Origin of the sequence: Stenotrophomonas sp. 1337 (assembly GCF_031455455.1) — a bacterium.
GTDB lineage: Bacteria > Pseudomonadota > Gammaproteobacteria > Xanthomonadales > Xanthomonadaceae > Stenotrophomonas > Stenotrophomonas indicatrix.
Map to the genome: position 1 here is coordinate 1 of NZ_JAVDSR010000020.1, position 55,805 is coordinate 55,805.

Annotated in this window: 53 protein-coding genes and 1 tRNA gene; 18 read left to right on the forward strand and 36 right to left on the reverse strand. The window is 66.7% G+C overall.

What is annotated here, in order from left to right; genetic code table 11:
• Positions 1-237: 237 nt before the first annotated feature.
• The 5 genes from recQ (at position 238) to J2X70_RS19365 (ending at position 6,074) form a co-directional block, all read left to right on the forward strand.
• On the forward strand, positions 238-2,043 hold the full coding sequence (recQ, locus tag J2X70_RS19345) for a DNA helicase RecQ (protein WP_025874645.1): 1,806 nt from the start codon (positions 238-240) through the stop codon (positions 2,041-2,043).
• A gap of 174 nt (positions 2,044-2,217) precedes the next feature.
• Positions 2,218-2,604 (forward strand): CopL family metal-binding regulatory protein, encoded by a 387-nt coding sequence (locus tag J2X70_RS19350; protein WP_309911746.1) that lies wholly within the window; start codon positions 2,218-2,220, stop codon positions 2,602-2,604.
• A gap of 75 nt (positions 2,605-2,679) precedes the next feature.
• Positions 2,680-4,524, forward strand: a complete 1,845-nt coding sequence (locus J2X70_RS19355; RefSeq protein WP_248148959.1) for a copper resistance system multicopper oxidase — start codon at positions 2,680-2,682, stop codon at positions 4,522-4,524.
• Positions 4,521-5,480 carry a copper resistance protein B gene (locus J2X70_RS19360; RefSeq protein ID WP_218787871.1) on the forward strand — a complete coding sequence of 320 codons (960 nt, stop codon included), beginning with the start codon at positions 4,521-4,523 and terminating at the stop codon, positions 5,478-5,480. Before J2X70_RS19355 ends, J2X70_RS19360 begins: the two co-directional genes overlap by 4 nt.
• Positions 5,481-5,561: 81 nt before the next feature.
• Positions 5,562-6,074 (forward strand): GNAT family N-acetyltransferase, encoded by a 513-nt coding sequence (locus J2X70_RS19365; RefSeq protein WP_134832981.1) that lies wholly within the window; start codon positions 5,562-5,564, stop codon positions 6,072-6,074.
• Between the two features lie 108 nt (positions 6,075-6,182).
• Here J2X70_RS19365 and J2X70_RS19370 read toward each other — a convergent pair whose 3' ends face one another.
• The gene (locus J2X70_RS19370) at positions 6,183-6,506 is read right to left on the reverse strand and encodes a zf-TFIIB domain-containing protein (protein WP_025874650.1); all 324 of its coding nucleotides are present in this window, start codon (positions 6,504-6,506) and stop codon (positions 6,183-6,185) included.
• A gap of 180 nt (positions 6,507-6,686) precedes the next feature.
• On the opposite strand from J2X70_RS19370, the gene J2X70_RS19375 reads away from it, so the two are divergent.
• Positions 6,687-7,424 carry a CPBP family glutamic-type intramembrane protease gene (locus tag J2X70_RS19375; RefSeq protein WP_309911784.1) on the forward strand — a complete coding sequence of 246 codons (738 nt, stop codon included), beginning with the start codon at positions 6,687-6,689 and terminating at the stop codon, positions 7,422-7,424.
• A gap of 92 nt (positions 7,425-7,516) precedes the next feature.
• Positions 7,517-7,942, forward strand: a complete 426-nt coding sequence (locus J2X70_RS19380) for a response regulator (protein WP_025874652.1) — start codon at positions 7,517-7,519, stop codon at positions 7,940-7,942.
• Between the two features lie 189 nt (positions 7,943-8,131).
• Here J2X70_RS19380 and J2X70_RS19385 read toward each other — a convergent pair whose 3' ends face one another.
• The 7 genes from J2X70_RS19385 to J2X70_RS19415 form a co-directional block, all read right to left on the reverse strand.
• Positions 8,132-9,067: an alpha/beta hydrolase-fold protein gene (locus J2X70_RS19385; protein WP_309911750.1), complete on the reverse strand. Its 936-nt coding sequence runs from the start codon at positions 9,065-9,067 to the stop codon at positions 8,132-8,134.
• An 85-nt stretch (positions 9,068-9,152) separates the two neighbouring features.
• Positions 9,153-9,998, reverse strand: a complete 846-nt coding sequence (locus J2X70_RS19390; protein WP_309911752.1) for an alpha/beta hydrolase-fold protein — start codon at positions 9,996-9,998, stop codon at positions 9,153-9,155.
• Between the two features lie 145 nt (positions 9,999-10,143).
• Positions 10,144-10,608 carry a lysis system i-spanin subunit Rz gene (locus J2X70_RS19395; protein ID WP_025874658.1) on the reverse strand — a complete coding sequence of 155 codons (465 nt, stop codon included), beginning with the start codon at positions 10,606-10,608 and terminating at the stop codon, positions 10,144-10,146.
• A 3-nt stretch (positions 10,609-10,611) separates the two neighbouring features.
• Positions 10,612-11,148: a lysozyme gene (locus tag J2X70_RS19400; protein ID WP_059064876.1), complete on the reverse strand. Its 537-nt coding sequence runs from the start codon at positions 11,146-11,148 to the stop codon at positions 10,612-10,614.
• On the reverse strand, positions 11,145-11,342 hold the full coding sequence (locus J2X70_RS19405; RefSeq protein ID WP_025874660.1) for a hypothetical protein: 198 nt from the start codon (positions 11,340-11,342) through the stop codon (positions 11,145-11,147). The genes J2X70_RS19400 and J2X70_RS19405 overlap by 4 nt, the downstream gene beginning before the upstream one ends.
• 124 nt (positions 11,343-11,466) lie before the next feature.
• Positions 11,467-11,895, reverse strand: a complete 429-nt coding sequence (locus tag J2X70_RS19410) for a hypothetical protein (RefSeq protein WP_025874661.1) — start codon at positions 11,893-11,895, stop codon at positions 11,467-11,469.
• Positions 11,885-12,145 (reverse strand): YdaS family helix-turn-helix protein, encoded by a 261-nt coding sequence (locus J2X70_RS19415; protein ID WP_309911755.1) that lies wholly within the window; start codon positions 12,143-12,145, stop codon positions 11,885-11,887. Before J2X70_RS19415 ends, J2X70_RS19410 begins: the two co-directional genes overlap by 11 nt.
• 84 nt (positions 12,146-12,229) lie before the next feature.
• Here J2X70_RS19415 and J2X70_RS19420 point away from each other — a divergent pair, with 84 nt between their 5' ends.
• Complete coding sequence (locus J2X70_RS19420; RefSeq protein ID WP_032951727.1) at positions 12,230-12,736, forward strand: hypothetical protein; 507 nt, start codon at positions 12,230-12,232, stop codon at positions 12,734-12,736.
• Positions 12,737-12,824: 88 nt separating this feature from the next.
• Positions 12,825-13,058 (forward strand): hypothetical protein, encoded by a 234-nt coding sequence (locus J2X70_RS19425; protein ID WP_025874663.1) that lies wholly within the window; start codon positions 12,825-12,827, stop codon positions 13,056-13,058.
• Between the two features lie 216 nt (positions 13,059-13,274).
• Here the strand turns inward: J2X70_RS19425 and J2X70_RS19430 are convergent.
• Positions 13,275-13,350 (reverse strand) — tRNA-Lys (locus J2X70_RS19430).
• A gap of 146 nt (positions 13,351-13,496) precedes the next feature.
• Between J2X70_RS19430 and J2X70_RS19435 the strand changes: the two genes are divergently transcribed.
• Entirely contained in the window at positions 13,497-14,456 is a 960-nt protein-coding gene (locus tag J2X70_RS19435; RefSeq protein WP_309911758.1) for a DUF2268 domain-containing putative Zn-dependent protease, read from the forward strand.
• 211 nt (positions 14,457-14,667) lie between these two features.
• Here the strand turns inward: J2X70_RS19435 and queC are convergent, their stop codons facing one another.
• From queC to aspS, 18 genes are all read right to left on the reverse strand, one after another.
• Positions 14,668-15,333 (reverse strand): 7-cyano-7-deazaguanine synthase QueC, encoded by a 666-nt coding sequence (gene queC / locus J2X70_RS19440; RefSeq protein WP_032975132.1) that lies wholly within the window; start codon positions 15,331-15,333, stop codon positions 14,668-14,670.
• Positions 15,334-15,410: 77 nt separating this feature from the next.
• Positions 15,411-16,112 (reverse strand): 7-carboxy-7-deazaguanine synthase QueE, encoded by a 702-nt coding sequence (gene queE / locus J2X70_RS19445; protein WP_134832987.1) that lies wholly within the window; start codon positions 16,110-16,112, stop codon positions 15,411-15,413.
• A gap of 237 nt (positions 16,113-16,349) precedes the next feature.
• Complete coding sequence (gene ybgF, locus J2X70_RS19450) at positions 16,350-17,168, reverse strand: tol-pal system protein YbgF (protein WP_025874667.1); 819 nt, start codon at positions 17,166-17,168, stop codon at positions 16,350-16,352.
• Between the two features lie 3 nt (positions 17,169-17,171).
• Entirely contained in the window at positions 17,172-17,690 is a 519-nt protein-coding gene (gene pal / locus J2X70_RS19455) for a peptidoglycan-associated lipoprotein Pal (protein WP_014038219.1), read from the reverse strand.
• A 64-nt stretch (positions 17,691-17,754) separates the two neighbouring features.
• On the reverse strand, positions 17,755-19,074 hold the full coding sequence (gene tolB / locus J2X70_RS19460; RefSeq protein ID WP_025874669.1) for a Tol-Pal system beta propeller repeat protein TolB: 1,320 nt from the start codon (positions 19,072-19,074) through the stop codon (positions 17,755-17,757).
• 249 nt (positions 19,075-19,323) lie between these two features.
• Complete coding sequence (gene tolA, locus J2X70_RS19465) at positions 19,324-20,379, reverse strand: cell envelope integrity protein TolA (RefSeq protein ID WP_088100991.1); 1,056 nt, start codon at positions 20,377-20,379, stop codon at positions 19,324-19,326.
• Positions 20,369-20,797, reverse strand: a complete 429-nt coding sequence (tolR, locus tag J2X70_RS19470) for a protein TolR (RefSeq protein ID WP_025874671.1) — start codon at positions 20,795-20,797, stop codon at positions 20,369-20,371. The genes tolA and tolR overlap by 11 nt, the downstream gene beginning before the upstream one ends.
• A gap of 24 nt (positions 20,798-20,821) precedes the next feature.
• Positions 20,822-21,601 carry a protein TolQ gene (gene tolQ / locus J2X70_RS19475; RefSeq protein ID WP_025874672.1) on the reverse strand — a complete coding sequence of 260 codons (780 nt, stop codon included), beginning with the start codon at positions 21,599-21,601 and terminating at the stop codon, positions 20,822-20,824.
• Between the two features lie 10 nt (positions 21,602-21,611).
• Positions 21,612-22,049 (reverse strand): tol-pal system-associated acyl-CoA thioesterase, encoded by a 438-nt coding sequence (gene ybgC, locus J2X70_RS19480; RefSeq protein ID WP_279208377.1) that lies wholly within the window; start codon positions 22,047-22,049, stop codon positions 21,612-21,614.
• On the reverse strand, positions 22,039-23,079 hold the full coding sequence (ruvB, locus tag J2X70_RS19485) for a Holliday junction branch migration DNA helicase RuvB (protein WP_025874674.1): 1,041 nt from the start codon (positions 23,077-23,079) through the stop codon (positions 22,039-22,041). Before ruvB ends, ybgC begins: the two co-directional genes overlap by 11 nt.
• A gap of 594 nt (positions 23,080-23,673) precedes the next feature.
• On the reverse strand, positions 23,674-25,593 hold the full coding sequence (locus tag J2X70_RS19490) for a potassium transporter Kup (protein WP_033831825.1): 1,920 nt from the start codon (positions 25,591-25,593) through the stop codon (positions 23,674-23,676).
• A 49-nt stretch (positions 25,594-25,642) separates the two neighbouring features.
• The gene (gene ruvA, locus J2X70_RS19495) at positions 25,643-26,236 is read right to left on the reverse strand and encodes a Holliday junction branch migration protein RuvA (protein WP_032975138.1); all 594 of its coding nucleotides are present in this window, start codon (positions 26,234-26,236) and stop codon (positions 25,643-25,645) included.
• Between the two features lie 13 nt (positions 26,237-26,249).
• Positions 26,250-26,771: a crossover junction endodeoxyribonuclease RuvC gene (gene ruvC / locus J2X70_RS19500; protein ID WP_025874677.1), complete on the reverse strand. Its 522-nt coding sequence runs from the start codon at positions 26,769-26,771 to the stop codon at positions 26,250-26,252.
• 129 nt (positions 26,772-26,900) lie between these two features.
• Complete coding sequence (locus J2X70_RS19505) at positions 26,901-27,632, reverse strand: YebC/PmpR family DNA-binding transcriptional regulator (protein WP_032975140.1); 732 nt, start codon at positions 27,630-27,632, stop codon at positions 26,901-26,903.
• A 185-nt stretch (positions 27,633-27,817) separates the two neighbouring features.
• On the reverse strand, positions 27,818-28,450 hold the full coding sequence (locus J2X70_RS19510) for an alpha/beta fold hydrolase (protein WP_025874679.1): 633 nt from the start codon (positions 28,448-28,450) through the stop codon (positions 27,818-27,820).
• Between the two features lie 77 nt (positions 28,451-28,527).
• The gene (locus tag J2X70_RS19515; RefSeq protein ID WP_032975141.1) at positions 28,528-29,049 is read right to left on the reverse strand and encodes a GNAT family N-acetyltransferase; all 522 of its coding nucleotides are present in this window, start codon (positions 29,047-29,049) and stop codon (positions 28,528-28,530) included.
• Between the two features lie 32 nt (positions 29,050-29,081).
• A complete protein-coding gene (locus J2X70_RS19520) occupies positions 29,082-29,417 on the reverse strand; it encodes a hypothetical protein (RefSeq protein ID WP_025874681.1) in 336 nt (111 codons plus the stop codon).
• 16 nt (positions 29,418-29,433) lie between these two features.
• On the reverse strand, positions 29,434-31,185 hold the full coding sequence (aspS, locus tag J2X70_RS19525; protein WP_309911768.1) for an aspartate--tRNA ligase: 1,752 nt from the start codon (positions 31,183-31,185) through the stop codon (positions 29,434-29,436).
• A gap of 160 nt (positions 31,186-31,345) precedes the next feature.
• Between aspS and J2X70_RS19530 the strand changes: the two genes are divergently transcribed.
• Entirely contained in the window at positions 31,346-32,104 is a 759-nt protein-coding gene (locus J2X70_RS19530) for a DUF3011 domain-containing protein (protein ID WP_309911770.1), read from the forward strand.
• Between the two features lie 146 nt (positions 32,105-32,250).
• Here J2X70_RS19530 and J2X70_RS19535 read toward each other — a convergent pair whose 3' ends face one another.
• The 4 genes from J2X70_RS19535 to blaL2 all read right to left on the reverse strand — a co-directional run bounded on the left by J2X70_RS19535 (position 32,251) and on the right by blaL2 (position 36,865).
• The gene (locus tag J2X70_RS19535) at positions 32,251-32,892 is read right to left on the reverse strand and encodes a hypothetical protein (RefSeq protein WP_309911771.1); all 642 of its coding nucleotides are present in this window, start codon (positions 32,890-32,892) and stop codon (positions 32,251-32,253) included.
• Between the two features lie 63 nt (positions 32,893-32,955).
• The gene (locus J2X70_RS19540; protein WP_025874685.1) at positions 32,956-34,512 is read right to left on the reverse strand and encodes a glycosyltransferase family 39 protein; all 1,557 of its coding nucleotides are present in this window, start codon (positions 34,510-34,512) and stop codon (positions 32,956-32,958) included.
• Between the two features lie 108 nt (positions 34,513-34,620).
• On the reverse strand, positions 34,621-35,844 hold the full coding sequence (locus J2X70_RS19545; RefSeq protein ID WP_154880981.1) for a cation:proton antiporter: 1,224 nt from the start codon (positions 35,842-35,844) through the stop codon (positions 34,621-34,623).
• 106 nt (positions 35,845-35,950) lie between these two features.
• The gene (gene blaL2, locus J2X70_RS19550; RefSeq protein WP_279208374.1) at positions 35,951-36,865 is read right to left on the reverse strand and encodes a L2 family extended-spectrum class A beta-lactamase; all 915 of its coding nucleotides are present in this window, start codon (positions 36,863-36,865) and stop codon (positions 35,951-35,953) included.
• 174 nt (positions 36,866-37,039) lie between these two features.
• Here blaL2 and ampR point away from each other — a divergent pair, with 174 nt between their 5' ends.
• Complete coding sequence (gene ampR / locus J2X70_RS19555; RefSeq protein WP_025874688.1) at positions 37,040-37,903, forward strand: LysR family transcriptional regulator AmpR; 864 nt, start codon at positions 37,040-37,042, stop codon at positions 37,901-37,903.
• Positions 37,904-37,994: 91 nt separating this feature from the next.
• Here ampR and J2X70_RS19560 read toward each other — a convergent pair whose 3' ends face one another.
• Positions 37,995-39,860: an ABC-F family ATP-binding cassette domain-containing protein gene (locus tag J2X70_RS19560; protein WP_025874689.1), complete on the reverse strand. Its 1,866-nt coding sequence runs from the start codon at positions 39,858-39,860 to the stop codon at positions 37,995-37,997.
• 334 nt (positions 39,861-40,194) lie between these two features.
• On the opposite strand from J2X70_RS19560, the gene J2X70_RS19565 reads away from it, so the two are divergent.
• Both J2X70_RS19565 and ybaL read left to right on the forward strand, forming a co-directional pair.
• The gene (locus J2X70_RS19565; RefSeq protein ID WP_025874690.1) at positions 40,195-42,582 is read left to right on the forward strand and encodes a TonB-dependent receptor; all 2,388 of its coding nucleotides are present in this window, start codon (positions 40,195-40,197) and stop codon (positions 42,580-42,582) included.
• 158 nt (positions 42,583-42,740) lie between these two features.
• The gene (gene ybaL, locus J2X70_RS19570) at positions 42,741-44,441 is read left to right on the forward strand and encodes a YbaL family putative K(+) efflux transporter (protein ID WP_025874691.1); all 1,701 of its coding nucleotides are present in this window, start codon (positions 42,741-42,743) and stop codon (positions 44,439-44,441) included.
• A 511-nt stretch (positions 44,442-44,952) separates the two neighbouring features.
• Here the strand turns inward: ybaL and J2X70_RS19575 are convergent.
• Complete coding sequence (locus J2X70_RS19575; RefSeq protein WP_025874692.1) at positions 44,953-46,239, reverse strand: aminotransferase class V-fold PLP-dependent enzyme; 1,287 nt, start codon at positions 46,237-46,239, stop codon at positions 44,953-44,955.
• Between the two features lie 180 nt (positions 46,240-46,419).
• Here J2X70_RS19575 and J2X70_RS19580 point away from each other — a divergent pair, with 180 nt between their 5' ends.
• The 3 genes from J2X70_RS19580 to J2X70_RS19590 all read left to right on the forward strand — a co-directional run bounded on the left by J2X70_RS19580 (position 46,420) and on the right by J2X70_RS19590 (position 49,382).
• On the forward strand, positions 46,420-47,154 hold the full coding sequence (locus J2X70_RS19580; protein ID WP_025874693.1) for a response regulator transcription factor: 735 nt from the start codon (positions 46,420-46,422) through the stop codon (positions 47,152-47,154).
• Entirely contained in the window at positions 47,151-48,440 is a 1,290-nt protein-coding gene (locus J2X70_RS19585) for an ATP-binding protein (RefSeq protein WP_309911779.1), read from the forward strand. Before J2X70_RS19580 ends, J2X70_RS19585 begins: the two co-directional genes overlap by 4 nt.
• A 141-nt stretch (positions 48,441-48,581) precedes the next feature.
• On the forward strand, positions 48,582-49,382 hold the full coding sequence (locus J2X70_RS19590) for a MipA/OmpV family protein (RefSeq protein WP_025874695.1): 801 nt from the start codon (positions 48,582-48,584) through the stop codon (positions 49,380-49,382).
• Positions 49,383-49,466: 84 nt separating this feature from the next.
• Here J2X70_RS19590 and clpB read toward each other — a convergent pair whose 3' ends face one another.
• Both clpB and J2X70_RS19600 read right to left on the reverse strand, forming a co-directional pair.
• Positions 49,467-52,052 carry an ATP-dependent chaperone ClpB gene (gene clpB, locus J2X70_RS19595; protein WP_032975152.1) on the reverse strand — a complete coding sequence of 862 codons (2,586 nt, stop codon included), beginning with the start codon at positions 52,050-52,052 and terminating at the stop codon, positions 49,467-49,469.
• Between the two features lie 180 nt (positions 52,053-52,232).
• Positions 52,233-53,048, reverse strand: coding sequence for a DUF3014 domain-containing protein (locus J2X70_RS19600; protein WP_088100998.1), 816 nt, complete (start codon positions 53,046-53,048; stop codon positions 52,233-52,235).
• Positions 53,049-53,197: 149 nt separating this feature from the next.
• On the opposite strand from J2X70_RS19600, the gene J2X70_RS19605 reads away from it, so the two are divergent.
• The gene (locus J2X70_RS19605; protein WP_309911782.1) at positions 53,198-53,908 is read left to right on the forward strand and encodes a glutathione S-transferase; all 711 of its coding nucleotides are present in this window, start codon (positions 53,198-53,200) and stop codon (positions 53,906-53,908) included.
• A 59-nt stretch (positions 53,909-53,967) separates the two neighbouring features.
• Here the strand turns inward: J2X70_RS19605 and J2X70_RS19610 are convergent, their stop codons facing one another.
• On the reverse strand, positions 53,968-55,575 hold the full coding sequence (locus J2X70_RS19610; RefSeq protein WP_032975155.1) for a membrane protein: 1,608 nt from the start codon (positions 55,573-55,575) through the stop codon (positions 53,968-53,970).
• Positions 55,576-55,805: the final 230 nt, after the last annotated feature.

Here is a 55,805-nt window from a genome sequence, read left to right on the forward strand (position 1 = left end):
GGGCGGTGTGGGCTTGCAGGACCGTTGGCGCCATGGATGGCGCCATCGAGCCCCCATGGACGGGTTTACGGCGTGTCCTGCAAGCCCACACCGCACCGCCAAACCACGGATCCCCCCAGAGCCGGCTGTTGCTGTTGCTGTTGCTGTTGCTGTTGCCAGGGTTGCCGGCCAGCGGCCGGCACTACAGCAGGTGCCGGGTGCAACCCGGCCGAACCCCCGCCGGGGTAAACTAGCTGGATGGCTTCCCGTCCCGCGCACGACCTGCTCCGCCGCGTCTTTGGTTACGACGATTTCCGTGGTCCGCAGCAGGACATCGTGGAGCATGTGGCTGCCGGTCACGATGCCCTGGTACTGATGCCCACCGGCGGCGGCAAATCACTGTGCTACCAGGTGCCCGCCCTGCTGCGTGACGGCTGTGGCATCGTCATCTCGCCGCTGATCGCGCTGATGCAGGACCAGGTCGAAGCCCTGCGCCAGCTCGGTGTGCGCGCCGAATTCCTGAACTCGACCCTGGACGCCGAAACGGCTGGCCGGGTCGAACGCGAACTGCTCGCCGGTGAGCTCGACATGCTCTATGTCGCTCCCGAGCGCCTGCTGACCGGCCGCTTCCTGTCGCTGCTGTCGCGCAGCCGGATCGCCCTGTTCGCCATCGACGAAGCCCATTGCGTGTCGCAATGGGGCCACGACTTCCGCCCCGAATACCGGCAGCTGACCGTCCTGCACGAGCGCTGGCCGGAGATTCCGCGGATCGCCCTGACCGCCACCGCCGACCCGCCAACCCAGCGCGAGATCGCCGAGCGGCTGGACCTGGCCGAAGCACGTCACTTCGTCAGCTCCTTCGATCGCCCCAACATCCGCTACACCGTGGTGCAGAAGGACAACGCCCGCAAGCAGCTGAGCGATTTCCTGCGCAGCCATCGCAGCGAGGCCGGCATCGTCTACTGCATGTCTCGGCGCAAGGTGGAGGAAACCGCCGAGTTCCTGTGCACGCAGGGGTTCAATGCCCTGCCCTACCACGCCGGCCTGCCCGCGGAAGTGCGTGCCAACAACCAGCGCCGTTTCCTGCGCGAAGACGGCATCGTCATGTGCGCGACCATCGCCTTCGGCATGGGCATCGACAAGCCGGACGTACGTTTTGTCGCCCATACCGACCTGCCCAAGTCGATGGAAGGCTACTACCAGGAAACCGGCCGCGCCGGGCGCGATGGCGAAGCCGCCGAGGCCTGGCTCTGCTACGGCCTGGGCGATGTGGTACTGCTCAAGCAGATGATCGAGCAGTCCGAGGCCAGCGAGGAGCGCAAGCAGCTGGAGCGGTCCAAGCTCGACCACCTGCTGGGGTACTGCGAATCGATGCAGTGCCGCCGCCAGGTGCTGCTGGCCGGTTTCGGCGAGACCTATCCCAAGCCCTGCGGCAACTGCGATAACTGCCTCACCCCGCCGGCGGCCTGGGACGCCACCATCCCTGCGCAGAAGGCATTGAGCTGTGTATACCGCAGTGGCCAGCGCTTCGGCGTCGGCCACCTGATCGACGTCCTGCGCGGCAGCGAGAACGAGAAGGTCAAGCAGCAGGGCCACGACAAGCTGAGCACCTACGCCATCGGCCGCGACCTGGATGCACGCACCTGGCGCAGCGTGTTCCGCCAGCTGGTGGCCGCCAGCCTGCTGGAAGTGGACAGCGAGGGCCACGGTGGCCTGCGCCTGACCGATGCCAGCCGCGATGTGCTGACCGGTCGCCGCCAGATCAGCATGCGCCGCGATGCGGTCAGTGCCAGCGCCGGGCGCGAACGCAGCGCGCAACGCACCGGCCTGTCGGTGCTGCCGCAGGACCTGGCCCTGTTCAATGCGCTGCGCGGCCTGCGCGCCGAGCTGGCGCGCGAGCAGAACGTGCCGGCCTTCGTGATCTTCCACGACAGCACCCTGCGCAACATCGCCGAACAGCGCCCGACCTCGCTGGACGAGCTGGCCCGGGTCGGTGGCATCGGCGGCACCAAGCTCAGCCGCTATGGCCCGAGGTTGGTCGAGATCGTGCGCGAAGAGGGATGACCCCAGTAGCGCCGGGCCATGCCCGGCGGCCCGCATATCGACCGCGCTTCACGCTCGCCGGGCATGGCCAGAAGCTACCAGGCTGCGCGATTGCGCACCCTCGCCCGGCTCAAACCTTGAACCACCCGTTCAGCCGGATGTGCATGTCCGCCCACTTGCCGCTAGATTAGCGCCATGTCCATCGCCTCGACCCTGCTCCGTGTCGTGCTCATGCTCAGCCTGTTGCTCAACGGGCTGAACGCGGCCATGGCCAGCGGGCACGAGGACATGGGCCGCATGGCCCATGCGATGGCCTCGGCGATGACCGATGAAGGCGACGCCGACTGCCACCACCACGCCGGCATGACGGCCGACGAGGCGCCGCAGGCCAAGGCCCCCGCCCACGACGCACACTGCCAGATCAAGGACTGCGTGCGCAGCTGTGCCCAGCACCCGCTGCTGGCCGTGCAGGCACTGCCTTTCCTGACCGGTCCCGGTCTTTCCCTGACCCCGCAGCCGATGCCTGCCAATGGCCGCCCGGCACCGCCGCTGCCGCCGATCTCACGCCCTCCCATCGGCTGATCCAACACGCCTCGTGCGCGCTGCGCACTGAAGCCGGCCCTGCGCTGGCGTCTTTCCGTGTTTGGAGTCACCACCATGAGTACCCGTATTCCTCCCGGCCCGGGCGCTGTGCCCATGCCGTCGCGCCGTCTGTTCGTGCAGGGCATCGCTGCTGGCGGCGTGGTCGCCGGCATCGCCGCGGCCGGCATCCCGCAGCGCGCGCTCGCCGCCGCTTCTGCCGCGCCACGCCTGGCCGGCGCACCTTCGGTCATCAGCGATACCCGCGTCGAACTGGCGATCGGCGAGTCGCTGGCCAACTTCACCGGACGCACCCGCCCGGCGATCACCGTCAACGGATCGCTGCCGGCACCGATCCTGCGCTGGCGCGAAGGCCAGACCGTGGACCTGTTCGTGCGCAACACGCTCGGCCAGCACCCTACTTCGATCCACTGGCACGGCATCCTGCTGCCGGCCAACATGGATGGCGTGCCCGGCCTGAGCTTCAACGGCATCGGCCCCGGCGAGACCTACCACTACCACTTCGACCTCAAGCAGTCCGGCACCTACTGGTATCACAGCCATTCGCTGTTCCAGGAACAGGCGGGGCTGTACGGCGCGCTGATCATCGACCCGGCCGAACCGGCGCCGTACCGGCATGACCGCGAGCACGTGATCATGCTGTCCGACTGGACCGACATGGATCCCGGCGCGTTGTTCCGGCGCATGAAGAAGCTCGCCGAGCACGACAACTACTACAAGCGCACCCTGCCCGACTTCCTGCGCGACGCGCGTCGCGATGGCTGGTCGGCCGCGCTGTCCGACCGCGGCATGTGGGGCCGGATGCGGATGACGCCCAGCGACATCTCCGACATCAACGCGCACACCTACACCTACCTGATGAACGGGACCGCGCCGGCCGGCAACTGGACCGGGCTGTTCCGCAGTGGCGAAAAGGTGCTGCTGCGTTTCATCAACGGTGCGTCGATGACCTACTTCGACGTGCGCATTCCCGGCCTGAAGATGACCGTGGTCGCCGCCGACGGCCAGTACATCCATCCGGTCAGCATCGACGAGTTCCGCATCGCCCCGGCCGAAACCTACGACGTACTGGTGGAACCCAGCGGCCAGGATGCCTTCACCATCTTCTGCCAGGACATGGGCCGCACGGGTTATGCCGCCGGCACCCTCGCCGTGCGGCATGGGCTGCAGGCACCGATTCCCGCGCGCGATCCGCGCCCGTTGCTGACGATGGGCGACATGGGCCATGACATGGCCCATGTCACAGGAATGTCGGGTCACGACATGGGCGGCGGTGGCCACGGCGGACACGACATGGCAGCAATGAAGGGCATGGAAGGCGGCTGCGGTGCCAGCATGGGCCACGGCGCACATGGCGGCGGCGAGACCGCCAGCAAAGCGCCAAAGCATCCGGCCAGCGAGCGCAACAATCCGCTGGTGGACATGCAGAGTTCGGCCACCGAGCCCAAGCTGGACGACCCCGGCATCGGCCTGCGCGACAACGGCCGCCAGGTGCTGACCTATGGTGCGATGCGCAGCCTGTTCGAAGACCCCGATGGCCGCGAGCCCGGCCGCGAGATCGAGCTGCACCTGACCGGCCACATGGAAAAGTTCTCCTGGTCGTTCGACGGCATTCCCTTCGCCGGTGCCGAACCGCTGCGCCTGAACTACGGCGAGCGCATGCGCATCGTGCTGGTCAACGACACCATGATGCAGCACCCGATCCACCTGCATGGCGTGTGGAGCGACCTGGAAAACGCGCAGGGTGAATTCCAGGTGCGCAAGCACACCATCGACATGCCGCCCGGTACACGCCGCACCTATCGCGTACGTGCCGATGCCCTCGGCCGCTGGGCCTACCACTGCCACCTGCTGTACCACATGGAAGCAGGCATGATGCGCGAAGTGAGGATCGAAGAATGAGCCGTTCCCTGCTTGCCCCAAGCCTGTTGACCCTCGGCCTGTTGGCCGCGCTGCCCACCTTCGCGCAGTCCCATGCCGGCCATGACATGACCGCACACGCGCCTCCTGCCGATGCCACGCCAGCGGCCGACGTGGATCATTCGAAGATGGACCATTCGAAGATGGATCACGGTGCGATGGACCATTCAACGATGGACCATGGCGCGATGGATCACGCGACAATGGGCCACGGCACGCCCGCGCCGACGCAGCCGCGCGAACCGATACCTGTCCCCACCGATGCCGATCGTGCGGCCGCGTTTCCCCCCATCGCGCATGGTGCGATGGAGCACCCACCGGAAATCCACAGCCTGCTGCTGATCGATCGCCTGGAACACTGGGATGGAAAGAACGGCAACGGCCAGGCCTGGGAGGCCAGTGGCTGGATCGGCGGCAACATCAACCGCCTGTGGCTGCGCACCGATGGCGAACGCAGCGAAGGCCGCACGGAATCATCAGGCGTGGAAGCGCTGTACGGGCGTGCAATTTCGCCGTGGTGGGACGTGCTGGTCGGTGTACGCCAGGACTTCCGCCCCGCCGATTCACGCACCTGGGCGGCGATCGGCATCCAGGGCTTGGCGCCGTACAAGTTCGAAAGCTCGGCCACGCTGTATGCCGGTTCCGGTGGCCAGCTGATGGCCAAGGCCGAAATCGAATACGACGTGCTGTTGACCAACCGGTTGATCCTGCAGCCCCTGCTGGAAGCTACCGTGGCCAGCAAGGACGAACCGGAGCACGGCATCGGCCGCGGCCTCAACAAGGTCGAAGCCGGACTGCGCCTGCGCTACGAGTTCAATCGCCGCTTCGCGCCGTACATCGGCATCAGCCACGAACGGGCTTTCGGTGATACCGCCGACTATGCCGGCGACCATGCACGCGACACACGCTGGGTCGCCGGCATCCGCATGTGGTTCTGAGCAGCGGATCATGAGCAGCAGCCAGCCCCGGCAACCGCCGGGGCCGGCTACACTGCCGCACGTTCCATTGCAGGCTGCACCATGTCGTTGCATATCCGCCGCGCCACCCTGGCCGACGTCGACGCGTTGTCGGCGATCGCCATCGCCACCTATATCGAAACCTGGGGCGATTCCTATCCGCCGCAGGACCTGCGCACCTTCCTGCAGGATCACTACGGCGCCGAGCCGCAGCGAGCGGAACTGTCCGACCCGCGCAGCGCGGTGTGGCTGCTGCTGGAGGGTGAGACGGTGGTGGGCTATCTGGCCGCCGGCGCCAACACCCTTCCGCATGCCGAAGCACGTGAAGGCGACATCGAACTGAAGCGGCTGTACATCCTGGCCAGCCACCAGAACGGCGGCCACGGCGCGCGCCTGATGGATGCCTTCATGACCTGGCTGGACCAGCCGCAGCGCCGCACTCTGTGGGTGGGCGTGTGGGAAGAGAACTTCGGCGCGCAGCGCTTCTACGCGCGCTACGGCTGCAGCAAGGCCGGCGAGTATGACTTCATCGTCGGTGACAGCCGCGACCGCGAGTTCATCCTGCGCCGGCCCTGAGCCGCGTTCCTGTAGAGTCGAGCCAGGCTCGACGCCTGTTCTGGTAGATGCCGACCTTGGTCGGCGCGGCCCCAAAGAGCAAAGCCGAGCAAGGCTCGACGCTGCTACCTAGAAGTCGAACAACTCCGACAGGAAGCTTTCCTTCTTCTTTTTCTTGTAGCCCTGGCTGTACTGGCCACGGTTGTCATCGTGGCGCTGGCCGAGATGACGGGTATCGCGATGCATCACCGGCGGCGGAGCGGCCTGCGGTTGCACCGGCGCGGGCCCTGGCGGCGGCATGGCGGCACCTGCACCGTCAGTGGCGCGCTCGATGATCTTGTCGAGTTCGCCACGATCCAGCCATACGCCACGGCAGCTCGGGCAGTAGTCGATCTCGATGCCATGGCGCTCGGCCATCTGCAGGGTCTGGGTCTTGCACACGGGGCACAGCATTCGCATTGCTCCTGTCGGTCTGGCCTCGACTGTACCTGTGTGCGGATGACTGTGCGGCAACGCATGACCGATGGCACAGGGACTTCCGGCGCGTGCCGCCACGTCCGCCGCCCTGCAGACTGCCTCGCGACCTCGCTGCAAGGAATGCATGTGACTGCCCGTGACTCGACTCCCACCGGCATGCGCCTGTTGCTGGTGCTGCTTGGCGTTGGCCTCGGCCTGAACGTGCGCGACATCAGTGCCACGCTGGGCGCGCCGATTCCCGCCCTGCCCATGCCCTACGGTGGCAGCCTGCTCGACAACGCGCTGGCGGTGCTAGTCGCACTGCTGCTGGCCACGCTCCTGCGCTCCCGCGGAGTGGGCCTGCTGGCCAGCCTCGGCCTGCGCGGAAACGGCATGCGTGGCCCGTTGTGGGTGCTGCTGGCCAGCCTGCCGTGCTGGCTGGGGCTGGCCCTGCTGGGGACGCCCAACACGGCGCTGACGACGCTGGACGCCACGATGCTGGCCGTGCTGTTCCCGCTGGCCGAAGAAGTGCTGTTCCGCGGCCTCGGCTTCGTGCTGCTGGCGAAGATCGTGCGCGGCCCCTGGCCGTTGCTCGCACTGCCGCAGGCCCTGCTGTTCGGCGTGGTGCACTGGCTGGGCTTCGGCGGCTTCGACGGCGGCGGCGTGGCCCTGTTCGTCGGCGTAGTGATCGCCTTCGGCGGTTTCATCTTCGCCTGGCTCGACCACCTCGACGGCAACACCCTGTGGTGCGGTCTGGTCCTGCACGTGTCGATGAACCTGGCCTGGAATGTGTTCAGCCTCGACGACGCCGTTGCGCTGGGCTGGCAGGCCACCAGCCTGCGCATCGGCACTACGCTGCTGGCAGTGGCAGCGCTGGCCTGGCATGTGCGGACCCAGCGCAACCGCGCGCTGTAACGCTGGCTTAGCCGATCCTGCACGCGGGGCTCACTGGGGGCTTGCGCATACTTGCGCGCCTTTCATGCCCTGCCGTCCGGAGTTGTTGCGTCATGCTGCTGTCCAAGCGCCACGTTGAACCACGCGTCCTGCTGATCGAAGACGCCGAGGAAACCCGTGAACTGAGCCGGATGGCGCTGGAGAGCCAGGCCTGCCACGTCGCAGGCGTCAGCAGCGCCGAAGCCGCGCTGGGCCTGCTGGCCGCCGGAGAGCGCTTCGACCTGATGTTCACCGACGTCAATCTCGGCCTGGTCAGCGGCATCGAGGCCGCCAACCGCGTGCGCAGCCTGTATCCGCAGCTGCCGATCCTGGTGACCTCTGGCATGGACCAGCATGCCGTGCTGCCGCAACTGCACGACGGCATTCATTTCCTGCCCAAGCCCTACAACATGAGCGAGCTGCTGGATGCGATCCGGCTGTGCTTCCGCCATGCCGCCGATGCCGCGCTGATGCCGGCGCCGCAGGCAAGCGCGGCCTGAGGCTGCCATCCACGCGTTGCGTGGATCTACTGGTGCATCCACGCATGGCGTGGATCTACTGCTCCATCCACGCGTTGCGTGGGTCTACTGGTGCATCCACGCATGGCGTGGCTCTACGGCGATGCGCACCGTTGCGTGAACGGAAAATGCTGCCAGTAGATCCACGCCATGCGTGGATGGAGCCGGCCGTCAGCCGCCGGTATACGGCCCTTCGCCCGGGAGTACCTGCAGCAGCGCACCGGTGATCACGCGTGGATATACGGTGAGATGGTCTTCGCCATCAATCACGATGTTCTCCACCTGCAGCTTGCGACCGCTGCGCTGCAGCTGGCCGGCGAAGTCGGCGGTCTGCCGCAGCATGTCGTTGCCCGTTGAATAGCGCGGCCCCGACTTGACCGTCTCGTAGCCGCCGACCGACAGCAGTACGCGGATGGGCTGTGACGGCATCACGGCGGCATCCTGCATGCGCGGCAGCAGGCCCTGGTCGAACCACAGCGACGGACTGGACAGGATGTAGGTGCCGAACATGTCGGGCTGGGTCGTCAGCACGTAAGCACCCAACAGCGCGCCATAGGAATGACCCGCAAACACGCGCCGGGCCGGATCGGTACGGTAGCGCGCATCGATCATCGGCAGCGCGTGGTCAGCCAGGAAGTCGCGGTAATGGGCCGCGCCGCCATAGGTCACGTCATCGCTGTAGTAGCCGGCAGGGGTGCGCACAGGATCACTGGGGGTGTAGTCGCGCGAGCGGCTCTGTTTGGAGGTCAGGCCTTCCTGCGGCGGCAAACCGACCAGGATGAAATCCTCGATGTTGACGCCCTGCTGCCCCACCAGGTTGCGTATGCTGCGCACCAGCGGAAAGCTGTACAGCGCATCGGTCACGTACACCACCGGATAACGCTTCTGCGGATGCGCCGCGTAGCCGGAAGGCAACGCCACCCACAGGGCATAGTCGCGCCCGATCGGGTCATGCACGCGCAGTGACTCGGTATCGGGCAGCACAACGCCTGGCACCGCCGTCGCGCTTTCCCTGGCTTCACTCTGCGTTGCCGGCGGCGCCACCGACATCGCGCAACCTGCCAAGGCCAGGCAGGCCAGCACACTCCATCCACGCACACGCTGCATCCGCGCTCTCCTGTTGCGGGCGGCGCACCCAGGTGGCGCCGCTGATGCATCCTCACACACCGCGTTGTTGCGCGCCAAACCCCTCTCAGGGCGACGCCGGCGGCGGTGCCGGGAACAACGTACGCAGGCCCAGCAGGGCCGCCGGGTGGTAGATCGTCGCGTGGGTCTCTTCCGGCAGCGGCTGGTACTTCACCAGCGTTGCCGGCGAGGCCTGCTGCAGCAGCGCCGCCAAGCGCGCGCTCGACGCTGCCAGTTCCGGCTGGCCACTGCTGGCCAGGAACAGCCGCGCACCGCTGCGCGCAACCGACGGCACCTGCTTGCCTGCGCCAGACAACAAGGCGCCGTGGTTCCACCACAGGCTGGCGTCCAGCGCGATATAGCTGTTGAACAAGGCCGGTTCCTGCAGCAGCGTCTCGATCACGAACAACCCGGCCAGCGACTCCCCGATCAACGCGCGCTCGTCGGTGGTCGCATAACGCTGGCGTACCTGCGGCATCAGTTCATCGCGCAGGAAATCACGGTACGCCGCCGAGCCACCGATGCGCGGCGCGATCTTCCGATCCTCCGCCACGTTGCTGGGGCCGGTCATGTCGCGGCGGCGCTCGGTGTTCTCGATGCCGACCAGCAGGAACGGGCGCATGCTGCCGTTGCCGGTCAGCACCTGCACCAACCCGGCCACGTGCAGGAAGTCCTCGCCGATGCCGCCGTCGGGCATGTACAGCACCGGCAGTGGCGTCTTCGGGTCCAGGCCCCACGGCTGCGGGCGATAGACGTTGATGCGGCGGGTTTCGCCCAGCGCCTTGGATTGGATGGTGAAGGTCTCACCGATCACCAGCGGCGAAGCGGCCGCCGTCTGCGCCGTCGGTTCGGCGGCCATCAGCGGCGCGGCGGAGACAGCGGACAACAACAGCGACAGCACGATCAAACGCATGGGGCGGCCATCCCGGGAAAGACGCTGAGCATAACGCCACACTGATCGCACGGCAGACTTCATATCGCCCGCTATTGCGAAGATCCGCTGGTGAACGCTCGTCATGGGTTACCGAAGGTCTGACCCCACCGCGACCCGCACGCCTTCAACGCCGGTCCAACGCGATCACCGCCTGGCAGCTCCTGAGCTGGTCGTCGGCGTCGCGTCCGATTCGAACAAGCGCTGCCGCAACCTCTGCTCGTAGTTGGGCGCCCGCATCACGTTCGCGGGCGCTGGCGGTGGCGTCGGACAAGCGACCGGTATGACAGGCGGCGAGGTCGTTGCGCAACCGGAGACTGCCAGCACGCAGGCCAGCAACCACCTCTGTTTCCACTTCGGCCGCACGCTCTCGATCTTGTTCATGCTGTTCTCCCAGCGAGGCCATCGCCCCGGTCTGTACCGCCTGCCGTTCGCGCGCTGCGCGCTCGGCCTGCATTGCCTCGGCATGCTGCAGCGACGCAACCTCTGCCTTTGCGGCATCGCTGCGATCGCCACGCCAGCCCCAGCCTGCCGCGAACATCACCGACGACCACAGCACCAGCAGCGCAATCGCGATCAATGTGCGTGGCATCCCTCACTGCTCCGCCAGGCAGCGGGCATGACGCTGTTGCTGCCGTTGCCATACGCCCCAACACACCTTGTTGGGCTGTCCGTTGACCCGGGTCGAGCAGTCGTAGCCCCCTGCCCGCTTCCACAGCAGCAGCGCATCGCACGCTTGGCGGTACTCACCTCGCAGGAGATGCCGGCGCGTGGATGATCCATTCCAGTTGCCGATCCCATACTGGTAAAGGAAGTCGACATAGGTGTCGTACTCACCCTGGGTCAGCGCGACACCCGGCAACGATGCGCGGAATTGCGATTCCTCGCGCGCCAGGTGCGCTTCCACGGTGCGCAGCGCACGGACGGGCGTAGTCCGGTCTCCGAGCCGGACCGGCGTGCCGTCCTCGCGCCGGGTCGAGCCAAAACCATAGGTGGGCCGATCATTGCGGGTCGGCACCACCGCCGCGTCGGTATAGCCCTCATGCTCGACAATGGCGATCAGGCCTGCGGCACTGAGGACCAGCGCGGCAACCAGGCGGCGCATCGGCAACGCTGTGGGCGGCGTACTCATTCGCGTCCCTTCCGCCGCCACTCGCGCAGCCAGCGCCAGCACAGGTAAGCGATCTGTGCGGCGAGATAGATGATGGTCAGGACCACCACCAGGCGGTCCAGGGTGATGCCGGCGGCAAGTGCACCGGCAACGGTTACCGGCGGAGCCGATTTGGCCGCCGCTGCGCCCACTGCGCTGAAGATTTCTTCTTTCATGGAAAGTCCAGGATTTGATGCTGGCCACGACATACCGAGGTGGCCGGGAGAGGTGCCCGCCTCGCTGCCGGCTGGGCGCGAGGGTTCATCCGGTCGGGAGACGGGCGAAAGTTGAGCCCACCGCTCATGCGGCCTGGGCGATGCCTTCCATCCAGCCGCGCACGCGCTGGAAGCCCAGCTCGACCAGGTTCAGGTAATGCCGGTTGGAGACCGGTCGCTGCCCGCAGTTGGCGAGCAGCAGATTGGCGGTCTCGAAGCGCTCGACCTTGCGACGGCCGCGACCGCAGTAGTAGCCACGCAGTGCGCAGGCCATCGCCACGTTGTCACGGGCAACTGCGGTGATGATGTCTTCGATCTGCTGCGCCAGCAGGTCCGTCTCCAGTGGCTTGTACCCTTGCGCACGGCCGGGCATGTCGCCGCCATGCTCGATCAATACGGCCAGCAGGTTGCGTGATTGGAAGCCCAGGTATTCGCAGTCGCGATGCAGGGCGTATTCCCCGCCCCAGTGCTCCAGACGGCTGCGGACGTATTCGCCGAACGTATCAAGCTGCATGGTGGGCTTCTCCCTGGATGGACGACGGACCCGGCGCGAACACATCCGGGCGCAGGAATTCGCGACGGACCGCACCGGCCGTGGCCAGCTCGATGCGTCGGCACAGACGGGCGCCAGGCAACTTGTGGCCGCGGGCGATCATGTAGAGGGTCCGCAGCGCACAGCCGGTCTGCTGGGCCAGACGGCGCATCACGGGGCAACTGGGGGTGCCGTAGCCCCCTTGGGAGATGGCGTAGTCGATGAGGTTCATGGCCCCAGATTACCGCCCCGGTAATGCCAAGTCAATACCGTTTTGGTCATTTGCTGGATTGGTAATGCAGAGCACCATTTGCAGATGGACGCCAGTACCGCCCGCACCCTCAACATGCGCCTCCGCGTTGCCGCTGCCGGCGGCCCGGCCGAATGGGCCCGCCTGTTCGGCGGCACCCGCTGGGCGCAGCCCCAGGTCAGCCAGTGGATTTCGGAGAGCAACCCGAAGAGCATCGGCCATCGTCTGGCACGCGATCTCGAGTCGGCAATGCAACTCCCGCACGGCACGCTTGATCGTGCCGATCAGGACGTTGAGATGTCGCTTCAGTCTCAATCTACGGGACTGGATTTCGAGAAGATGAGCGCTGCGGTCAAGGTGCTTTCGCACTACCTGGAGCTGGTCGGCGATCCACCGGAATGGATCTACGATCCTGTGCTGCTGGAGACCGCATTCATGGTCGTGGACGAGTTCGGTCAGCCTTCGGCCCCGGACAATGTGCTCGACCTGACGAAGCTTCTGGCAAAACGGATCAGGGAGGCGAAGGATGACTCACACGCGACTCGAGGAGCTCGCACAGCGGTTGGCCGCTAGGACGCAGGAACTGCGCGGCGGTCGCAACCCGACACCTGCCTTGCGGGTGGTGGCCGGTGAGGCACATGCAGCCCCGGGAGAACGGCGGATGGACGCCATCATGCGCGAGTGGCATTGCCGCATGATCCGCAACGTACGCCGGCGCTGGGGGGAGCCGATGCAGCATGTGATCGACCAGGCCTGTTGCGGGGTGGTGGACATCGACCAGCTCGCCGACGATGCGTTGATCCAGCTGCACAAGGATATGGAACGCGCCGAGGAGTGCATCCGCGAGGGGATTTCCTTCCACGATGCGGGGCTTCTACGCGCGCACTACGGTTGAAAGAGACCAGGCCGGTCGATTCTGACCGGCCAGAACCGCACGATTCATTACTTTTTATTCCCGAATTAATTACCTTAAAGGTAATTAATTGGTGTTGCTGGAAGATTTCCTGCGCTGGCGCCGCGGCATGCCGACCGTGGCTGCACGCGGGCAACAAAAAAGCGCCTCTCGGCGCTTTCGGGGTTGCCCGGCAGGTGATGCCGGCGCTGTCTGCGATGGTGGGCCGTGATGGATTCGAACCATCGACCAAAAGATTAAAAGTCTTCTGCTCTACCGACTGAGCTAACGGCCCATGCAACATCCCTGCCTGTCGGCGGGGTGGGCATTCTACCCTACTTTGTGCGGTAGAGAGAAATCGTCGCAGTATCGGCCTGCAGTTAAACCGTTCCATGCCGCGGACGCATCTCATGCACACTCCTTCGTCCTTCGGAGCCACGGATGCGCCTGCCCTTCTTTCTGTTCGCCTGCCTGCTGCTGCCCTGCACCGTCACCGCCGCTGCGGCCCCATCGGTACAGATAGATGACATCGCCCGATTCTGGAGTACCTACGATGCCGTGCATGCCGAGCCCGATGCCGCGCAGAGGGTGGCCCTGGTCCGCCAGCACTACGTCGAGCCGGGCAGTGCCGGTCTGCACGCGCTGATGAAGGCGCGCAACTACACCGCCGCCGAATACGCACAAGCAATGCTCGCCTGGCCGCACTTCTGGGCCTCGGTGCGGCCGCTGACCGCCAACGCCCGGCAGGCCAGCGCTACGCTGGAGCGGGATCTGGCTGCGTTCCGCAGGCTTTACCCCGCCCTGCGCCCGGCCAGCATCACCTATGCGGTGGGCGTGCTGCGCACAGGCGGCACCACGCTGGGGGACCAGGTGCTGATCGGCGCGGAAATGGCACTCGGCGATGCAAGCGTGGATGTCAGCGAACTGCCGGAGCCGTTGCGCAGTCGCCTGCGGGTCTTCTACGACAGCGCGCCCGGCGCGAACAACGCGCAGAACAACCTGCATGAGTACGTGCACACCCAACAGCGCGAGACTACGGGATCGCTCGCACAGTACGCGGTGCGCGAAGGCGTGGCCGAGTACATCGCCAAGCGGATCAGCGGTCGCCGCCCGGCGCTGCCGCTGTATGCCTACGGGCCGTTGCACGAATCGGAGATCCGCGCTCGCTTCAGAGCGGAGATGGATGGCGATGCGCTGGACAACTGGCTGTACAACAACGCCCGCAATCCGTTCGGGGTGAGTGATGTGGGGTACTACGCTGGTTACCGCATCGCGCAGGAGTACATGCGGCAGCAGCCGGATGAGCAGGCGGCGATCGCGCGGATGATCGAGCTGGATTACAGCGATCCGGTTGCGGTGCGCGGTTTCATTGAAGCATCGGGTTGGCTGCCGCAGCGGTAGCGCCGGGCCGCGCCCGGCGGACAGCGCCAACCAAGGTTGGCACCTACCAGAATCAGACCTGCCGGGGCTGCCGGCCAGCGGCCGGCACTACCCGAATCCCAACATTGGTAGCGCCGGGCCGCGCCCGGCGGACAGCGCCAACCAAGGTTGGCACCTACCAGAATGAGACCTGCCGGGGAAGCCGGCCAGCGGCCGGCCCTACCAGAGCCGGTCAGGCGTACAGCGTCGGGTCGGCCACGCCGGCATCGGCGAAGCCCTGCGCGCGCAGGCGGCAGGCATCGCAATGCCCGCAGGCCGCGCCGCTGGCATCGGCGTTGTAGCAGGACACGGTCAGGCCGAAGTCCACGCCCAGTCGCACGCCTTCGCTGACGATCTGGCCCTTGCTGAGGAACTGCAGCGGCGCATGCACGGTGATGCCCGCGCCTTCCACGCCCGACTTGGTCGCCAGGTTGGCCAGCGCCTGGAAGGCGGCGATGAACTCGGGGCGGCAATCCGGGTAGCCGGAGTAGTCCACGGCGTTGACGCCGCAGAAGATGTCGTTGGCGCCAAGCACTTCGGCCCAGCCCAGCGCCAGCGACAGCATGATGGTGTTGCGCGCCGGCACGTAGGTGACCGGGATGCCCTCGCCGCCCGCCTCGGGCACGTCGATGTCGTCGGTCAGCGCCGAGCCGCCGATGCTGCGCAGGTCCACGTCCACGGTCTTGTGCACGATCACGCCCTGGGCCTTGGCCACGCGCGCGGCAGCATCCAGCTCGGAGGTGTGGCGCTGGCCGTAACGCACGCTGAGGGCATGCACGGCGAAGCCCTGTTCCTGGGCCATGGCGATGACGGCGGCTGAATCCATGCCGCCGGAGAGAAGCACGACTGCCTTCTTCATGGGTAAATCATCCGGTTGGGGGAGAAAGCCAGCACGCTGTCCCGCGCCGGAGCTACATCAGGAAACGCTGCGCCGGCTCATCGGCCCGGCTCGTCGTTCCACAGGATTTTATGCAACTGCATCTGGAAGCGCACCGGCAGCCGGTCTTCCACGATCCAGTCGGCCAGCTGGCGGGCAGTGATTTCGCCCTTGCTGGGAGAGAAGAACACCATCGTGCGCTGCACCAGCTGGTGTTCGACGACCATGGCCTTGGCCCAGTCGTAGTCTTCGCGGTTGCAGATCACGAACTTGATCTGGTCACGCGTGGTCAGCAGCGGCAGGTTTTCCCAGCGGTTGCGCGCGACCTCGGCCGAGCCCGGGGTCTTGATGTCGACCACGCGCGACACGCGCGGATCAACGGCGCTGACGTCCAACGCACCGGAGGTTTCCAGCGACACATCCAGGCCGGCATCGCACAGCTTCTGCAGCAGCACCAGGCAGCGCTTCTGCGCCAGCGGCTCGCCGCCGGTCACGCAGACGTGCCGCACGCCCTGCGCCTGCACGTGGGCGACGATGTCGTCGATGTCCCACCAGGTGCCGCCGTGGAAGGCGTAGGCGGTGTCGCAGTACTGGCAGCGCAGCGGGCAGCCGGTCAGGCGCACGAACACGGTCGGCCAACCGGCGGTATCGGCTTCGCCCTGCAGCGAGGTGAAGATCTCGGTGATCTTCAGGCGTGGCAGGGGCGACTGCACGATCTCGCTGGGCGTGGCAACGGCGGAGGACGGGGGAACGGCGGTCATGGCAGGGACTTCTTGGTGGGACACGTGGCGGGTGGGCTACCGTGGCCGGTAACGAACGCAGCCGAGCATGGCTCGGCTCTACAACAGCAGCCGGTCGGGTATGGCCCGACGGGTAATGCAAGCCGCCGGGCATGGCCCGGCGCTACCGGATCCGGACGGGTTTGCCGACCCGGAAACGAAAGCAGCCGAGCAAGGGCTCGGCGCTACGGGGAACACATTGTACGCCCGCTCAGCGGATCAGCGGATCTGATTGCCGAGGCGGATCGACTGCAGACGGTCCTGCGCGGTACGCGCGGCATCCGAGCCCGGGTATTGCGCCACGACGGTCTCCAGCGTCTGCTGGGCCTGGTCGACCTTGCCCTCGCCGTACTGCGAGAGGCCGACCTTGAGCAGGCCGCCAGCGGCCTTGTCGTGGGTGGGATAGCGCGAGAGCAGTTCGCGGAACTGGGACTCGGCCATCGGGAAATTGCGGGTGGCGTAATAGCTTTCACCCAGCCAGTACAGCGCATTGGGGGCGTAGACGCCGTTCGGGTACAGCTCCAGGAAGCTCAGGAACAGCTGTGCCGAATCATCGTACTTGCCCGCCTTCAATGCGTCGAAGGCCACGTTGTAGGACGTACGCTCGTCACCGGTGACGGCCAGGCTGCCCGGGTCACCATGGACGGAAGGCGGCCGCTCGGAAGTGGCCGCCGCTGCGGGTTTTGCCGGGGCTGCAGGAGCCTTCGGTGCGCTCGCCGGAACCGCAGGCAGGGCCGGGGCGGCAGAGCCCCCTTCCAACCGGTTCAGGCGGCTGTCCAGATCCAGGTACTGGTCCTGGGCGGTCTGCTTGAGCTGGGCGTTGTCGTGCTGGAGTTGCTCGATCGAGGCCTGCAGGCTGGTGACCTGCTGCCGCAGCTGATTGATCTGGTTCAACAGGTCCTGGTTGGCACTGTTGTTGTACATCTGCTGCTCGAGCGAACCGACGCGGTCGGCCAGGCTCTGACGTTGTGCATGCGCCGGTGCGGCAGCCACGAGGGCTGCCGCAACGACCAGCATCAGTTTGATGCCAAGGCGCATGGATTACTGCGCGGTGTAGACGATTTCGACGCGACGGTTCTGCGACCAGCAGGACTCGTTCGACTCGGTGCAGACCGGACGCTCTTCACCGTAGGACACGACGGTCAGCTGCGAAGCCGAGCCACCGTTGGCCTGCAGTGCCGAGTTGACGCCGTTGCCACGACGCTCGCCCAGGGCCTGGTTGTACGCGCGCGAACCGCGCTCGTCGGTGTGACCCTGCAGGGTGATGCGCGAGGACGGACGGTCACGCAGGTACTTGGCGTGGCAAGCCATGATGGCCTGGAATTCCGGCTTCACGTCTTCCTTGTCCAGGTCGAAGTAGACAACGCGCTGGCGCAGGCAGGCATCGGTGTCCAGGTCGCCCGGGCCGTACAGGCCGGAGGTGGACGGACCGGTCGGGGTGGTGGTCGAGGTGCCGGTATCGACCGGAGCCGGGACTTCTTCCTTGACCTTCTTCGAGCAACCGGCCAGGACGGCCACAGACAGCAGGGAAACAAGCAGAACGCGGGTGGACTTGTTCATGGCGATACCTTTGTGGCTCCTAAGCCGATGAGGGGTTCAATACAGAGAAAATATTAACACTCTTTTAGCGCTGGGTACGGTATGGGGACCATGCCGGCTCGCGCACATCACCGTCTGCCAGAACCAGGCGCTGGCGCACGCGCGCATCGGCCGAGACGGCGTACAGCACACCACGACCACCCTCACGGGCGGCATACAGCACCATGCTCGCGTTGGGCGCGAAGCTCGGCGATTCGTCCAGCGAACCCGGCGACAGCGTGCTCCAGCGGGGCGAACCCAGCGAGCTGTCCATCAGGGCGATCTTGTAGCTGTTGCCCGAACCCTGGGCGACAGCGATCTTCTTGCCGTCGTAGGACACCGAAGGCTTGGCGTTGTAGTTGCCCTGGAAGGTCACGCGCTCGGCGCTGCCACCACCGGCACCGACCTTGTAGACCTGCGGACGGCCGCCGCGGTCGGAGGTGAAGTACACCGCGCTGCCGTCCGGCGCCCAGGTCGGCTCGGTATCGATGGCGAAGTGGTTGGTCAGCTGGGTCAGCTGCTTGCTGCCCAGATCCATCACGTAGATTTCCGGGTTGCCCGAACGCGACAGGGTCAGGGCCAGCTTGCGGCCGTCCGGCGAGAACGCCGGGGCGCTGTTGATGCCGCGGAAGCTGGTGACCAGCTCACGGGCGCCGGTGGAGATGTTCTGGATGTAGATGGCCGAGTTGCCACGTTCGAAGCTGACGTAGGCCAGCTTGTTGCCATCCGGGCTCCACGACGGCGACAGCAGCGGCTCGGCCGAACGCACGATGGTCTGCGGGTTGAAGCCGTCCGAATCGGCCACCATCAGCGCGTAGCGCATGGCGTCGCCCTTGCCGCTGGCGGTCACGTAGGCGATGCGGGTCCAGAAGGCACCACGGACACCGGTGATCTTCTCGTAGATGGCGTCGGCCATCTGGTGGGCAACGTCGCGCATGGCATTGCCACGTGCGGTCATCGCCAGGCCCAGCAGGCGCTCGCCCTTGGGCACGTCGAACAGTTCGTACTCGACGCGGTAGGCGCCGGCACCGGCGTCCATGACCCGGCCGACGACGATGTAGTTCTGCTTCAGCGCGCGCCAGGTGGCGAACTGGATGTCACCGCCACGGATCGGCTTTTCGACGATCTGCGCTTCGGGCAGCGTGCGGAACTGGCCCGAACGTTCGAGGTCGGCACGGACCACGCCGGCGACGTCGGTCTGCGGAGCACCGGCTGCACCCTGGTAGGGCATCGGCACGATGGTGATCGGGAGGGCGGAGGCATTGCCGCCGATGATGTCGATATCCAGCCCCTTCTGCTGCGCGACGGCAGCAAAGGGCAGCAACAGGGCCGCAAACACGGCAAGCCAGCGAGGCATCTTCTTCATGGAGCGCTCAAATAGGGGGAACCGGAACGAGGGATAACAAAACGGCAGTGAACCGCTTCGCAATCATGAACCAAGGGTACGTGAATTCCTGGTCAGTGCCAGCCGGGTCTCTCACATGCCGTTAACGTCGCGGCCACCTTTCGTGCGAATGACGCGTCCCAAGCATGGCGTGGACGGGCCCGCACGATCCAGAGCTAAAAGCGTCATTGGATGACGGGACAGCCCCAAAGGGCTGCCCTGCCCCGCGCCTCAGCGATCCTGGGCGGTGAACGTGAAGTTGATCGTGCGTGCGAATACCTGTTCGAAACCGCGGTACGGCAGCGGCTGGGCGTTGAGCACGGCGGCCTCGATCGAGCGCTTGCCGGCTTCATCGAACGGGCAGCCGGCGCTGACCGTGGCGCTGCGGACGGTACCGCCCGGCAACTGGTTGATGGTGATCTGGCAGCGTTGGCCCAGCGGCACGCTGTCCGGACGCACCCACTGCGCCAGCACCTTGGCCTGGATGGCCGCCGCATACTTGGCAGACAGATCATCACTGCTGCCACCACCACCGGCAGCCGGCTGTGCTGCACCACTGGCACCGGCAGCGGCCGTGCCTGCGGCATTGCGCGCGGCAGCGACCTGGCGCAGCTTCTGCTCGGCCAGCTTGGCTTCCTTCTCGGCCTGCTCGCGGCGGGCGCGGATGTCGGCGATCTTCTTCTGCTTCTCGGCCTCGGCCTTGTCAGCGGCCAGGCGCTCCTGCTCGGCCTGCTTCTTCTTGGCGTCCGCTTCCTGCTGCTTGGCCAGGCGCAGCTTCTGCTCGGCCTCTTCCTGGCGCTTGCGCTCGGTCAGGTCGATCTGCTCCTGGCGGCGCTTGGCTTCCTGCTCCTGCTTGGCCTTTTCCTGCGAGATCGCCAACGCGCTGACCGCGTCCTGGTCCTTGGTATCGGGCTGCGCCACGCGTTCCTGCGCCTGTTGCTGCTGCGGCGTCGGTGCGTCCTGCGGGCGCGGCTCTTCAATCGGCTGCGGCGGCGGGATGGTGTCTTCCGGCACCGGGATCGGTTCGGCCACCGGCGGCGGCAGGTCTTCCAGCTTTTCCGACTGGCGCAGGGCCTGGCGGGCGGCGGCGGCTTCGGACGCGGACAGCGCCAGGCTGGCCTCGACCGAGGGATCACCTGCGGCGGCATCGGTATTGCGCTGCGGTGACCACAGCCAGGCGCCGATGAAGATCAACGCGACCAGCAGGTGCACCAGCACGGCCAGCACCAGCGGCTGGCCCCAGCCGGGTTCCTGCTTGTGCGGTGGCGGCAGGGCGTCAGCGTGCATCGGTGGCCAGGCCTACCTTGTCCACGTTGGCGCGCTTGATCACGTCCATCGCCGCGATGACCTTTTCATAGGCCACGGCACGGTCGGCGGCGACGATCACGCGCACTCCCTTGTCCTGCGCGGCGATGCCGGACAGGTGGCCCTGCAGTTCCTCGGCAGTGACGGCCGTGGGTTCCTTGGCGTCGGGCAGCTTCAGGCTGAGCTGGCCGTCCTGGCGCACCGAGACGATCACCGGGTCCTGCTTGCTTTCCAGCGCCTTGGCGTTGGAATTGGGCAGGTCGACATCGAAGCTCAGGGTGAGCAGTGGCGCGGTGACCATGAAGATGATCAACAGCACCAGCATGACGTCGATATAGGGAACGACGTTGATTTCCGATTTCAGCTTGCGGCGCTTGCGGCGACCGATGGCAGCGGACATGGCTTGGACTCCCGGGTCTGGCGCTTACTCGTCGCCAGCGCTCTGGCGCTGCAGGATCGAGCTGAACTCGTCGGCGAAGGTCTCGAAACGCACCGACATGCGCTCCACGCGGGTGGTGAAGCGGTTGTAGGCCCACACTGCCGGGATCGCCACGAACAGGCCGATGGCAGTGGCGAACAGCGCTTCGGAGATGCCCGGGGCGACGGCGGCGATACCGGCCTGGGCGCCGCTGCTGATCATGTCGTGCATGGTCACCATGATGCCGAACACGGTACCCACCAGGCCCACGTACGGGGCGGTCGAGCCGATGTTGGCCAGCAGTTCCAGGTTGCGCTCGAGCTGATCGACTTCGCGGGTGTAGGTGGTGCGCATGGCGCGCTGGGCACCTTCCAGCTGGGCACGGCCATCCAGCCGGCGCTTGTCGCGCAGGCGGGTGTACTCGCGGAAACCGGCTTCGAAGATGGCTTCCAGGCCGCCGACATTGCGGCTGCGGTCGGTGGCCGAGCTGTACAGCTTGCCCAGGTCGGCACCGGACCAGAAGCGGTTCTCGAACTCGTCGGCTTCGCGGGTGGCCTGCTTGAAGATGCGGGCCTTGCGGAAAATGATCACCCAGCTGACGAACGAGCCGACCAGCAGCGCCAGCACGATGATCTTCACCGGCAAGCTGGCCTTGGCCATCAGTTCGAGGTAGTTGATGCCGCCGCCGGTGGTGGCCTGGGCAAGGGTCTGGGTCGCGGCATTGCTGACGTCAGCCGGCAAAGCCTCGGTGACCGTGGCCTGCAGGGCCAGGAGCGTTGCGATCATCCGTTGTTCCTCAAGAGTTCTGTTCGGATTCGGGGTGGAGGTGGGGTTGCAGCGCGGCAAGGACGGCATCGTCCATGCCACGCGGGCGGAAACTGGCCGCGTCCAGTGCGGCGATGCGGACCTGTGCGGACAGCAGCAGCTGGCCGTCGCGCAGGACCTGCTGGTCGAAGACCATGCTGGCCTTCTTCAGCTGGACCAGGTTGGCGCTTACCTGCAGCTGGTCATCCAGCCGTGCCGGCTTGATGAAATCCATCTGCATGGAGCGCACCGCGAAGACCATGCCGTGCTCGGACCGCATGCGCTCCTGGCCGTAGCCCAGCGCGCGCATCCATTCGGTCCGGGCCCGTTCCATGAAGGCCACGTAGCGGGCGTGGTAGACCACGCCGCCAGCGTCGGTATCTTCCCAGTAAATGCGTGTCGGCCAACTGAATCGCGGTTCAACCGACATCGGGGACCTCGGCAAACAGGTCCTGCGGCGGGTTCTTCGGCTTCAGGCCCATGTGCCGGTAGGCCTTGTGGGTCGCCATGCGGCCACGCGCGGTGCGCACCAGGAAGCCCTGCTGGATCAGGTACGGCTCGACCACGTCTTCCAGCGTGCCACGCTCTTCGGACAGCGCCGCGGCGAGCGACTCGATGCCCACCGGGCCACCGTCGAAGTAATCGACCATGGTCTTCAGCAGCCGGCGGTCAAGCTCGTCGAAGCCTTCCGGATCGACCTTGAGCATCTGCATTGCGGCCTGCGCCACGGTCTGGTCAATGTGGCCACCGGCCTTGACCTGGGCGTAATCGCGCACGCGGCGCAGCAGGCGGTTGGCGATACGCGGGGTGCCACGCGCGCGGCGCGCGATCTCCCCTGCCCCGTCGGCGGTGCAGTCGATGGCCAGGATCGCGGCCGAGCGGCGCACGATGCGGGTCAGTTCTTCGACGCTGTAGAACTCCAGGCGCTGGACGATGCCGAAGCGGTCGCGCAGCGGTGCGGTCAGCAGGCCGGCGCGGGTGGTGGCGCCGATCAGGGTGAACGGCGGCAGGTCGATCTTGATCGAGCGCGCCGCAGGGCCCTCGCCGATCATGATGTCGATCTGGAAATCTTCCATCGCCGGATACAGCACTTCTTCCACCACCGGCGACAGGCGATGGATCTCGTCGATGAACAGCACATCGTGCGGCTGCAGGTTGGTCAGCAGCGCGGCCAGATCGCCGGCCTTCTCGATCACCGGGCCGGAGGTCACGCGCAGGGCCACGCCCAGTTCGTTGGCGATGACGTGGCTGAGGGTGGTCTTGCCCAGGCCGGGGGGGCCGAAGATCAGGACATGGTCCAACGCATCGCCACGACCCTTGGCGGCCTGGATGTAGATCTCCATCTGCTCGCGCACCGGCACCTGGCCGAGATAGTCGGCAAGTCGCTTGGGTCGGATGCTGGCGTCGGCGGCGTCATCCTCGCGGGTGGCGCCGGCGGCGATGATGCGGTCGTCGGTCATGTGCTGATTATGCGGTAAAAGCGGGGAGATTCGGCCGGGCTGCGCCCGGCACCCGCAGAAGCAACTGCAACTTCAACTGCCGAAGCGACAGCAGAAGCAGGTTTCCTGAGGGATGGCGGGGTGGGTCCGGTTGCGGGGGACGCCGCAAGTACGTCCATGTAAGCTCGGTCGCGCCTTGCTCGTGTGCGCTGTCCTGCGCACACGGCAAGACCGGGGTTGGGCGTCCTGCCCAACCCGCCCGAGGCATGCCTCGAGCCCATGGCGCTCACGCCCCCGCAACCGGACCCACCCCGCCTTCGACAGATCTCCGCGATCTGCCGGAATGGCATGGCCTGCTCCTGGTAGGTGTCGACCTTGGCCGACACGGCATGGCCTGCCTTTGGTGGGTGTCGACCTTGGTCGACACGGTAGATCCACGCCATGCGTGGATGGAGCTGAGGAGCAGAGTGGGCTCGGCTTCTGGCGCGCGGCGCGTCCGAAAGTGGAGCCCCCTTGTTGTTCAAGGGGGCGCGCCGACAGGCGGGGGGTTAAGGCGGAATGCGGGCGGGGCCCACGATTTGCGCAGCAAATCGTGGGACGTAGCGCAGGTGGAGATTAGATCTCCACCTGCGCGCCCAGCTCGACCAGGCGGTTACCCGGAATCCGGAAGAAGCCCGTCGCCGGGGCGGCGTTCCTGTGCATCAGCGCGAACAGCTTGTCGCGCCAGATCGGCATGCCACGGTTGGCGGTGGCGACGATGGTCTCGCGGCTGGCGAAGAAGGTGGTGTCCATCGGGTCGAAGTAGATGCCACCGTGGTCGCACGAGCGCATCAGCGCCAGCGGTACGTCGGGGGTCTCCATGAAGCCGAAACGCACGTAGACCCGATAGAACTCATCGCCCACCGATTCGATCTTCAGGCGCTGCCCTTCCGCCGCGTACGGCACCGGCAGGGTCACCACGTGCAGGAACACGTTGCGCTCGTGCAGCACCTTGTTGTGCTTGAGGTTGTGCATCAGCGCATGCGGGGCCACGGTCGGGTCGGCGGTGAGGAACACCGCGGTGCCGGGTACGCGTACCGGCGGCGCCAGCATCAGGCCCGGCAGGAAGGTGTCGATGCGGATGCCGTCCTTGCGGATCTCGTCGCGCAGCAACTCGCGGCCACGGCGCCAGGTGCGCATCATGGTGAACAGGAAGATGCCCAGCACCACCGGGAACCAGGCGCCCTGCAGCAGCTTGGCGCCGTTGGCGATGACAAAGCCCAGATCGATGATGAAGAACACCACGCACAAGGGCAGGATCCAGTTGCGTGCCTTGGGCCACAGCGAACGTGCAACCAGGGCCAGCAGCAGGGTATCGATCAGCATGGTGGCCGACACCGAGATGCCGTAGGCCACGGCCAGGTTGGACGAGCTGCGGAAGGCCAGCACCAGGCCGATCACCATCACCGCGATGCCCCAGTTGATGCCGGGGATGTAGATCTGGCCGATGGTGTCGTGCGAGGTGTGCTTGATGCGCATGCGCGGGATGTAGCCCAGCTGCATGGCCTGGCGCGAGACCGAGAACGCACCGGTGATCACCGACTGCGAGGCGATCACCGCCGCCATCGTGGCCAGGATGATCATCGGGTACAGCGCCCACGACGGCACCGCTTCGAAGAACGGGTTCTTGACCGCCTCGGGATGGTTGAGCACCAGCGCGCCCTGCCCCAGGTAGTTCAGCACCAGGCAGGGCAGCACGAAGAAGTACCAGGCGTGGCGGATCGGCTTGGCACCGAAGTGGCCCATGTCGGCGTACAGCGCCTCGCCACCGGTCACCGCCAGCACCACCGCGCCGAGGATGAAGATGCTGTGCCAGCCGTGCTCCATGAAGAAGCGGATCGCCCACCACGGGTTGAACGCCTTCAGCACTTCCGGCGCGTCGACGATGTTGTAGATGCCGATCGCGGCCAGCGAAATGAACCAGATCGAGGTGATCGGGCCGAACAGCTTGCCGATCTTCGCGGTACCGAAGCGCTGCACCGCGAACACGGCCAGCAGCACCACCACGGTGATCGGCACGATGAAGGCATGCAGCCCCGGCGCGGCAACCTCCAGGCCTTCGACCGCACCCAGCACCGATATCGCCGGGGTGATCACGCCATCGCCGAAGAACAGCGAGGCGCCGAAGATGCCGAGGATGCCGACCACGTAGGCCGAGCGCGACCCGTTGCGCAGCGTGCGCTGGGTCAGCGCCATGAGCGCCATGATGCCGCCCTCGCCGTCATTGTCGGCGCGCATGATGATGGTCACGTACTTCAGGGTGACCACGATGTTCAGCGCCCAGAACGCCAGCGACAGCACGCCCAGCACGGTGTCGTGGTCGCTGTTGAGCCCGTAGTGCGGCGAGAACGCCTCCTTCAGGGTGTACAGCGGGCTGGTGCCGATATCGCCGAAGACCACGCCGATCGCACCGATGATCAGCGCCAGGCCCCCGGCGGGGGGAGCGTGACCATGGCCACCGTGGGCGGCGGTGTGCGGGGTTTGACTGCTGGACATGGGGCTCCTGGCGACGCTCAGGGTGTAATGGGGAAGGAAACGGAGCGGCTCAGCGCAGCGCCGATTGCAGGGCCTTGCGGATGACCATGGCCACTTCGTCGCCCTCGTTGAAGGCCTCGCGCGCCATCCGCGCCGCCTCGGTGGGCTTGTAGCCCAGCTGCTGCAGCGCCACGGTGGCATCGGACAGCGGATCGGCCGGGGCCGGGCCACTGCCGGTCGGCAGTGCGCCACCGGCACCGAACTGCGCCGCGCGGTCACGCAGTTCCAGCACCATGCGCTCGGCGGTCTTCTTGCCGATGCCGGGGATGCGGGTCAGCGCGGTGATGTCGCCGGCCTGGACCATGCGGGCGAATTCTTCGACGGTGACCCCGGACAGCACAGCCAGCGCGATCTTCGCGCCGATGCCGCTGACCTTCTGCACGTCGCGGAACAGGCGGCGCTCGCCTTCGCGCAGGAAGCCGTACAGCGAGACGCTGTCTTCCTTCTGCGAATAATGGGTGTACAGCGTGACCTCACGGCCCAGCTCGGGCAGGTCGTAGAAGGTGCTCATCGGCGCCTCCAGCTCGTAGCCCACCCCGTTGACGTCCACCACCAGCCACGGCGGCGCCTTGTAGGCGACGATTCCGCGCAGTCGACCGATCATTGCGTGCAGCTCCTCATTTGCGGCCCCACGCCTGGCGGGCAGTCAGCCCCAGGCGGTTGGCCGTTGCCCTTACGTGGGCATGGGTGATGGCCACGGCCAACGCGTCGGCCGCGTCGGCCTGCAGCTTGGTTTTCAGGTTGAGCATGAGCCCGACCATGTGTTGAACCTGTTGCTTTTCGGCGCCGCCACGACCGACCACCGCCAGTTTGATCTCGCTGGCGGCGTACTCGTGCACCGGCAGGTCGCGCAGCACCACCGCCGAAATCGCCGCGCCACGGGCCTGGCCCAGCTTCAGCGCCGAATCGGGGTTGCGCGCCATGAACACCTTTTCGATGGCCACTTCCTGCGGCTGGAACTCCAGGCACAGCTCTGCCAGGCCCAGCACCAGCAGCTTCATGCGCTGCGGGAAGTCATCGGCACCGAGCAGCACCAGCGGCTGGTGATGCACGTGGCTGACCCGGCCGCTGGCATCGACATCGATGATGCCGACCCCGGTCCGTTGTGAACCCGGGTCGATGCCGAGAATGCGGGTCATGCGGCACACGCGCGCAGGCCGCTGATCCGGGAAGGACGCATGCGGCGGTGATGGCTGGAAACGTCTGGGGTCATCATGGTCCGCATTGTCCGCTCACCGGCCGCCAAAGGCGACCGGCGCAGCGTCCGTTCAGGCGTAGGCGTCCGCGCCGAGATCGGCGTTGGAGTACACGTCCTGCACGTCGTCGAGGTCTTCCAGCATGTCCAGCAGCTTCTTGACCTGCAGGACGGTGTCGCCCTCGACCTTGATGTCGTTGTCGGCACGGAAGGTCAGCTCGGCATGATCCGGCGTGCGGCCAGCCGCCTGCATCGCATCCTTGACTGCGTGGAAGCTGTCCGCGGCGGTGAGCACGTCGATCGCGCCATCCTCCGGGTAGACCACGATGTCATCGGCACCGGCCTCGATGGCCGCTTCGGAGATGGCGTCCTCATCGGCGCCGGCGCCGTAGTGCAGCACGCCCACGCGCTTGAACATGAAGCTGACCGAGCCTTCGGTGCCCATGTTGCCGCCGCACTTGCTGAACGCATGGCGGACATCGGCCACGGTGCGCACGCGGTTGTCGGTCAGGCAATCGACGATGACGGCCACGCCACCGGGCGCGTAGCCCTCGTAGCGGATCTCTTCGTACTCGACGCCTTCCAACTCGCCGGTGGCCTTCTTGATGGCGCGCTCGATCACGTCCTTGGACATGTTCGCGGTCAGCGCCTTGTCCACGGCTACACGCAGGCGCGGGTTGTTGTTGGGGTCGCCTCCACCGCCGCGGGCGGCCACGCCGATCTCACGGATGATCTTGGTGAAAATCTTGCCGCGCTTCGCGTCAGACGCGTTTTTGCGGTTCTCGATGGAGGGGCCTCTACCCATGGGTCTTTCCGTACGTGCGTTGATGGATAAGGCCGCGGATTCTACCTGATCGGGCCCGCTGACCGTGTCGAGGGCGGATGGATGCCGCTGCGCTCGCCGGGCATGGCCCGGCGAGAGCGTGCGAACCAACGGTTCGCACCCACAAAGGCAGGGCGGTAGCGCCGGGCCATACCCGGCGAACCGCCTTACGCGGCAGCGGCGTCCCGGCCATGGTCGAACTGGCCATGGCGGAGGAAATGCGCGGTCTGCCGCGCGGCATCGGGCGACACCACCAGGCCGCTGTGGCTGGTGCGCACCACGCAGTGGTCGGCCAGGCCCGGCAGGCGGGTCTCGGCCAGCGCCACGGTACCGTCGGAATCGTCATCCAGCGCCCCGAGCAGACTGCCCAGCCCATGCGGCACCGAGCCGGCGATCAGGCCGACGGCGGCCTTGCCCTGCCAGTCCGGCAGCCCGTCCAGCAGCAGCTCGCTGCTGCGGCCCAGGGCCAGGCCCCAACCATGTTCGGACAACGAGCGCGCAGTACCACTGCCCCGCAGTGGCGAGCCCAGGCAGACCACGCGCTGCACGGGCAACTGCGGCTGCCGGCGCAGGGCTTCCAGCGCCAGCAGGCCACCCAGGCTGTGCCCGACCAGCGACAGCGGGCCTGCATCTGCCAGCCGCTCCAGCAACTGCGGCACGGCCACATCGGGACCGCCAAATACGGACGAGTAGCCAAAGGTATGGACCTGGAAGCCGCGCGCGCGCAGGCGCCAGGCCAGCGGCCCGACCCAGGCACGGGCATTCCAGATGCCATGCAACAACAGAACGGGGGGAGTCATGTGCAACAGCCTGGCGGTCAGCGGGGCGGAACTACGGTGATTGAACACATGCCAGGGGCAAGCGGCGGTGAACGGTTTCAGGCCGGATGCGGCAAACGGCGCAGGATGAACTCAAGATCGTTGGTATCGCCCACCGGGAACAGGTACTCGCCGGCCTTTTCAAAACCATACCGGGCATAGAAGCGCTGCGCGCCGAAGTTTTCCGACCACACGCCCAGCCACAGCGTGCGCGGGCCGTCGTGCTCCAGCCAGGCCAGCGCGGTTTCCAGCAGGCGGCTGCCCCAGCCGCAGCTCTGCTGCGTCTTGATCAGGTACAGGCGCTTGAGCTCGCCGTCACCGGGCTTCACGTCCGGATGCGGCAACCCACAGGGTCCGGCGGCGGCATGGCCGACCGCCTCCCCGTCCAGCTCCAGCAGCCACACCGCGTAATCGGGGTGGGCCAGGATCGTGCGCTGACGCTCGACCGTGTAGGCCTCGTCGATGAAGTCCTGCAGGTCCTGCGGCGGATACAGATGGCCGAAGGTTTCGGTGAACGTGCGTGCGGCCAGCGCCGACAGGGTCGGCGCGTCGTCCACAGTGGCGCGGCGGATCGAATACATGGGTCGAGTTGACGTCAGGACCACGGTTCGGGTCAAGCCCGCTCCGCCGGTTCCTTGTCGTCTTCTTCCTCTTCCTCTTCTTCGTATTCCTCGTCGTCCTCTTCTTCCTCGCCGTCTTCCTCTTCTTCGCCTTCCTCGTCCTCGTCGTACTCTTCCTCTTCGTCGTCTTCGTAATCCTCGACGCCGAAGTCTTCACCGTCCCAGCGGCCTTCGCCGTCGGCGACGAAGGTCAGGGCCATGGCCGACGGGTTGGTACCGACACGGACCAGCCAACCACCGAAGACACGTGCACGCTCGGTGACCAGGTTGGCCTCGGAGCCTTCATTGCCCAGCTTTTCCCACTCCAGCGAAAACGCAAACTCGGTCATTGCCTGGATCTCCTGATCAGTTTTTCTTGGGGCGAACCTGGATGTGCACTTCGGCCAGCTGCTCGTCGACGATCGGCGACGGCGCGTCGGTCATCAGATCCTGCGCACCGGTGGTCTTCGGGAACGGGATGACGTCGCGGATCGACTCGGTGCCGGCCATCAGCGCGGCGATGCGGTCGATGCCGAAGGCGATGCCACCGTGCGGCGGCGCGCCGTAGTTCAGCGCGTCGAGCAGGAAGCCGAACTTGGCGCGGGCTTCTTCGGCACCGATGCCGAGCAGTTCGAACACCGCGCTCTGCATGTCGGGGCGGTGGATACGGATCGAACCGCCGCCGATTTCATTGCCGTTGAGCACCATGTCGTAGCCGCGCGAAACGGCGGTCTTGGCGTGCGCGCGCAGGTCGGCGATGTCGTCCACGGCCGGCGCGGTGAAGGGGTGATGCAGGGCGACGTAGCGCTGCGCTTCCTCGTCCCATTCGAACATCGGGAAGTCGGTGACCCACAGCGGCGCCCAGCTGTCGGCGACCAGACCGAAGTCCTTGCCGGCCTTCAGGCGCAGCGCGCCCATGAAGTCGGACACCTTGTTGTAGCCGCCGGCACCGAAGAACACGATGTCGCCGTTGCCGGCGCCGACATGGGCGACCAGGGCGGCGAAGTCCTCTTCACTGAAGAACTTCTGGATCGGCGAGCTGATTTCACCGTTCTCGCCCACCTTGATGTAGGCCAGGCCCTTCGCACCGTACTTGGCGGCGTGCGCGGCGTACTCGTCGATCTGCTTGCGCGACAGGCTGGCACCACCGGGGATGCGCAGGGCGGCGACGCGGCCATCGGCATCATTGGCAGCAGCGGTGAACACCGGGAATTCGCTGGTCTTGACCAGCTCGGCCACGTCCACCAGTTCCAGCGCGATGCGCAGGTCAGGCTTGTCCGAACCATAGCGACGCATCGCCTCGGCCCAGGTCATGCGCGGGAAGCTGGCATCCAGTTCGACGTCGACCACTTCCTTGAAGATGGCGCGGATCATGTCTTCGACGAAGTCCTGCACGTCGCGCTCGCGGACGAAGGCGAACTCCATGTCCAGCTGGGTGAATTCCAGCTGGCGGTCGGCACGCAGGGCCTCATCGCGGAAGCAGCGCGCGATCTGGTAGTAGCGGTCGAAGCCGGCCACCATCAGGATCTGCTTGAACAGCTGCGGGCTCTGCGGCAGGGCATAGAACTCGCCCGGGTGCATGCGCGCCGGCACCAGGAAGTCGCGTGCGCCTTCCGGAGTGGCCTTGGTCAGGATCGGCGTTTCGATGTCCTGGAAGCCCTTCTCGTCCAGGTGGCGGCGCAGGGCCTGCACCAGCTTGATGCGGGTGCGCTGCATGCGCTGCATCTCCGGACGGCGCAGGTCCAGGTAGCGGTACTTCAGGCGGGTTTCTTCGCCCGGGTTCTCGTGGGCGTGGAACGGCAGCGGCGCGGCCTTGTTCAGCACGGTGATGGCGGTGGCGATCACTTCCACTTTGCCCGTGCGCAGCTTGTCGTTGACCGCGTGGCGGGCACGTACCACGCCTTCCACCTGCAGCACGTCCTCATAGCCCAGCGAGGCGGCCACGGCGAACACTTCGGCGTTGTCGAGCTCCACCGTCACCTGCACGATGCCTTCATGATCGCGGAGATCGATGAAGCAGACGCCGCCCTGGTTACGGGCCACGTCGGTCCAGCCGGCGAGGGTGACAGTCTGGCCAATCAAGGTCTCATCGACCAGGCCGCAGAAGTGGGTACGCATGGGGGGAAAGCTCCGCTGGAGAACGCCGGCGCCTGATGGAGGCCGGAAAGCCTCTTATTCTGCGGCCGACGCCCCGGCCGGGGCAAATGCGGACGGTCACGCGGGCTTGATCGCCCCCGTCCTTATAGTCGCGCACCTACTCCCGTATGGGGATGTCGCCATGAAACCGCAGTCCCTGGCCAGCCTGGCCGTGATCCTTGGCACCTTTACCGCGCTCGCCCTGCACTCTGCCCCTGCCGCCGCGCAGGACGGGGTGGTCCGCTGCGAGAGCCAGAACAACCGCGAACGCGTCTGCAACACTGGCTGGCGCGATGCCCGGCTGGTCCGCCAGCTGTCCGGCTCGGCCTGTGTGGAAGGCCGAACCTGGGGCACCCGCAATGGCAGCATCTGGGTCAACAACGGCTGCCGCGCCGAATTCACCCAGGGCCGAGGCGGCTGGGGTGGCGGCAACGGCGGCGGTTGGGGTGGTGGCAACGGCAACGGCAACAGCGGCACCGTGCGCTGCGAAAGCCAGGACAACCGCGAACGCAGCTGCCCGGTGGGCTGGCGCAACGCACGCGTGGTCCGGCAGATCTCCGGCACGCAGTGCGTGGAAGGCCAGAACTGGGGCGTGCGCAACGGCGCGATCTGGGTCAACCGCGGCTGCCGCGCCGAGTTCGCCGAGGCCCGCGGTGGCTGGGGCGGCGGCAATGGTGGGGGCAATGGCGGCGGCTGGGGTGGTGGCAACAACAACTACACCGTGACCTGCAGCAGCAACAACAACCGCCAGCAGAGCTGCAACTGGGATGAACGCCAAGGCCGGCCTGTGCTGCAGCAGCAGCTGTCCGGCAGCGCCTGCCAGGAAGGCCGGACCTGGGGCTACTCGCGCGGCAACGTGTGGGTCAGCAACGGCTGCCGGGCGCGCTTCGGCACGCGTTGAGGGGTAGCGCCGGGCCATGCCCGGCGAGCGCAGCGGCAGGGTCTCCGCTTGAAAGCCGCCGGGCATGGCCCGGCGCTACCGGGCTGTCCGCGGCAGCATGCCAGGGGTCAGAGCCCTTGCCGTGGGCATGGGATCCGACCCCGCAATCAGGGTGCCGGCGAAGCCTGGTCGCCCCAGGGCGCCGGCGGTAGCGCGACCGGCTTGCTGAGATCGAACTCGACCCGGAAACGGCGCTCTTCCGGGCGCGTCAGCTCATAGACGAAACGCTGGTCCGGCTCGATCTCCATCGCCCAGGTGTTGTGGGTTGAAGCCAGCATGCCGGCACGGCGGAACATCGCCACCGACTCGCCATCGGCGGGGAACTGCTGGCGTTCGGCGGTGCCCGGCGGCTTGCTGTCGCCGCCGTACAGGGTGATCGCATCGGGACTGCCATCGGCGTGGCGATGGTCGTGCTTCAGGCGCAGCCCGTGCTCGGTGCGGGTCAACACCCAGGTGCGCGAATGGTCATCGCCGACGTGGAACGGGATGCGCAGCTCATGGCCCGGGTCGGCGCAGCCCCGCACGTGCATCACCAGCTTCTGCCCGGCGAAGGGGTCTTTGCCGGTGGGGGCCGGCGTGTCTTCCACCACCTTGCCCTCGTACGCCTGGCCACAATGGGCAGCGACCGCGGCCATGAAGGCGTCGGCCGGCGCGGTCGACAGATCGTGGTTGACCGTATGCGATGGCTGCGAGCAGGCGGCGAGGCCGAGCAGGGCGAAGGCGGAAGCAACAGCGGCGATCGGTTTCATGCCCCAACCCTAACGGCCATGGCCGGCAGGCGCAAACCGTGCCGGCCGACCATGACGGGCAGATCAGTGGCGCAGCCAGACCTTGCAGTCACCGATTTCCTGCATCTGCGCGCCCTGCGAATAGCGCTGCACGATCGCAGCCTGCCATTGCGCGCGCTGCGGGGTGCTGCCCAGGCCATTGGGGCAATTGACCAGTGCCACCAGCGGCAGCCCGCCCAAAGCGTCATCATTGCCGGCGAGTGCTTCCAGCGCCGCATCCGATGCCCAATCGGGAATCATCACCGCGCGACGGCCTGACCGATATGGCAGCGCCGAAGACCAGTCGTCGCCGAAGGCCATCACCACGCCCTGCTCGGGCGTATCGGACCGGATCAAGTCAGCGATCTGCGAGATCGTGGTCGGCTCGCGTGCCTCCTTCATGTCCTTCAGCGACTTCACCAGCCCAAACCCCACCGACAGCAGGCACAGGAAGATCGCCAGAGCCACACCTCGACCCGGCTTGCCGGCCGCTTCGCCGCGCTGGATCACCCACCACAGCACCAGGCCGACGATGGACGTGGCAAACACGAGCTGGGCGAACTGATAGTACGGGTGCACCACCTGCAGGTTGGTAAACACCGCCATCGGCATCAGGTAGGCCAGCAGCAGTACGACCACCGGTGCGCGGATCTGCCGGATCGACAGCCCCGCGATGAGGAAGATCAGGAACACCCAGTTGGAGCCCACTGGCCCCGAGAAGCGCTTCTTGAAGATCGTGCCCCACCACGTCGCAGGGTCCAGGCGCTGCTGGAGGGTGCCGTAGTTGAATCCGGCCAGCCCTTCGGAGGTCACCTGCACGCCCAGTGCGGACTGGGCCTTGAGCGCGTCGGCATGCTGCAGCCAAAGGACGATGGCCAGCAGAGCGGCCAGGGCCGCCAGCGCGCCCCCGGCCAGCAGCTTCCAGTGTGTGGCCAGCCAGTGAGGGCGCCAGCCGTGCTCGCGCAACACCATCCAGGCAACGGCCAGCACGGTGAAGGCAGCGAAGCCGAAGAATGTGGTGATCTTGACAAGTGCGCCCAGCATCGCAGCGACGATGGCCACCAGCCCCACCCACGCCCTCGGCTGCACATGCAGACGTGCCATGGCCCAGACGAACAGCAGGCCGAAGAATACCGCCGTCGATTCGATCATCACCGAGCGGCCCCAGAACTGGGCCAGCGGCGATACGGCGAAGGCGCCGGCAAGGCACAGCGCCAGCACGCGATCCGGACGAACCACCAGGCTGATGCGGTAGACCATCCAGATGCAGCCGACGTGGAATACGGTGGAAACCAGCCGGCCACTGTTGTCCGCGCTGATGCCGGTGGCGCTGGACAGCACCGCGGCCAGCCACTGATAGAGCGGGAATTCGAAGGGAATCGACCACGGCGCACCGAGCACCGGTGTCAGGTAGTCAAGCCACGGGCCACCGCGCACCATCCAGTCGATCGACAGCGCAGTCTGCGTCTGTCGGAATCCCGAGGCATCGACCGGTGGCATCGACCAGCTGTATCCGAACAGGATCAGCAATGCGAAGGCAGAGAACCAAAGCAGGATCCGGCCTGGCAGCAGTTTACGATCGAGGTTCACGTCCTGGGTCACGCCTGCAGCTCCTGGGATATCCAACGTACCGGAACCGGCACATCGCGGGGCGCGCAGTGTCACGTGCCGCGCGTCCACAACGCAAGCCTGCTGATGCCCTGCGCAGCCTCAACGCGATGCAGCGGCTGACGGCGGATCGACGGCAACCACGTCCGTCGCTGCCACCGGCGCATCTTCGCCCTGCCCTGCCGGCTCCTGCTCGACCGGGTCGACATCGAACGGCGTGCGGAACACCAGCGAAGGCAGCAGCGTGGTCAAGGCGGCATACAGCAGCAACGCGCCGAACAGCACCGCGGGAATCTGGAAGCGATCGCGCATGATCGCGGCCAGCACCAGGGTGAAGATCAGCGTCGGTGCCAGCGCCAGCGACACGCGCAGGCTGCTGCGGAAGCTCTCGCCGAACATCACGCGGCGCTGCAGCCAGACCACTGCGATGCGCAGCGGCAGCACCACCAGGGTGATGACGATGCCCAGCCCCAGTGCCTCCCAGCTCAGCGCTTCGCTGGGCACCTTGGTGCCGGCGTTGAAGAAGTAGAACGGCACGAAGAACGAGGCGAACAGACGCAGCGCATGCAGGTTTTCGTGCGAGGCCAGCAGCGGCATGCGCTGGTGCAGCAGGCGCGCGACCAGGCCGGCAATGAAGGCGCCGACCAGGTAGTACACGCCCAGCAGGTAGGTGATGTACGCCGCCACCATGCCCACCATCACCAGCAGCGAGAATTCCGAGCCCGGCGCATGCGGCGCGACCCAGCGACCGAGCGCGATGAACAGCAGCGGCAGGCCGATCATCATCGCCAGCAGGGCCAGGCTGGACAGCGCCATGTGCCCGGGATCGCCAGCCTGCAGCACGATGAACAACGCCGCCAGGGCCAGCAGTTCGCCGGCGATGGCCTTGCTGGTGACCCAGAACCGCTCGTCCTCGCTCAGCCCCAGCCGCGACAGCGAATCCATGATGAAACCGGTGGAGGGGGTCAGCAGCGCAAGTGCCAGCAACCCGGCCGCCTGCCATGGCAGGCCGGCGTAACGCCAGGCCAGCCAGCCGACGCCGAACAGGGTCGCACTGCGGATCAGCAGATGCGCCAGCAGCGGCCACATGCCGCGCCGCAGGGCCTGCAGGTCAACTTCCAGGCCGGCGAACAGGAACAGTGAGGAGATGCCCAGCGTGGCCAGCAGCGCGATGACCGCGTCGTGCGCCTGGTCGCCCAGCCAGAGCATGCCGATGATGCCGAACAGCAGGCAGGTCAGCGGCGCCGGCAGGCTGAACCGCTGCAGCGCGCGCGGGATGACCAGCAGCGCGAAGATCAGCAGCAGGTAGACCAGTTCATGGCTCATCGGGGGGACTTCCGTGTGGATCGAACGCGCGCAGGATGCGGGTTCGATCCGGATCGGGCAAGCCGGACACGGCTGAAAATGTCCTCTCCTTTCGGCAGCGCGCCCTTCAGCGGATCAGCCCATCGGCGATCCGCCCGACCTGCGCAAGTACCGCCGCGCGCTGTTCGAAGCTGATCGTGCCCGCCTGCAGATAGGCGGTCAGGACCCAGGGCGAACCGCCCTGCACCGGCCACAACACGGCGATGTCGTTGCGGGCGTCTTCGCCATTGCTGCCGGTCTTGTCGCCCACCCGCCAGCGCTTGCCCAGGCCCGCACGAAGGCAGGCATCGCCGGTTTCGTTGTCGATCAGCCAGTCGGCCAGCTGCTGGCGTGAGGCAGGCCTGAGTGCATTGCCCAGCACCAGACGCTGCAGCGTCGATGCAATGGCCGCCGGCGTAGTGGTGTCGCGGGGATCATCAATGGCGAAGCTGTTCAGTTCCGGCTCCAGGCGATCGCTGCGGGTGATCGTGTCGCCGGTTGCGCGCAGGAACGCGGTCACCGCCGGCGGCCCGCCGATCGCTGCGAACAACAGGTTGGCGGCGGTGTTGTCGCTGGTGATCAACGTGGCCCGGCACAGGTCACGCACGGTCAGGTCCTTGCCGACGTGGCGGCGGGTGACCGGCGCGTGCTCCAGGAGGTCCTGGGTCCGCACCGGCAGGCGCCGGTCCAGCAGTGCCGGATCGCGCTCGGCCTGCTTGAGCACCGTGGCGGCCAGCACGCTCTTGAAGGTGCTGCACAGCGGGAAGCGTTCGTCCTGGCGATGGCCGAGGCGGCGACCACCGGCGCTGTCGAGCAGGGTTACGCCGAGTCGACCGCGGCACGCCTTTTCCAGTGCGGCGAAGTCGGCGGCGGCGGCGATGGCGGCATCGACCGGTGTGGCGGGCACGGTGGCGGGTGCGGCAGCCCGGGCCAGCAGCGGCAACGCAAGGGTGGAGGCGACTGCGGCACTACTGAACTGCAGGAATCGACGACGGGCAAGCATGCGGAATCCTCGTGGAAGCTGTCCCGATTATTGAAAGGGTGGGCAAAGGCGACCAGCGCGTTTTTTCAGCGTCAGCCATGAAATTAATTCATGCATGGCGCATTAAACCCTTTATTTATCCAACGCCCATGGCAAGGCGCTACCATCAGCCATCATCCTGCCTCACACGTCCCCATGCTGCACCCCACCCTTTCGCTGAATGCGTTGCGCGCCTTCGAAGCGGCTGCCCGGCACCAGAATTTCACCCGGGCCGCCCTGGAACTCTGCGTCAGCCAGGCGGCGTTGAGCCACCAGATACGCGGACTGGAGGACCGGCTGGGTATCCGCCTGTTCCACCGCCTGCCCCGCGGCGTGGCGTTGACCGAGGAAGGCGCAGCCCTGTACCCGGTGCTCAATGAATCCTTCGAGCGCATTTCAGCCAGCATCGCCCGCTACACCGGTGGCCCGGCGCGGGAAGTGCTGACGATCGGCGTGGTCGGCACCTTCGCCACCGGCTGGCTGCTGCCGCGGCTGGCCGCGTTCGATGCGGCCCACCCGGATATCGAACTGCGGCTGCAGACCCACAACAACCGCATCGACCTGGCCGGTGAAGGCCTGGACCTGGCGATCCGTTTCGGCGATGGCGACTGGCAGGGACAGGCCTGCACGGCGATCCTGGACGCGCCGTTCGCGCCGTTGTGCGCGCCGGCACTGGCGCGGCGGCTGAAGCATCCGCGCGACCTGGCGGCCTTGCCGCTGCTGCGTTCGTACCGCAGCGACGAATGGCCACGCTGGCTGCAGATGGCCGGGGCCAACGGCGTGGAAGCACGCGGACCGGTGTTCGATTCGTCCTTGACGCTGGCGGTAGCTGCGGCCGGTGGCGCAGGCGTTGCCCTGCTGCCGCTGCGCATGTTCGAAGCGGACCTGGCCGAGGGCCGGCTGCTGCAGCCGTTTGCCACCACGCTGGAGCTGGGTCGCTACTGGCTGACCCGTCTGCGCTCGCGTGCCGAACGGGAACCGGCCAAGCGGTTCCGCGAATGGCTGCAGGCGCAGGGATGAAACACGCGCGCCGCGGGTAGCGCCGGGCCATGCCCGGCGAGCGCGGCGGTCGGGAGAAGCCGCCGGGCATGGCCCGGCGCTACCGATGGAATCAGGACTCCAGCAGTTCCATCCAGGCCGCTTCGGCCTTTTCCAGCTGTGCGGCGGCGGCTTCGCGGTCGCGGCCGAGCACGGCCATGCGCGTGGCATCGGCATAGTTGCTCGAGTCGGCAAGCTGCCGGTCCAGTTCGGCCAGCACACCTTCCAGCTCGGCGACCTTGGCTTCAGCGCTGGCCAGCTTGTGCGGGTTGACCGGCTTCTTCTGCACCACCTGCGCGACCGGTGCGGTCGTGACCACCACCGGTTCCTCCACCTGCTCCATGCGTGCCTTGGTGCCCTGCGCCTGCGGGCGCGTGCGCAGCCAGGCGGCGTAGGCATCGAGGTCACCATCGAAGGGTTCGACCACGCCGTCGGCCACACGCCAGAAGGTGTCACAGACCAGGCCGATCAGGTGGCGGTCATGCGAAACCATCACGATCGCGCCGTCGAAATCGGCCAGGGCTTCGGCCAGGGCTTCGCGCATTTCCAGGTCAAGGTGGTTGGTCGGTTCGTCCAGCAACAGCACGTTCGGCTGCTGCCAGGCGATCAACGCCAGCGCCAGGCGTGCACGCTCGCCACCGGAGAAACCATCCACCGGTTCAAAGGCACGGTCGCCCGGGAAATTCCACTTGCCGAGGAAATCGCGGAACGACTGGTTCGGTGCATCCGGGGCCAGGTCGCGGAAGTGCTCCATCGGCGACTGGCCTTCATGCAGCGACTCGACCGTGTGCTGGGCGAAGTAGCCGATGCGCAGGTCCGGGTGCGCGGCGCGCTCGCCGGCGATCGGCGCCAGTTCGCCCACCAGAGTCTTCACCAGCGTTGTTTTACCGGCGCCGTTGGGGCCCAGCAGGCCGATGCGCTGGCCCGCTTCCAGGCCGAAGCCGACGTTGTGCAGGATCACCGAATCGCTGCCGTAGCCGGCCTCGACGTGGTTCAGGCGGATCAGCGAGAACGGCAGCTTGGCCGGCGGTGCGAACTCGATGCGGAACTCGCGCTCGGCGCGCACCGCCTCGGTACCGGCCAGCTTGGCCAGGCGCTTCATCCGGCTCTGTGCCTGTGCGGCCTTGCTGGCCTGGGCCTTGAAGCGGTCGATGAAGCTCTGCAGGTGGGCGCGCTCGGCCTGTTCCTTCTCATGCGCGATCTGCTGCTGGCGCAGCTGTTCGGCACGCTGGCGCTCGAAGTCGGTGTAACCGCCCGGGTAAAGCTTGGCGCCACCACCGTGCAGGTGCAGGGTGTGGGTGGCCACGTTGTCGAGGAACTCGCGGTCATGCGAGATGAGCAGCAGGGTGCCGGGGTACTTCAGCAGCCACTGTTCCAGCCAGTACACCGCGTCCAGATCCAGGTGGTTGGTCGGTTCGTCGAGCAGCAGCAGGTCGCTGGGCATCATCAGCGCGCGGGCCAGGTTCAGGCGCACGCGCCAGCCGCCGGAGAACGAGGACACCGCGCGGTGGTGCGTTTCGGCCGGGAAGCCCAGGCCATGCAGCAGCTTGCCGGCACGCGCTTCGGCGTCGTAGGCGTTCAGCTCGGCCATGCGCGTATGCGCCTCGGCCACCGCTTCCCAGTCTTCGCGGGCGGTGGCGTCGGCTTCGGCAGCCAGCACCGCAGCCACTTCGATGTCACCGCCCAGCACGAAGCTCAGCGCCGGGTCCGGCAGGGACGGGGTTTCCTGGGCAACGCTGGCGATGCGGATCTTGCCCGGCAGGTCGACGTCACCCTTGTCGGCCTCCAGTTCGCCCTTCACCGCCGCGAACAGGCTGGACTTGCCAGCACCGTTGCGGCCGACCACGCCTACCCGGTAACCGGCATGCAGGGTCAGGTCGACATTGGACAACAGCAGCCGCTCGCCGCGGCGCAAGGCGAAATTACGAAGCGAAATCATGGGGGGAGGCGTCCATATAACCGAATGGAATGTGCTGGTAAGCACTGTTCCTGCGACGCAATTCTAACGTTAACGAATACTTGACGCGCCCCGGGATGCGCGACGGCCGACGTTCCTCTCTCCCACGTCCTGTCCGCGCGCCTCCCGGGCCCCTCCCCCGTCACCGCCTGTCGCAGCTAAATGGTTGCTGCTGCAACGTTTTTTCTGATGACCGGCATTTGACAGGCACTGAATATCCCGTTAATTCCTGTATTGCGCACCGCAACAACCGTCGTCCGCCTCACCCCCGTGATGTCGATTCCGGTGCCATCCCGCCAACCGGAGCCCCCTCCCGATGACCCGCAAGACCAGCCTGATCGCCGCCGCCGTCGCTGTCGCACTCGGTGGTTCTCCGTTCGTTGCCGCCGCCCAGCAGGCCGGCACCGCCGCCAACACCCTGGATACGGTGATCGTCACCGGCACCCGCGTGGCCGACCGCACGGTCGCCGAATCGCAGTCGCCGATCGACATCATCACCCCCGAGATCCTGCAGTCCACCGGTACCGGTGAGCTGGCCACCGCGCTGTCCCGCGCGCTGCCGTCGCTGAACTTCCCGCGCCCCGCGCTGACCGACGGCACCAGCGGTGTGCGCCCGGCACAGCTGCGCGGCCTGTCGCCGGACCAGGTGCTGGTGCTGGTCAATGGCAAGCGCCGCCACACCTCGGCGATGATCAACGTCAACGGTAGCATCGGCCGCGGTTCGTCGGCGGTGGACATCAACGCGATTCCGATCGCCGCCATCGAGCGCGTCGAGGTGCTGCGTGACGGCGCCTCGGCTCAGTACGGTTCGGATGCCATCGCCGGCGTCATCAACATCGTGCTCAAGGGCAGCGGCAGCGGTGGCAGCCTGGCCGTCGACTACGGCCAGTATTCGGCCGGCGACGGCAACAAGTACCAGCTGTCCGGCGATACCGGCGTGGAATTCGGCAACGGCCGTGGCCGCGTGCACGTGGCCGGCCAGATCAGCCAGCAGGACGAGAGCGACCGCGCCGGCCCCTATCGCGGCACCACGCCGAACACCGTCAACTACCCGTCCGTGGGCCAGACCACCTTCATCGTCGGCGACCCGCGCGTGGACGCCACTGCGGCGTCGGCCAATGCCAGCTTTGATTTCAGCGACCACGTGACCGGCTATGCGAGCGCGCTGCTCAGCAACCGCGACATCACCTCGTTCGCGTTCTACCGTTCGCGCAACCACAACGGACAGACCGCGCTGCTGGCGCAGACCTACCCCGACGGCTTCGTGCCGGAGATCAACCAGTATTCCAAGGACCGCTCGCTGGTGGCCGGGGTCAAAGGCAACACCGACAACGGCTGGACCTGGGACCTGAGCCTGAACCACGGCGAGAACACCCTGGATTTCCACACCCGCAACAGCATCAACTACAGCCTGGGCGCGACCAGCCCGCGTTCGTTCTACGACGGCACGCTGAAGTACCAGCAGGACATCTTCAACGCCGATCTGACCAAGTCGCTGGACTGGGGCCTGGCCTATCCGGTCACGCTGTCCTTCGGCGGTGAGTACCGCCGCGAGAAGTGGGACCAGAACCCGGGCGAGCTGAATTCCTACACCGGCACCGGTGCGCAGGGCTTCGGCGGCTTCACCCCGACCAACGAAGTGCATACCGACCGCCACAACTACGCAGTCTATGCGGGCCTGGAAGCGGACCTGAGCGAGAAGTTCTCCGCCGGTGTCACTGGTCGTTACGAGGATTACTCGGACTTCGGCGACCGCTTCTCCGGCAAGCTGTCGGCGCGCTATGCCTTCACCGACAAGGTAGCGCTGCGTGCCACCGCCTCCAGCGGTTTCCGCGCACCGTCGCTGGCCCAGCAGGGCTACCAGGCGGTGACCAGCCAGTTCCTCAACGGCGTGTTCGTTGAACGCGGCACCTTCCCGACCACCAGCCCGGCCGCACAGGCACTGGGCGCGTCGCCGCTGAAGGCCGAGACCTCCACCTCCTACAGCCTGGGCCTGGTGCTGCAGCCGGTGGATCGCCTGTACATCACCGTCGACGCGTACCAGATCGACATTGACGACCGCATCGCGTTGTCGTCCAGCATCAGCACCAATGCCGCCAGCAGCGCGCTGCTGACCACGCTCGGCCTGCCGCAGGTGACTGCGTTCTCGTACTTCACCAACGGCCTGGACACCCGCACCCGCGGCGTCGACTTCGTGTCCAGCTACACCGTGCCGTTCAGCGCCAGCAGCCTGGAACTGACCGCGGCCTACAGCTACAACGACACCGAAGTGCAGCGCGTGGGTGGCACGCCGGCGGTGTTCGGCACACTGGGCCTGACCCAGTCGCTGATCGGCCGCGATGAGATCGGCCGCATCGAGGACAGTTATCCGCGTGACAAGACGATCCTGAGTGGCACCTGGCGTTCGGATCACTGGGAACTGGGCCTGGCGGCGACCCGCTACGGCGAGTTCACGGTGCGCAACTCGGCCACCGCCGCGCGCGACCAGACCTACGGCGACAAGTGGGTGCTGGATGCCTCGGCCAGCTACAAGCCGAGTGCGAACTGGACGCTGACGGTGGGCGCCGACAACCTGCTGGACGAGTACCCGGATCGCACCGAGGACCTGCAGAACTCGACCTTCGGCATGCTGCCGTACAGCAACTACTCGCCGTTCGGCTTCAATGGCGCGTATGTGTACGGGCGGATCAAGTACAACTGGTAAGCGGTAACGGGCGTGCCGGGCCCTGCCCGGCGGGTTCATCCGGGGTCAGATCCCTTTTCCTGCAGGAAAAGGGATCTGACCCTATTTGCTCCAAAGGTTTGCCGCATTTGGCTCATTAGGTGAAAATCGGGGCATCCCCCTGATTTCTGCGAGAGCCGATGCACCATGACACCGACCTGATCAACATCGTTGCCGTTGGTCTCGGGCTCGCCTTCATCTTCGGCGCGCTGGCCAACAAGCTCCGCTTGTCTCCTCTGGTCGGTTACCTGGTTGCTGGCATCTGCGTCGGGCCGTTCACGCCGGGCTTCGTCGCCGACCAGGCACTGGCCAACCAGCTGGCCGAGCTGGGCGTGATGCTGCTGATGTTCGGCGTCGGCCTGCACTTCTCGCTGAAGGACCTGATGGCGGTCAAGGCCATCGCCATTCCCGGTGCCATCGGCCAGATCCTGGTCGCTACCCTGCTCGGCTGGGGCCTGGCGGCATTGATGGGCTGGCCGGTCATCCACGGCGTGGTGTTCGGTTTCGCGCTGGCCACGGCCAGTACCGTAGTGCTGCTGCGCGCGATGGAAGAGCGCCGCCTGCTGGAAACCCAGCGCGGCAAGATCGCGGTCGGTTGGCTGATCGTCGAGGACCTGGCCTGCGTGCTGGCACTGGTGATGATGCCGGTGATGGCCGGTGTGTTCGGGCCCGACGCGGCCAATGAACACCACACCCTCGGCAGCGTGCTGGCCAGCATCGGCTGGACGTTCGTGCAGCTGGGCCTGTTCGTGGCGGTGATGCTGGTGGTCGGCCGCCGGGTCATTCCGTGGATCCTGGAGCGCATTGCCGGTACCGGCTCGCGCGAACTGTTCACCCTGTCGGTGCTGGCGATCGCGCTGGGCGTGGCGTTCGGCTCGGCGATGCTGTTCGGTGTGTCCTTCGCGCTGGGCGCGTTCTTCGCCGGCATGCTGCTCAATGAATCGGAACTCAGCCACAAGGCGGCCAGCGATTCCCTGCCGCTGCGCGACGCGTTCGCGGTGCTGTTCTTCGTCTCGGTGGGCATGCTGTTCAATCCCGGCATCCTGATCGAGCACCCGTGGCAGGTGCTGGCCACCGCCGGCATCATCATGTTCGGCAAATCGGCGGCGGCGTTCTTCATCGTGCGCGCGTTCGGCCACCCCACCGGCACCGCGTTGACGATCTCGGCCAGCCTGGCGCAGATCGGCGAGTTCGCCTTCATCATTGCCGGCCTCGGCGTGACCCTGAAGATCCTGCCGCCGACCGGCCAGGCGCTGGTGCTGGCCGGCGCGCTGATCTCGATCATGCTCAACCCGCTGGTGTTCGGCCTGCTCGACCGCTGGCTGCTGAAGCACCAGGAAACCACGCCCACCGCGGTGGAGACCGAGCTGCCACCGGGGCCGTCGCTGGACCTGCACGACCATGCCATCGTCATCGGCTATGGCCGCGTCGGCAGTGCGTTGGCGCAGGTGCTGCGCGACCGTGGCGTGCCGGTGATGATCATCGACGACAACAAGGAACACGTGGCCGAGGCGCATGCCGCCGGCCTGCCCGGCATCCGCGGCAGCGCCGCCTCGGACAAGGTGCTGGCCGAAGCCCATCCCGAGCGCGCGAAGATCGCGGTGCTGGCGATCCCGCAGCCGCTGGAAGCCGGTGAGACCTTGGCCAAGCTGCGTGCGATCAACCCCAACCTGACCCTGCTGGCGCGCGCGCACAGCGATGCCGAAGTGAAGCATCTGCTTGAACACGGTGCCGACGGCACGGTGATGGCCGAGCGCGAGCTGGCCTACTCGCTGGCGGAAATGGTGATGGCTACCCCGCCGTACCGCAGTCTTGGGCAGCACAGCATCCCGGTGGTGTGAGGGTGCGGCCGGGCTGCGCCCGGCACCCGCTGTGGTGCCGGCCGCTGGCCGGCAACCTCAACAGCCACAGCCGAAGCAGAAGCGGGGTTCCTGTGGGATGGCGGGGTGGGTCCGGTTGCGGGGGACGCCGTGAATCCATCCCTGGAGGCTTGGCCGCGGCATCCATGCCGCGGACACCCCCGCAACCAGACCCACCCCGCCTTCGACAGATTTCAGCGAGCTGCGGGTACGGCGTTCGGTGCCGCTGTTGGTAGGTGTCGACCTTGGTCGACACAGTAGATCCACGCCATGCGTGGATGGATCTCCATCGGAATCGAGTATTTCGACAGTGCATCAAAATGCGTCCACGCACGGCGTGGATCTACCTGGGTTGGCTGCCCCCAAAAAAATCCCCGGCCGACCCGCATCGGCCGGGGATGATATCGCCACGCCCTTGGAGAGCGTCTCTACCGTAACGCTTTCCTGCAGTGGTGGTGATCGCCTCTGGCGATGACGACCAAGCCAGCGGGTATCAGGCGTCCGCCAATGCCTGTTCCAGGTCCGCGCGCAGATCGCCGATGTGCTCGATGCCGATCGACAGGCGCACGGTGTCCTCGCTGACCCCGGCCCTGGCCAGTTCGGCCGCATCCAGCTGGCGATGGGTGGTCGAGGCCGGGTGGGTGGCCAGTGACTTGGCATCGCCCAGGTTCACCAGCCGGGTGAACAGTTTCAGGGCATCGAGGAAGCGGGCGCCGGCAACGCGCCCACCCGGCAGGCCGAAGGTCAGCACACCGGAGCCATGGCCGCCCAGATAACGCTGCGCCGCCGCGTGTTCGGGGTCGTCGGCCAGCCCGGCATAACGCACCCACGCCACCTTCGGATGCGCGCGCAGGTACTGCGCCACAGCCAGCGCATTGGCATTGATCCGCTCCATGCGCAGCGCCAGGGTCTCGATGCCCTGCAGGATCAGGAAGGCGTTGAACGGTGACAACGCTGCGCCGGTATTGCGCAACGGCACTACCCGCGCACGGCCGATGTAGGCCGCCGCGCCGAGCGCTTCGGTATAGACCACGCCGTGATAGCTCGGATCGGGCTGGTTCAAGCGGGCGAAGCGTTGCGGCTGTGCCGTCCAGTCGAAGCGGCCGGAATCGACGATCGCCCCGCCCAGACTGGTGCCGTGGCCACCGAGGTACTTGGTGAGCGAGTGCACCACGATGTCGGCGCCATGTTCGAATGGGCGCAGCAGGAATGGCGTGGCCACCGTGTTGTCGACGATCAACGGCACGCCGGCCGCATGCGCGACCTCGGCGATGGCGGCGATGTCGGTGACGTTGCCGCGCGGGTTGCCGATCGATTCGACGAACACCGCCTTGGTGCGTTCATCGATCAGCGCGGCGAACGCGGACGGATCTGCCGGATCTGCGAAACGCGCCTGGATGCCGTACTGCGGCAGCGTGTGCGCCAGCAGGTTGAGGCTGCCGCCATACAGCGCGCTGGCCGCGACGATGTTGTCGCCGGCCTCGGCAATGGTCTGGATCGCATAGGTGATCGCGGCCTGCCCGGAAGCCAGTGCCAACGCGCCGATGCCCCCTTCCAGCGCCGCAACGCGCTGCTCCAGCACGTCGGTGGTGGGGTTCATGATGCGCGTATAGATGTTGCCCGGCACCTTCAGGTCGAACAGGTCCGCCCCGTGCTGGGTGTCATCGAATGCGTAGGCCACGGTCTGGTAGATCGGCACCGCCACCGCGCGGGTGGTCGGGTCGGGGCGGTAGCCGCCGTGCACGGCCAGGGTTTCCAGTTGCCACTGCGGATCGCTCATTGCGCCAGGCTCCATCCGGGGAAACGCCCACCATAGGCCAGCCATCGACCGCCATTGAGAGCCCCTGGCGATGACGCCAGTACCGGCGGTTATCAGGTTGCCCGGGATTCAGGCAGTCGTCATGGGCCATTGCTAGGCTTCGCCGCCGGGCCCTTTGCCCCGGACAAGGACGCCCTACCGATGCAGCCCTCCCCGTGGACTCCCGCCGCCGGCAACCCGACCCAGGTGCTGCTGGTCGAGGACGACCGCCGCCTGGCCGAGCTGGTCAGCGACTACCTGAGCGAACATGGATTTGCCGTGCAGCACGTGCCGCGTGGCGACCTGGCCAGCGCGGCCTGCCGCCAGCACGCGCCGGAACTGGTGGTGCTGGACCTGATGCTGCCTGGCCTCGGTGGCATCGACGTGTGCCGGCAGATCCGCAGTTTTTCCGACGTGCCGATCCTGATGCTGACGGCGTGCGAGGACGATATCGAACAGGTGCTGGGCCTGGAGTCCGGCGCCGATGACTATGTGCACAAGCCGATCGAGCCGCGCCTGCTGCTGGCGCGCCTGCGCGCGCTGCTGCGCCGTCGCCATGGCAGCGGTCCTGCCGGGGTGCCGTGCAGGCTGATGCATGGCGAGTTGCTGATCGATCGCGTGCAGCGCGAGGTCCACCTGCATGGGCAGCCCGTAGAGCTGGGCACCACCGAATTCGAGATCCTCTGGCTGCTGGCCAGCCAGCCCGGGCAGATCCTCTCGCGCGACCAGATCCTGCAGGCGGCGCGCGGCATCGGTTTCGATGGCCTGGACCGCAGCGTGGATGTCTGCATCGGCAAGCTGCGCCGCAAGCTGGGCGATGACGCGCGTGAACCGCGCCGGATCAAGACCGTGTGGGGCCGCGGTTACCAGTTCAATCCCTCGGCCTGGTCGGCGTGAAGCGCCTGTTCCTGTGGTTGTGGTTCGTCACCGGCGGCTGCCTGCTGGTGTCGGTGTTCAGCCTCAACCACCTGCTGGACCGCATCTACACGCCCCTGCAGGAACGAGTCTTCGTCGAACAGGTGCGCGGACAGGTGTATGCGCTGCGCAGCGGACTGGCCGGCCTGGACCGCCAGCAGCAACAGCAGCGCCTGCTGCAGTGGCAGCCGCATTACGGCATTGCGCTGTCACTGCTGGATGCACCGCCCGTGCTCGATGACGAAGAGCGCAGTGCCCTGCGCGGGGACGGCTTCATCGTCCGTGAGCGCAACCAGCAGGTGCTGCTGCCTATCGAGGGGACTGACGGACGCTGGCTGCAGCTGCGCCTTCCCGGCGAGGTGCAGATGACCCTGTACATGACCGCCGCCGCCTACCTGTGCATCCTGCTGCTGGTCGGCGCCTGCCTGTATGCCTGGGTACGCCTGCTGTGGCGCGACCTGGAAGCGCTGCGGGGTCATGCCGATCGCATCGGTGCCGGCGACCTGCAGGCACGTGCGCAGGTATCGCCACGCTCGCAGATCCGGGTCATCGTCGAGCATTCCAACCGCATGGCCGCGCGCGTGGCCGAACTGGTGCAACGGCAGCGCGATCTTACCCATGCCATTTCCCACGAGCTGCGCACGCCGATCGCACGCCTGGCCTTCGGCCTGGATCTGATGCAGGACAGCAACGACCCGGCGCGGCGGGCACACCTCGCTGCCGGCCTGCATGGTGATCTGGCCGAGCTCAACCGGTTGGTCAGCGAACTGCTGGCCTATGAGCGGCTGGAGCATCCCAACGACGCCGAGCCCATGCAGCGGATCGAGGCGAACGACTGGCTGCAGGCCTGCATGGAAGACGCACGGCGCGATGCCGAGCGCGCGGGCCTGGTGCTGCAGGTCTGGCCCAGCGCGCTGCCACGCGTGGATGCCGAGCCACGCCTGCTGCAGCTGGCCCTGAGCAACCTGGTCGGCAACGCGATGCGCTATGCACGCACCCGTCTGGAGGTGTCACTGGTCAGCGTGGCCGGCAAGGCCTGCCTGCGCGTGGATGACGATGGCCCCGGCATTGCCGAAGGCGATCGCGAGAAGGTGTTGCGCCCGTTCACCCGCCTGGATGACAGCCGCAGCCGCGACACCGGCGGCTTTGGTCTTGGCCTGGCCATCGCCGGGCGCATCGCGGTTCGTCACCACGGCGAGCTGCGCGTGGGACGCGCGACCCTGGGCGGTGCACGCCTGGAAATGCACTGGCCACTGGCTGCCAGCTGAACGCCACGGGCCGCGCTTACAGTTGCTTACAACTCCCGCACAACTGCGGACGGATTGGTCGGTGGCATCCCGCCACGCTGTCGACCCAGCAGCACGCGCCGGACGCGCGCACTGCATTTCCTCCCACTGTAGAGAGTTGCCATGTCCCACCGTCGCCGTTTTCCCACCCTGCTCGGCCTGGCCCTGCTGCCCTTGTTCGCAACGTCCACAGCGCATGCCAAGGAGGATCAATGGACCTTCGAGCTGGCCGCCGGTGGCGGCGTTGCCCCGCGCTATAGCGGCAGCGAGGAATTCCAGGCCGCACCGACGCTGTCGTTCGACGTGACTTCGCCGGGCGGCTGGTTTCTGGGTACCAGCGGTGCGGGTTGGGGCACGGCGATCGGCGAACACACCCGCGTGCGTGCCTACGTCGGCGGCAGCGGCAGCCGACGCGAGAAGAACTCGATCCTCGGCGGCTCGGACTTCCTGCGTGGCATGGGCGATATCGATACCCGGCCCCTGGTCGGCCTGGCGGCTGGCTATACGCTGGGTGAGGCGGTGTTGAGTGGTTCCTGGCAGTACACGCTGAAAGACGACGACAAGGGCGACAACGGCCTTGCCACCCAGCAGATCCACCTGAACCTGGAGATGCCGCTGTTCGATCTGGCCGGTGGCGTGGTCAGCGGCAGCGTCTCCACCGACTACGGCAACCGCGGCTATATGCAGACCTGGTACGGCGTCAGCCCCGACCAGGCCGCTCGCACCGGGTTCGCCCAGCACAAGCCCAAGGCCGGCCTGGTCAGCGCCGGGCTGGGCATGAAATGGAGCCATCGCGCTGGTCGCAATGGCAACTGGTACATCGCCGTGGAAGGCACCCGCCTGCTCGGCGACGCCGCCGACAGCCCGATCGTGCAGAAGGCCAACCAGTTCGGGTTGATGACCGGGTATACGCACCGGTTCTGAGCATGGCCGGAGAACGCCGGACACCGACGTTCGCGCTGCCAAAGAGACGGGGCGCTGCGATCATGCAGCGCCCCGTTGCACGCATCAGGCCTTGGCGAACACCAGATGGCCGCCGTCGTTGCCCACTTCGATGGTATCGCCGTTGACGAACGCACCGGACAGGATCTTCTGCGCCAGCGGGTTTTCCAGCTGTGCCTGGATCGCACGCTTCAGCGGACGCGCACCGTAGACCGGATCGAAGCCGACGTTGCCGAGCAGATCGAACGCTGCATCGGACACCACCAGCTTCAGGCCACGCTCGGCCAGGCGCTTTTCCAGGCCACGCATCTGGATGCGCGCGATCTGCTTGATCTGCTGCTTGTCCAGCGGATGGAACACCACGATGTCATCCAACCGGTTGATGAACTCCGGACGGAAGTGCGCCTGCACCACGCCCATCACCGCCGCCTTCATCTGCGTGTAGGCCTCCGGCGTGTCATCGCCGCTCATGTCCTGGATCTGGTGCGAACCCAGGTTGGAGGTCATCACGATGACGGTATTGCGGAAGTCCACCGTGCGGCCCTGGCCATCGGTCAGGCGACCATCGTCCAACACCTGCAGCAGGATGTTGAACACATCCGGATGCGCCTTTTCCACCTCGTCCAGCAGGATCAGCGAATACGGGCGACGGCGCACGGCCTCGGTGAGGTAACCGCCTTCCTCATAACCCACGTAGCCGGGGGGCGCACCGATCAGGCGTGCGACGCTGTGCTTCTCCATGAACTCGCTCATGTCGATGCGGATCATCGCGTCGGCGCTGTCGAACAGGAACTCGGCCAGCGACTTGCACAGTTCGGTCTTGCCCACGCCGGTCGGGCCCAGGAACAGGAACGATCCACCCGGTCGATTCGGATCGGACAAGCCAGCGCGCGAACGACGCACCGCGTCGGACACCACCTTGATCGCCTCTTCCTGGCCGACCACGCGGTTGTGCAGCACCTCTTCCATGCGCAGCAGCTTGTCACGCTCGCCTTCGAGCATCTTGTTGACCGGGATGCCGGTCCAGCGCGAGACGACCTCGGCGATCTCCTCGTCGGTGACACGGTCCTGCACCAGCTTGAAGTCGTGGTTCTCCACTTCCTGGGCGGCGGCCAGCTGCTTTTCCAGCTGCGGCAGCACGCCATACTGGATCTCGCTCATGCGCGCGAAATCCTGCCGGCGCTGGGCCGACTCCAGTTCAACCTTGGCCTGCTCGACCTGTTCCTTGATCTTCGTCGTGCCCTGCAGCGCGGCCTTCTCCGACTTCCAGACTTCGTTGAGATCGGAGAACTCGCGCTCCAGCGCATCGATATCGTTTTCCAGATCGGCCAGGCGCTGCCGCGAAGCGTCGTCCTTTTCCTTCTTCAGCATCTCGCGCTGGATCTTCAGCTGGATCAGGCGACGTTCCAGCCGGTCCAGTTCCTCCGGCTTGGAATCGATCTCCATGCGCAGCCGTGAAGCGGCCTCGTCCATCAGGTCGATGGCCTTGTCCGGCAGCTGGCGGTCGGTGATGTAGCGGTTGGACAGGGTGGCCGCAGCGACGATGGCCGGGTCGGTGATCTCCACCCCGTGGTGCACCGCGTACTTTTCCTTCAGGCCGCGCAGGATCGCGATGGTGTCCTCCACCGTCGGCTCGCCCACGAAGACTTTCTGGAAGCGGCGCTCCAGCGCGGCATCCTTCTCGATGTACTTGCGGTACTCGTCCAGCGTGGTCGCACCGACGCAGTGCAGTTCACCGCGCGCGAGTGCCGGCTTGAGCATGTTGCCGGCATCCATCGCACCGTCGGCCTTGCCCGCGCCAACCATGGTGTGCAGCTCGTCGATGAACAGGATGATCTGCCCTTCGCTCTTGGCCAGGTCGTTGAGCACGCCCTTCAGGCGTTCTTCGAATTCACCGCGGAACTTCGCGCCGGCGATCAGCGCGCCCATGTCCAGCGACAGCACGCGCTTGCCGCGCAGGCCTTCAGGCACTTCGTCATTGATGATGCGCTGGGCCAGGCCTTCGACGATCGCGGTCTTGCCCACGCCGGGTTCGCCGATCAGCACCGGATTGTTCTTGGTACGGCGCTGCAGCACCTGGATGGTGCGGCGGATTTCTTCGTCGCGACCGATCACCGGGTCGAGCTTGCCGCTCTCGGCGCGTGCGGTCAGGTCGATGGTGTATTTCTCCAGCGCCTGCCGCTGCTCTTCGGCGTTCTCCGACTGCACGTTCTCGCCACCACGCAGTTTGTCGATGGCGGTCTGCAGGCGCGCCTTGTCGGCACCGGCAGCGCGCATCGCCATGCCCAGCGTGCCGCCGTCTTCCAGCGCGGCCAGCACGAACCACTCGCTGGCGATGAAGGCATCACCGTTCTGCTGGGCCAGCTTGTCGGTGTGGTTGAGCAGGCGGTTGAGGTCGTTGCCGATCGACAGGTTGCCGGCCTGGCCGGACACCTTCGGCAGCGCTTCAAGCGCCTCGTCCAGACGTTCCCGCAGCACCGGCACGTTGACGCCGGCCTGGGCCAGCAACGGCCGGGTGCTGCCACCCTGCTGGTCCAGCAGGGCACTGAACACGTGCACCGGTTCGATGATGCTGTTGTCGCGGCCTACCGCCAGCGACTGCGCGTCTGCCAGCGCCTGCTGGAAACGCGAGGTGAGCTTGTCCATCCGCATTGCGAAACCTCATCGGTCATCTTGGCCGGCCCGCGCCGGCGATGCTGGAAAGATGCGGTTGCCCCACCCCGTTTCAAGGGTGGCTGCGACTGCATTCGAAGGCCAGTCAGCCTGTGGCCAGCATGCCGGATGCGGTGTTGTCGGCGCGTTGATCCGGATCAGATCTGCACGCTGGAGGCCTCAATGGGTGATCGCGGCCCGGATCGCCCGCAGCTGCTGCTTGACCGCCCGCGCCTGCGCCACGTCCATGCGCAGCAAGGCCTTCTGCCCGATCGAGCGCGACTGCAGGGTGGCATCGGCAAAGCGGTAGCGGCCCCGCTCATCGCGCTGCAGCAGTGGCGCCTGGGCCAGCTCCGGGGTGTCCAGCAGGTGGTCGATCACCGTTACCAGGCGATCATTGAAATACCCGTCGGGACGGCCCAGATCGACATACGCCTGCTGGATCAATGGATAGAAGCGCTTGTACGCGTGGGCCGCCGCCGCCGGGTCGAGCGCAGTGAAGGCCTGCACATAGGGCGCATAGCGCGCTGCATTGGCCGCGGCGATGCGTTCGCCGCCCTCGCCCGGCTCCACCTGCAGGCTGCCCGGTAGCGGCCGGAAGGCCAGCGCGGTAGGCGGCACACTGGCCTTGTCCAGGTTGTCGACCTGGGTGACCAGGCGCTGGATCAGGTGATCGCGCAGCAGCGCAGTCAACGCGCCCTCGCCCTTGAACAGTTCGCTCAACGTGCTCCAGGCGGCGGCATCGCTGTCGGCCAGGTTCGGCAACGCAGGGTCGGCGGCGGCCTCGGAATCCAGCGGATGCTTGATCGGAGAGGGCGCGGGTTCCTGCGTAGCAGCGGGCTTCGGTGCGGCACCTGCGGAGGTCGGCGCGGATTGCTCCGGCACCGCTACGCCATCTGCCAGGTGCTGCAACTGGTCGCGGAACAACCACGTGCCCGCGCCGCCCACCACCACCACGCCCAGAACCCAGGGCCAGACCACTTTTCCACTCTGCATGATGCAGAACCTCGCTTTTCACCTGCATGGACAAGGTGTGACTGCCCTGATTCGGCGGGGTTCCCCAGCCATTCCGCTGCCGTTGTGGTTCACGCCTGCTTTGCGCGGTACGCGCGACCCTGCTGTTCCTGTTGGGTGGAGAAGCCTTCATGCAGTACGCGTTGTACTACTGGACCGGCATCCAGGGCCGTGGCGAATTCGTGCGGCTGGCGCTGGAAGATGCCGGCGCCGATTACGTGGACATGGCGCGTGTGCACGGCGACGCCGTGATGCAGCCGTTCCTCGATGGCCACAGCGAAGGTGCGCGACCTTTCGCGCCACCGTTCCTGAAGGCGGGGCGACAGGTCATCGCGCAGGTCGCGGCCATTCTCGATTTCCTCGGCCCGACGCTGGATCTGGTTCCGCAGGCCGCCTCGCGGCGCATGCAGGCGCTGCAGTTGCAGCTGACCATCGCCGATCTGGTGGCCGAAGTGCACGACACCCACCATCCGATCGCCGCGTCGAAGTACTACGAAGACCAGAAGACCGAGGCCAGGGCGCGCGCGGCAGCGATGCGCGATGAGCGCCTGCCGAAATTCCTTGGCTACTTCGAGCAGGTGCTGAAGGCCAATGGCGGTCGCCACCCGCTGCGCGAACACTCCTACGTGGACCTGTCGCTGTTCCAGTTGCTGAGCGGGCTGGACTACATGTTTCCACGCCGCATGCGGGCGCTGTGGCCGAGGTTGCCACTGCTGCGCGCGCTGAAGGACCGGGTGGAACAACGGCCCGGCATCGCCGCCTATCTCGCTTCGGAGCGGCGGCTTGCCTTCAACACCAACGGCATCTTCCGGCATTACCCGGAACTGGATGGCGAGAAGTAGCGCCGGGCCATGCCCGGCGGCAGCGCAACCCAACGCCGGGCATGGCCCGGCGCTACCGGTCAATGGGCGTTTTCAGCCAGCGGCTTCACCGCCTGCTTCTGCAGCGACAGCAGCCCCAGCAGGATGGCCAGCGCCACATAGGCGCCGGCGAACTGCCAGCTGATGACGCGGGCCAGGCCCTGCAGATCCCACGGCAGGTAGATGCCGCCGCGCGGATCTACCGAATGGATCAGGCCGAACAGGGTGAGCACCGCCGCCACCAGCAGGAAGCCGCAGGCGCGGCGCAGACGGCCATCGACCATCGCTGCGACGGTGGCGATCCACAGCATCGAGGTGATGATGAAGCCGTTGCCCAGCGCGAAGATCACCGCCAGCTCCGGCAGGCCGTGGCCATCGACGTGGGTCAGCAGCGCGCCCATCTGCTCGGCCGGAATCCAGCCCGGCGCCTTGATCGCCAGCAGGTAGGCCGCCGACGGCAGGAAGCCCAGCACCATCGCCCCGGCATGCTGGCGCGGGGTGGCCTGGAACGCCTGGGTGGTGATGTCGATCGACACGTACACGATGATCGGCGCCAATACCGCCAGCGGCAGCCACTGCACCAGCCCGGAAATGATGCCGAGCATGCCGCCGATGCCGACGAACAGGCCGGTCAGCAGCGTGTAGCCGCTGCGCGCGCCCATGTGCTTGTAGGCCGGCTGGCCGATGTACGGGGTGGTCTGCGCAACGCCACCGCAGACGCCGGCGACCAGCGTGGCCACCGCCTCCACCAGCAGGATGTCGCGGGTGCGGTAGTCATCGCCGGCCGCGCGCGCGCTCTCGGATACGTTGATGCCACCGACCACCATCAGCAAGCCGAACGGCAACAGCAGCGGCAGGTAGGTCATCGCGGTCGGCAGGCCCTCGATGAAGCCCAGCGTCGGCAGCGGCAGCACCACCTGCGGCGGCACCCAGGCCGGAATCTGGAAGCCGGGCACACCCAGGCCGGCCAGGCCGAGCCCGTAATACAGCACGGTGCCGAACACGAAGGCCAGCAGTACACCGGGGCCGCGCAGCGGCAGCTTGCCCTTGGCGATCAGTACGTACAGCAGCAGGCCCAGCGTGGTGAAGCCCACCAGCGGCGAGCGCAGGGTCTCCAGCAACGGCAGCAGGCCCATCAGCACCAGTGCGATGCCCGCGATGGAACCCAGCAGCGCAGCGCGCGGCAGCGCGCGGGTCACCGCTTCACCGAAGAAGGACAGGATCAGCTTGAGCACGCCCATGATGACCAGCGAGGCCATGCCCAGCTGCCAGGTGGCGATGGCGGCGGCATGCGGGTCCAAACCCTGCTGCTTGAAGGCCAGGAAGGCCGGGCCCAGCACCAGCAGCGCCATGCCGATGCTGGTCGGTGCATCCAGGCCCAGCGGCATGGCGGTGACGTCGTCGCGCCCGGTACGCGCGGCCAGGCGCCGTGCCATCAGGGTGTACAGCAGGTTGCCGACCAGCACGCCCAGGGCGGTGCCGGGGAACATGCGGCCGAAGACCACGTCGGCGGGGAACTGGAACATCCCGACCAGGGCCATGGCGATGAAACCGAGGATGGAGAGGTTGTCGACGACCAGGCCGAAGAAGCCATTGAAGTCGCCAGCGACGAACCAGCGGCGCGGCGCGGTGGAAGCGGGAGCGGACATGGAAGGGGCGGTGGGGGTGGGGACCGCCGATGGTAGGCCCAGCGGGGCCGGCGCGCCAATTCCCGAGTGGAATGATGGGTTCCAGCCAACGGCGGAGCCCCTCGTGGTTGGTCGCTGAAAGCAGCCTATCGGAGTGGGTCGTGCGGGGTGGGCTGCGCAGGACACGCCGTAAACCCGTCCATGGGGGCTCGATGGCGCCATCCATGGCGCCAACGGTCCTGCGCAGCCCA

Bases quoted from the DNA above. Each gene is read 5' to 3' on its own strand.
- recQ (WP_025874645.1), top strand. From the start codon at position 238: ATGGCTTCCCGTCCCGCGCACGACCTGCTCCGCCGCGTCTTTGGTTAC.
- J2X70_RS19350 (WP_309911746.1), top strand. From the start codon at position 2,218: ATGTCCATCGCCTCGACCCTGCTCCGTGTCGTGCTCATGCTCAGCCTG.
- J2X70_RS19355 (WP_248148959.1), top strand. From the start codon at position 2,680: ATGAGTACCCGTATTCCTCCCGGCCCGGGCGCTGTGCCCATGCCGTCG.
- J2X70_RS19360 (WP_218787871.1), top strand. From the start codon at position 4,521: ATGAGCCGTTCCCTGCTTGCCCCAAGCCTGTTGACCCTCGGCCTGTTG.
- J2X70_RS19365 (WP_134832981.1), top strand. From the start codon at position 5,562: ATGTCGTTGCATATCCGCCGCGCCACCCTGGCCGACGTCGACGCGTTG.
- J2X70_RS19370 (WP_025874650.1), bottom strand. From the start codon at position 6,506: ATGCTGTGCCCCGTGTGCAAGACCCAGACCCTGCAGATGGCCGAGCGC.
- J2X70_RS19375 (WP_309911784.1), top strand. From the start codon at position 6,687: ATGCGCCTGTTGCTGGTGCTGCTTGGCGTTGGCCTCGGCCTGAACGTG.
- J2X70_RS19380 (WP_025874652.1), top strand. From the start codon at position 7,517: ATGCTGCTGTCCAAGCGCCACGTTGAACCACGCGTCCTGCTGATCGAA.
- J2X70_RS19385 (WP_309911750.1), bottom strand. From the start codon at position 9,067: ATGCAGCGTGTGCGTGGATGGAGTGTGCTGGCCTGCCTGGCCTTGGCA.
- J2X70_RS19390 (WP_309911752.1), bottom strand. From the start codon at position 9,998: ATGCGTTTGATCGTGCTGTCGCTGTTGTTGTCCGCTGTCTCCGCCGCG.
- J2X70_RS19395 (WP_025874658.1), bottom strand. From the start codon at position 10,608: ATGCCACGCACATTGATCGCGATTGCGCTGCTGGTGCTGTGGTCGTCG.
- J2X70_RS19400 (WP_059064876.1), bottom strand. From the start codon at position 11,148: ATGAGTACGCCGCCCACAGCGTTGCCGATGCGCCGCCTGGTTGCCGCG.
- J2X70_RS19405 (WP_025874660.1), bottom strand. From the start codon at position 11,342: ATGAAAGAAGAAATCTTCAGCGCAGTGGGCGCAGCGGCGGCCAAATCG.
- J2X70_RS19410 (WP_025874661.1), bottom strand. From the start codon at position 11,895: ATGCAGCTTGATACGTTCGGCGAATACGTCCGCAGCCGTCTGGAGCAC.
- J2X70_RS19415 (WP_309911755.1), bottom strand. From the start codon at position 12,145: ATGAACCTCATCGACTACGCCATCTCCCAAGGGGGCTACGGCACCCCC.
- J2X70_RS19420 (WP_032951727.1), top strand. From the start codon at position 12,230: ATGGACGCCAGTACCGCCCGCACCCTCAACATGCGCCTCCGCGTTGCC.
- J2X70_RS19425 (WP_025874663.1), top strand. From the start codon at position 12,825: ATGGACGCCATCATGCGCGAGTGGCATTGCCGCATGATCCGCAACGTA.
- J2X70_RS19435 (WP_309911758.1), top strand. From the start codon at position 13,497: ATGCGCCTGCCCTTCTTTCTGTTCGCCTGCCTGCTGCTGCCCTGCACC.
- queC (WP_032975132.1), bottom strand. From the start codon at position 15,333: ATGAAGAAGGCAGTCGTGCTTCTCTCCGGCGGCATGGATTCAGCCGCC.
- queE (WP_134832987.1), bottom strand. From the start codon at position 16,112: ATGACCGCCGTTCCCCCGTCCTCCGCCGTTGCCACGCCCAGCGAGATC.
- ybgF (WP_025874667.1), bottom strand. From the start codon at position 17,168: ATGCGCCTTGGCATCAAACTGATGCTGGTCGTTGCGGCAGCCCTCGTG.
- pal (WP_014038219.1), bottom strand. From the start codon at position 17,690: ATGAACAAGTCCACCCGCGTTCTGCTTGTTTCCCTGCTGTCTGTGGCC.
- tolB (WP_025874669.1), bottom strand. From the start codon at position 19,074: ATGAAGAAGATGCCTCGCTGGCTTGCCGTGTTTGCGGCCCTGTTGCTG.
- tolA (WP_088100991.1), bottom strand. From the start codon at position 20,379: ATGCACGCTGACGCCCTGCCGCCACCGCACAAGCAGGAACCCGGCTGG.
- tolR (WP_025874671.1), bottom strand. From the start codon at position 20,797: ATGTCCGCTGCCATCGGTCGCCGCAAGCGCCGCAAGCTGAAATCGGAA.
- tolQ (WP_025874672.1), bottom strand. From the start codon at position 21,601: ATGATCGCAACGCTCCTGGCCCTGCAGGCCACGGTCACCGAGGCTTTG.
- ybgC (WP_279208377.1), bottom strand. From the start codon at position 22,049: ATGTCGGTTGAACCGCGATTCAGTTGGCCGACACGCATTTACTGGGAA.
- ruvB (WP_025874674.1), bottom strand. From the start codon at position 23,079: ATGACCGACGACCGCATCATCGCCGCCGGCGCCACCCGCGAGGATGAC.
- J2X70_RS19490 (WP_033831825.1), bottom strand. From the start codon at position 25,593: ATGTCCAGCAGTCAAACCCCGCACACCGCCGCCCACGGTGGCCATGGT.
- ruvA (WP_032975138.1), bottom strand. From the start codon at position 26,236: ATGATCGGTCGACTGCGCGGAATCGTCGCCTACAAGGCGCCGCCGTGG.
- ruvC (WP_025874677.1), bottom strand. From the start codon at position 26,771: ATGACCCGCATTCTCGGCATCGACCCGGGTTCACAACGGACCGGGGTC.
- J2X70_RS19505 (WP_032975140.1), bottom strand. From the start codon at position 27,632: ATGGGTAGAGGCCCCTCCATCGAGAACCGCAAAAACGCGTCTGACGCG.
- J2X70_RS19510 (WP_025874679.1), bottom strand. From the start codon at position 28,450: ATGACTCCCCCCGTTCTGTTGTTGCATGGCATCTGGAATGCCCGTGCC.
- J2X70_RS19515 (WP_032975141.1), bottom strand. From the start codon at position 29,049: ATGTATTCGATCCGCCGCGCCACTGTGGACGACGCGCCGACCCTGTCG.
- J2X70_RS19520 (WP_025874681.1), bottom strand. From the start codon at position 29,417: ATGACCGAGTTTGCGTTTTCGCTGGAGTGGGAAAAGCTGGGCAATGAA.
- aspS (WP_309911768.1), bottom strand. From the start codon at position 31,185: ATGCGTACCCACTTCTGCGGCCTGGTCGATGAGACCTTGATTGGCCAG.
- J2X70_RS19530 (WP_309911770.1), top strand. From the start codon at position 31,346: ATGAAACCGCAGTCCCTGGCCAGCCTGGCCGTGATCCTTGGCACCTTT.
- J2X70_RS19535 (WP_309911771.1), bottom strand. From the start codon at position 32,892: ATGAAACCGATCGCCGCTGTTGCTTCCGCCTTCGCCCTGCTCGGCCTC.
- J2X70_RS19545 (WP_154880981.1), bottom strand. From the start codon at position 35,844: ATGAGCCATGAACTGGTCTACCTGCTGCTGATCTTCGCGCTGCTGGTC.
- blaL2 (WP_279208374.1), bottom strand. From the start codon at position 36,865: ATGCTTGCCCGTCGTCGATTCCTGCAGTTCAGTAGTGCCGCAGTCGCC.
- ampR (WP_025874688.1), top strand. From the start codon at position 37,040: ATGCTGCACCCCACCCTTTCGCTGAATGCGTTGCGCGCCTTCGAAGCG.
- J2X70_RS19560 (WP_025874689.1), bottom strand. From the start codon at position 39,860: ATGATTTCGCTTCGTAATTTCGCCTTGCGCCGCGGCGAGCGGCTGCTG.
- J2X70_RS19565 (WP_025874690.1), top strand. From the start codon at position 40,195: ATGACCCGCAAGACCAGCCTGATCGCCGCCGCCGTCGCTGTCGCACTC.
- ybaL (WP_025874691.1), top strand. From the start codon at position 42,741: ATGCACCATGACACCGACCTGATCAACATCGTTGCCGTTGGTCTCGGG.
- J2X70_RS19575 (WP_025874692.1), bottom strand. From the start codon at position 46,239: ATGAGCGATCCGCAGTGGCAACTGGAAACCCTGGCCGTGCACGGCGGC.
- J2X70_RS19580 (WP_025874693.1), top strand. From the start codon at position 46,420: ATGCAGCCCTCCCCGTGGACTCCCGCCGCCGGCAACCCGACCCAGGTG.
- J2X70_RS19590 (WP_025874695.1), top strand. From the start codon at position 48,582: ATGTCCCACCGTCGCCGTTTTCCCACCCTGCTCGGCCTGGCCCTGCTG.
- clpB (WP_032975152.1), bottom strand. From the start codon at position 52,052: ATGCGGATGGACAAGCTCACCTCGCGTTTCCAGCAGGCGCTGGCAGAC.
- J2X70_RS19600 (WP_088100998.1), bottom strand. From the start codon at position 53,048: ATGCAGAGTGGAAAAGTGGTCTGGCCCTGGGTTCTGGGCGTGGTGGTG.
- J2X70_RS19605 (WP_309911782.1), top strand. From the start codon at position 53,198: ATGCAGTACGCGTTGTACTACTGGACCGGCATCCAGGGCCGTGGCGAA.
- J2X70_RS19610 (WP_032975155.1), bottom strand. From the start codon at position 55,575: ATGTCCGCTCCCGCTTCCACCGCGCCGCGCCGCTGGTTCGTCGCTGGC.